The sequence below is a fragment of the Chryseobacterium sp. MYb264 genome, assembly GCF_035974275.1.
Classification (GTDB): domain Bacteria; phylum Bacteroidota; class Bacteroidia; order Flavobacteriales; family Weeksellaceae; genus Chryseobacterium.
The window spans coordinates 4148956-4206626 of record NZ_CP142422.1; the positions used below are offsets into that span (position 1 = coordinate 4148956).

The window sequence follows — 57671 nt, forward strand, 5'->3', positions numbered from 1 at the left end:
TGTTGCCGGAAGCGAACTGGGTTTCAAGAGCACCTTCATTGAGAAGAAAAATGGCGCTTTTGGCTAAAGTTCAGGATGAGGCAGGTCACGGTTTATATTTATATTCTGCAACTGAAACGTTAGGAAACGGAACGATCAGAGCAGACAGAGACGCTACTTACGACGATATGTTGGAAGGAAAAGCGAAATATTCAAGTATCTTCAATTATCCGACGTTGAGCTGGGCAGATATCGGCGCGATCGGTTGGCTGGTTGATGGTGCAGCGATTATGAACCAGGTAATGTTGATGGGGAATTCTTATGGTCCTTACTCAAGAGCGATGGTAAAAATCTGTAAAGAAGAATCTTTCCACCAAAGACAGGGTTACGAGATTTTAATGGCGCTTTGTCGTGGTACAAAACAGCAGAAAGAAATGGCTCAGGCTTCGTTAAACCGTTTCTGGTGGCCCGCTTTAATGATGTTTGGTCCGAATGATGACAGTTCGCCAAATTCTAAAATCTCTATGAATTACAGAGTGAAAAGAGAAAGTAACGACAGTCTTCGTCAGAGATTTATTGATGTTACCGTTTCTCAGGCTGAATTCTTAGGATTAACCGTTCCGGATAAAGACCTGAAATGGAATGAGGAAAGACAGCATTACGATTTCGGAGAACTTCCGTGGGATGAATTCATGGAAATCTTAAAAGGAAACGGTCCTGCCAACAAAAAGCGTATCGAAACCAAGAGAAAAGCGCAAAGAGAAAATTCTTGGGTAAAAGAAGCGGCAGCAGCTTTCGCAGAAAAACAGGAGAAAATTTCAATATAACAATATACCAATGTAAAAATGTAGCAATTCAATTGTCATTCTGAGCGAAGCGAAGAATCTCATTATTGTTAAACTGGTACATTGATACATTGTTAAATTTAATTTTATTTATGGCAAATTTAGATATGTGGGAAGTGTTTATTCAGACTAAACCGGGATTATCTCACAAACATGTTGGAATTGTACAGGCACCAACAGCAGAAATGGCTTTGCAGAACGCAAGAGACGTTTATACAAGAAGAAAAGAAGGAACTTCTGTTTGGGTAGTTCCAAGTAAATATATCGTGACTTCGGAAGGGGTTGATAAAGAAGCGTTCTTCGATCCAGCGGATGATAAATTGTACCGTCACCCGACGTTCTACGACATTCCAAACGATGTGAAAAATATGTAATTAAGACTTTGGAGATAATAGACGAATAGATAATAGACGTCAAAGTCTATCTATTTTCTATCAGTCTATCATCTATCAGTCTTCAAATTGATTAAACAATGAACCCATTATATAATTATTTATTAAAACTAGCAGACGACAGTTTCATTATGGGACAGCGTTTGTCTGCATGGTGCGGTGAAGGTCCTTATTTAGAGGAAGATATTGCATTAACGAATATTGCGTTGGATGAACTTGGACAGGCGAATAACTTTTACGTTTACGCTTCAAGAGTGATCGACAACGGAAAAAGCGAAGATGATCTGGCGTTTCTAAGATACGAACACGAATATCTAAATGCACACTGGGCAGAACTTCCGAACGAAGATTATGCTCAGACGATCTTAAAAGTGTACGTTTTTGCGGTATATCAGAAGCTGATGTATGAAGCATTATCAAATTCTGCCAATGAAGAACTTTCTGCCATTGCTCAGAAATCGTTGAAAGAAGTAAGGTATCACTATACTCACGCTGCTTCGTGGATGAAAATTTTCGCTCAGGGAACAGAAGAAAGTAAATCCCGTTTAGAAAAAGCAATCGAAAATATTTGGGAATATACGAAAGGTCTATTCGCAAAAACAGAAGGAGAAGATGATTTGGTAGATTTAAATATTGCTCCGAATGCAGATGCTCTTTATGAAGAATTCGTTGCAATTACACAGAAAGATTTTGCAGGTTTCGGCTTAGAATATCCTGTAAATCCTTTCATGCAGCCAAAATCAAGAACAGGTTACCACACAGAATATTTTGGATTTATCCTTTGTGAGCTGCAATATATGCAGAGAGCATATCCGGGATGTACTTGGTAATAAAAATGTACCAATATATCAATTTAACAGTCTAGCAATGATTGTTACATTGATACATTGTTAAATTGTTACATTAATTTATTGTTAGATTTAAAATTGAAAAATCCTTTAGAAATATTAGAACTCGTTCCCGATCCGGAAATTCCGGTAATTAATATCGTGGAATTGGGTATTGTGAGAGATGCGAAGGTTACAGGTTCGAATTCTGTCGAGGTTACCATTACACCAACTTATTCTGCCTGCCCCGCTATGTTTACCATTGAGGAAGACATCATGAAAATCATGAAGGAAAATGGTTGGGATGCAAAAGTAGTGACCAAAATGTTTCCGATTTGGACCACAGATTGGCTGACGGATGATGCAAGAGAAAAACTTCGCGTTTACGGAATCACACCTCCCGAAAAAGGAGCAGATGAACATCACATTGGGAAACCAAAAAAATGTCCTCGTTGTGGTTCTATGAACTCCAAACAGATCAGCAGATTCGGATCTACTTTATGTAAGGCTTCGTATCAGTGTTTAGACTGTTTAGAGCCTTTTGATTATTTTAAATGCCACTAAAATCAGTGTAACAATATAGCAATCTAGCAGTTTAAAAATATGTTCAGTATGACATTATAATTATTACATTGTTAGACTGATAAATTGTTACATTATAACTAAATTAGTGGAGGTAATAAAAAAATAAAAAACGATGTACACACAACTCGATATTGAATCACATTTCGACGGAAAGCTGAAAATTGCTTATCTGAATCAACCGGACACCATGAATGCGCTAACAAAGCCATCTTTATTAGATTTAAAAGACTTTGTGAAAGAGTGCAGCAATGATCCTGAAGTACGATGCGTTGCGATTTCAGGAAGAGGAAGAGCATTTTGCTCCGGTCAGAACCTGGATGACGCTTTTGTAACGGGAAAAGAGCATCAAGATAATGATATTATCAGAAAAATTGTGGTGGATTATTATAATCCGTTAGTTACAGAAATTACTCGTTGCAGAAAGCCGGTTGTTGCTTTGGTAAATGGCCCTGCTGTGGGAGCAGGAGCAATGTTGGCATTAATCTGCGATTTTGTCTTAGCCAGTGAAAAAGCTTATTTCTCACAGGCATTTTCCAATATAGGATTAATTCCTGATACCGGAGGTACCTATTTCTTACCAAAACTATTGGGGAGACAGTTGGCCAATTATTTAGCATTTACCGGTAAAAAATTATCGGCTGAAGAATCAAAATCGTATGGTTTGGTGGCAGAAGTTTTCTCGGAAGAGGAATTCATTTCCAAATCATTGGAAATTTTAGAAAAAACATCCAATATGCCGACCGTTGGCTTGAAATTAACGAAAAAAGCTTTTGCCGCTTCGTATAACAACTCTCTGAAAGATCAATTGGAACTGGAAGGCGATCTTCAGCAGGAAGCAGCAGAAACGGAAGATTTTATCGAAGGTGTAAATGCCTTTTTAGAAAAAAGAAAACCTGATTATAAAGGAAGATAAGAATTAATATAACAATATACCAATGTAGCAGTTTACCAATGAAATGCGTCAATAGTCCGACACGCTCACTACTGGCAAGCATTACAAAAATTGTTACATTGTTACATTGATACACTGTTACATTATGAAAGTAGGAATTATCGGTGCCGGAACAATGGGAATCGGCATTGCACAAGTAGCTGCAACGAACGGATGCAGGGTTTGGGTGTACGACGCCAATCCGAAACAAGTAGAAACGGCAACTGTAGGTCTGGAAAAAACATTAACCAAATTGGTTGATAAGCAGAAAATTTCATCAGAAAAAATGGTCGAAATTTTATCTAATATTTCCATAGCTACAGAATTGAAGGACTTCAAAGATTGCGAATTAATTATTGAAGCCATCATCGAAAACAAAGACATAAAAACCAAAGTTTTCACAGAATTAGAGAAACACGTTTCCGAAAGCTGTGTGATTGGTTCCAATACATCATCCATTTCCATCACCTCTCTCGGTGCGGAATTACAGAAACCGGAGCGTTTCATCGGAATTCACTTCTTCAATCCGGCTCCTTTGATGCCTTTAGTTGAGGTTATCCCTTCTTTATTAACAGAAAAATCTTTAGCGGAAAAAATCTATAATCTGATGAAAGAGTGGGGTAAAACTCCTGTTATTGCAAAGGATATTCCTGGATTTATCGTTAATAGAATTGCCCGTCCTTACTACGGTGAAGGATTGAGATTGGTTGAGGAAAACATTGCAACAGTAGAACAGGTAGATGATGCCATGAAAACAATAGGAAACTTCAAAATGGGACCTTTTGAATTAATGGATTTAATTGGTGTTGATGTGAATTTTTCTGTGACAAAAACAGTGTACAACGAATATTTCTACGATCCAAAATATAAACCATCTCTTCTTCAGCAAAGAATGTCGGAAGCAAAACTTCACGGCAGAAAAACCGGAAAAGGGTTCTACGATTATTCTGAAGGGGCAGAAAAACCTGTTGCCGAAAAAGATGATGTACTTTATCAACAAATATTTTTGAGAATTATTTCAATGCTAATCAATGAAGCGGTTGAAGCAAAAAGATTAGGTATTGCGAACGATGAAGATTTAGAATTGGCCATGCAGAAAGGTGTAAATTATCCAAAAGGGTTATTGGCTTGGGGAAAAGAAATCGGATATGCAAAAATCTCCGAAACGCTACAAAATCTTTACGAAGAATATCAGGAAGAAAGATACAGACAAAGTCCTTTGCTGCGTAAATTATAAATGTACCAATGTATCAGTTTATCAATGTACCAATCTAAAAACACTGGTAAACTGATACATTGCTAAATCTTTACGAAGAATATCAGGAAGAAAGATACAGACAAAGTCCTTTGCTGCGTGAATTATAAATGTACCAATGTATCAGATTATCAATGTACCAATCTAACAACACTGGTAAACTGATACATTGCTAAATCTTTACGAAGAATATCAGGAAGAAAGATACAGACAAAGTCCTTTGCTGCGTAAATTATAAATGTACCAATGTATCAGTTTATCAATGTACCAATCTAAAAACACTGGTAAACTGATACATTGCTAAATCTTTACGAAGAATATCAGGAAGAAAGATACAGACAAAGTCCTTTGCTGCGTAAATTATAAATGTACCAATGTATCAGTTTATCAATGTACCAATCTAAAAACATTGGTAAACTGATACATTGCTAAATCTTTACGAAGAATATCAGGAAGAAAGATACAGATAAAGTCCTTTGCTGCGTAAATTATAAATGTACCAATGTATCAGTTTACCAATCTAAAAATATTGGTAAACTGATACATTGCTAAATTGCTACATTAATATTATGGATATAAATAGTTTCAGAGCCGAATTAGAAACAAGGCTTATTATTGAAAAAGAATACATTATTCAGGAGCTTTCTATGATGAATGAGGATCCTGAAAAACTGGAATTATTAGGCAAATTCAATGAAAAATATAAAGAGTTAGTGAGAAGAATCGCTAATGAAGAAGGAATTGATCTGAATGCCTTTTATACCCATGAAAATTCATCAGATAACCTCACATACGAGCAGATAATTCTTGGAAAAACCATGAGTGTTTATGATAAACTGGCCGATGAATTATATGTCGAAATAACAAGAACAAATTAATATGAATCCGAGACAGGTTGTAGATTATATGATGGAGAAAGACTATTTCTCCCAATTTTTAGGAATAAAAATCATTGATATTAAAGAAAATTATTCTTTGATTGAAATGGAAATCACCAAACAAATGCTCAACGGATTGGGAACAGTTCATGGAGGAGTAACATTCGCTTTTGCAGATTCTGCATTTGCTTTTTCATCAAACAATGACGGAAACGCAGCGGTTGCATTAAGTGTAACCATCAATTTTACCAAAGCCGGAAGGGAAGGAGATATTTTCAGAGCAGAAAGTGTTTTGGTAAATGATACCAGAAAAACGGCGATTTACGACATTAAAATTACCAATCAAAATAACGATCAGGTAGCAAAATTTGTTGGAACAGTGTATAAAATCGGGAAAAAAGTAACGGAGCTATAGGCTCAATGTAACAATGTAACAATGTAACAATGAAACAATGTATCGGTGTACCAATTTACCAATTTACCAATGATATGAAATAAATTAATTTTTAACACAAATGATAAACTTCGAAAACAACCCATTAATTTCCAAAACAGTTCAGTTTTCTTTAGATATAATTGAATTTTGTGAACTGTTAGATGAAAAAAGAAAATTTGTTATTGCTAAACAATTGTTACGTTCCGGAACTAGCATTGGAGCTAACTCGTTTGAAGCACAAAACCCACACAGCAAGAATGATTTTATCAATAAAATTAAAATTGCAGCAAAAGAATTAGAAGAAACAAAATATTGGCTCTATCTCTGTAAACATTCTAAAACTTATCCATTCGATGAAAAGTTAGAACTTCAGATTACTGAGATTGGAAAAATTATTTATAAAATATTAAGTACAAGCTTGAAAAATTAGTATAACAATGTACCAAGGTAACAGTCTACAAATGATTGTTACACTGTTACATTATTAGATTGTTAAATTGAATTATTATGAACAACGTATATATCATAGATTATGTAAGAACGCCCATCTCAAAATTGGCCGGAGGACTTTCTGAAGTTCGTGCGGACGATTTGGCAGCGGTGGTGATTAAAGAAGTGGTGGCAAGAAACCCTGAAGTTCCTGTGGACGAAATTGAGGATGTTATTTTCGGATGTGCGAATCAGGCGGGTGAAGATAACAGAAATGTAGCAAGAATGGGACTTTTATTGGCTGGGCTTCCCTATAAAATCGGTGGTGAAACGGTTAACAGACTTTGTGCTTCAGGAATGTCGGCGGTGGCGAATGCTTTCCGTTCGATTGCTTCCGGTGAAGGTGAAATTTACATCGCAGGTGGAGTAGAGCACATGACGCGTTCGCCTTATGTAATGTCAAAACCAAGTGCAGCTTTCGGTAGAGATAGTCAGATGTTTGATACGACCTTCGGATGGAGATTTGTCAATCCTAAAATGAAAGAATTATACGGGGTTGATGGAATGGGAGACACCGCTGAAAATTTAGCAGATATGCATAATATCAGCCGTGAAGATCAGGATAAATTTGCCCTTTGGTCTCAACAAAAAGCGACGAAAGCTCAGGAAAGCGGAAGATTGGCGGAAGAAATCGTAAAAGTTGAAATTCCACAAAGAAAAGGCGAACCGAAAATCTTCGATACAGACGAATTCATCAAACCAACTTCTTCAATGGAAGGATTAGGAAAACTTCGTCCGGCCTTCAGAAAAGAAGGAACAGTAACAGCTGGAAATGCTTCGGGAATGAACGACGGAGCAGCTGCTTTAATTTTAGCAAGCGAAGAAGCAGTAAAAAAATATGGTTTAAAACCAAAAGCTAAAATCTTAGGATCATCTGTTGCCGGTGTTGAGCCAAGAATTATGGGAATCGGACCTGTTGAAGCGACTCAGAAATTACTAAAAAGACTGAATCTTTCATTAGATGATATGGACATCATTGAATTGAATGAAGCATTCGCAGCTCAGGCTTTAGCCGTAACGAGAACTTTAGGTTTAAAAGATGATGATTCAAGAGTAAATCCAAACGGAGGAGCTATTGCAATCGGTCATCCACTTGGAGTTTCAGGAGCGAGAATCGTTGGTTCTGCAGCCATGGAACTTCAAAAACAAGATAAAAAATATGCTTTGTGTACCCTTTGTATCGGTGTCGGACAAGGTTATGCAATGGTGATTGAAAAAGTATAACTTTTTCAATAATATAACAATATAAAAGTGTATCAATGTAACAATTTTGCGGTCTGTGATGTTAGGCTTGTCGAAGCATTTCACTGGTAAACTGTTACATTGATACATTATTACATTAATTTTTTAAGAAAAAAATTATGAATATCTACTCATATCACGGAATTCGTCCCATCATCAAACCTTCCGCTTACGTTCATCCACAAGCGGTGATCATTGGAAATGTGGAAATCGGAGAGGAAGTTTATATTGGTCCAAACGCGGTTATTCGTGGCGACTGGGGGAAAATTATCATCAAAGACGGTGCGAATGTTCAGGAAAACTGTACCCTTCACGTTTTTCCGGGGATTGAAACCATTTTGGAAGAATCGGCGCATATCGGTCACGGAGCGATTATTCATTCCGGACATATCGGAAAAAATTGTTTGGTTGGAATGAACGCAGTCGTAATGGATAAAGCCGTTATCGGTGATGAATGTATCATCGGAGCGTTGGCTTTCGTTCCTGCCAATTTCAGATGTGATGCTAGAAAACTGATCGTTGGAAGTCCGGCAAAAATCATCCGTGATGTTTCCGATGAGATGATCAAATGGAAAACGCAAGGAACAAGATTATATCAGGAATTGGCAAGAGAAGGTAAAGATGCGATCTTGCCTTGCGAACCTTTTTCAGAATATGTACAACAGATTCCTACAAAAGTTGTTGATTACAGCATTTGGGATGATGTGAAATAATGATCTCAATCAAAACCTCATAGGTTTCTAAAACCTATGAGGTTTTGAAAAAGTGTTTAAGAAAGAAAAAGCATGATTAAAAAACTTCTTATTATCTCCACAATTTTATTTACATTTCAATCTGTCGCTTTTGCCCAGACTGGAAATGTAAAACCATTAACTATTGGAGAAATCAGAACCATAGAATCTAAAATTTTAAACGAAGAAAGAACACTAAATATCTATCTTCCGCAAAATTTCGACAAAACAAAATCTTACCCAATTATCTATCTTTTAGATGGAAGCATGAATGAAGATTTTATTCACGTGACGGGTTTAGTTCAATTCTTCAATCAGATGTATTCCATGCCGGAAACAATCGTGGTCGGAATTGCTAATATTGACAGAAAAAGAGACTTTACTTTTCATACGGATTTAAAAGATTTACAAAAAGATTATCCTACAACGGGACATTCGGATAAATTCATCAGTTTTCTGGAGAAAGAATTGAAACCTTATATTGAAAGTCAGTTTAAAACTACCGATAAATATGTATTCGGGCAATCATTGGGCGGACTGTTAGCCACGGAAATTCTGTTGAAAAAACCGGAAATGTTTAATAACTATTTTATCATCAGTCCAAGTTTATGGTGGGATGATGAAAGTCTTTTAAAACAGGCTCCTCAATTATTAGCCAAAATTCAGGACACGAAAAAATTCGTTTATGTTTCTGTCGGAAAAGGTGAACATCCGGTGATGGTAAAAGATGCTGAAGATTTATTTGATGTTTTGAAAAAAGCGAACAAAAAAAATTGGACTTTAGAATATAAAATGATGGAAACAGACAATCATGCAACGATTCTTCACAGAAGTTTGTATGAAGGTTTGGTGAAATTGTTTCCGTATCAAGAAGCGAAAAATTAAAAATATAACAATCTAAAAATGTATCAGTGTAACAATTATTGGTAAACTGTTAAATTGATACATTGTTAAATTAAATATTATATGGAAAAGTTAAAAAATTACATTCATGGCGAATGGATTGAAGGCACTGGAAACGGAATTCCTTTATACAATGCTGTCAACGGTGAGCAGGTTGCCATTTCCGATACTGAAGGGCTGAATTTCGAGCAGGCTTTGGATTACGGAAGAACGGTAGGTTACAAAAATCTCTCTTCGATGACGTTTTACGATCGTGGAGAAATGCTGAAAAAAGTAGCGCTTTACCTTTTAGAGAGAAAGAAAAAATATTACGAATTATCATATAAAACGGGAGCAACTTATGCAGATTCTTGGGTAGATATCGAAGGAGGTTTCGGTACTTTCTTCACCTATTCAGGATTGGCAAAAAGAATGCTTCCCAATACTCCGTTTTGGGTGGATGGAGAAACTCAGAAAATTTCTGCGAACGGAACTTTCCTGGGAACTCATATTTTAACGCCAAGTGAAGGAGTTTCAGTTCAAATCAATGCCTATAACTTTCCGGTTTGGGGAATGTTGGAAAAGTTATCCACATCATTGTTAGCAGGTGTTCCTTCAATCGTGAAGCCTTCACCGTTTGGTTCTTACTTAACCAACGCCGTTTTTCAGGATATGATTGAAAGCGGAGTTCTTCCGGAAGGAGCTGTTCAGTTAATCTGCGGTGAGCCCGGAAATGTTCTGGATTATATTCAGGATGGAGATTCTGTCTTGTTCACAGGTTCTGCGACGACGGGTAGAAAATTGAAATCTTTACCATCAATTGCAGGCAATGCGGTTCGTTTCAATATGGAAGCAGATTCTTTAAACTGTTCGATTCTTGGTTTGGATGCAAAACCGGGAACTCCGGAATTTGATTTATTCATCAAAGAAGTTCGTAACGAAATGACCACGAAAGCGGGACAAAAATGTACGGCAATCCGAAGAATTATCGTTCCTGAAAACTTAATCGGTGATGTTCAGAATGCTTTATCTAAGGCTTTAGACCAGACAAAAATCGGAAATCCATTAAGCAGAGAAACAAGAATGGGTTCTTTGGTTGGAAAACAGCAGTATGATGAGGTTTTAAGAAAAGTTGATTTATTAAAAGCAGAAACAGAATTAGTTTACGACGGGCAACACGAATTGGTAGATGCAAACTATGAAAATGGAGCATTTATGAGTCCGAAATTATTCTTAAACGATTCTCCGTTTACAAAAAATATCTCTCACGATGTCGAAGCTTTCGGTCCGGTTTCTACACTGATGCCTTACAAAGATGCGGAAGAAGCAGCGGCGTTGGCGAAAAGAGGAAAAGGAAGTTTGGTAGGTTCTATCATTTCTCACGATGACAATTTCGTGGCAGAAACTTCGTGGAAAATGGCTTCTCAACACGGAAGAATTTTCGTGTTAAACAGAGATAATGCGAAAGAAAGTACAGGTCACGGTTCTCCGCTTCCGACGTTGATGCATGGTGGTCCCGGTAGAGCAGGTGGTGGTGAGGAAATGGGCGGTTTAGGCGGTCTTCATTTCTTCCTTCAAAAAACGGCGATTCAGGGTTCTCCGGATACATTAACGGCGATTACTAAAATCTATCAGCAAGGTGCTGAGAAAAAATATTCAGATAAACATCCTTTCCAGAAATATTTTGAGGACGTTGAGGTTGGAGATTCTTTGGAAACTGCAGGAAGAACGGTTACGGATGCCGATATCGTAAATTTCTCTAATGTTTCTTGGGATCATTTCTATGCACACACAGATGCAACAAGTTTAACAGGAACGATCTTCGATAAAACCGTTGCTCACGGATATTTCATCCTTTCTGCGGCGGCTGGATTGTTCGTTTCAGGGAAAAAAGGACCTGTTATTGCAAATTACGGATTGGAAAATTGTTCGTTTTTCAAACCTGTTTATGCGGGAGATACGATTACGGTTTATTTAACGGCGAAAGAGAAAATCAATCGTGGAGTTAAAGGAAGAAACATTCCTTCCGGTGTTGTGAAATGGCTGGTTGAAGTAGTGAATCAAAGAGATGAAATCGTTTGTGTGGCTACAATTTTGACTTTGGTGGCTAAACATTCTCCTTTCATCGATTTAAATGTAAAAAATATTCAGAAAACTTTAAATGGTTTAACGGATTCTACTCAGCCCAATTGGGGTAAAATGTCTCCTCAGCAAATGATCGAGCATTTGGAACATGGCGTTTTGGTAAGCCTTGGCGAGCCGGAAGCTGAAAAATGTTTCACTCCGGAAGAGCAGTTGGAAAAATGGCAGGATTCTCTGTACAATCACAGAAAAATGCCGAAAGATTTCCCTGCACCATTCCTTGCGGATGACGAGAAATTATTAGAATTAAGACATAAAAATCTGGAAGCTGCAAAGATTTCTTTCATGGATAATCTGAAGAGATTTTCGATTTATTATAAAGAAAATCCGCATGCAGAACACATGAATTTTGTATTCGGAAAACTGAATAAAGAAATGTGGGAATTGATGCATAAGAAGCATTTTACTCACCATTTTGAACAGTTTGGATTAATTTGATTCGAAATAAAATATAAATTTATCATCCCTTTCGGTTTTTACTGAAAGGGATTTTTTTACCTTTACGAGTATCCTTGTCAAGGTTTTAAACCTTGACAAGGATGTATAAAAACCACAAATGTAATGGAAGATATTAGAACCACATCTATTGATGCCGATTGTTTTTACCACATTTATAATCGAGGTATTAACGGAGAAAATATATTTAAATCTGAACGGAACTATAAATTCTTTTTAAAGAAAATATCAGAATTGTTAATTCCTGTTTGTGAAATATATGCTTACTGCCTTTTGCCGAATCATTTTCATTTTTTAATTAAAGTTAAATCAGATAATGAGTTGCATAGCCTTGTCAAGGTTCAAAACCTTGATAAGGCTGAATTCGGGCTTCATTCTCCACAGAATATCTTTTCAAAACAATTTTCGAGAATTTTTAATTCTTACTCACAGGCTTTTAATAAAGAGAATAATAGACATGGTGCATTAATAGAATCACCATTTAATTAATATAATTATTTATATCCATCAGAATCCACACAATCATTCGATTATAAATGATTTTTCAGAATATCGTTTTTCATCTTATCAGTCTATTCTAAGTAATTCGAAGACTTTATTAAAGCGAAATGAAGTTATTGAATTTTTTGATGATAAAGAAAATTTCATGGCATCACATAGAAAAATAATAGATTTTGAGCTTTGATTTTTAGATTAGAAATTCTTGAAAGATATCCTTGTCAAGGTTTTAAAACTTGATAAGGATATCTTTTTTTTACATTTTAGTTGCCGGAGGTATTATGATGGATTTATAACATGCAGGTTCTGTTATGAATGTGGATATTTACTAACATTTTAGATTTAAAATAATACGAAAAGCAGTTTCAGTTTTGAGACTGTTTTTTTATTTTTAAAGAATAATTACAAAATAATATGCAACAACAGTTTTTCAAAAACTTCGACTTTACCGGTTTCTGGAACGAAAGCAGCTATTCGGAGAGAGATTATATCGAAGAATTTCCTGATGATGAAATGATCGCTTCGATTGAGAAAGAGCTGGGATACAAGCTTCCTGCTGCTTATATTGAATTAATGAAAATTCAAAACGGAGGATTGGTTGATAAATCCTGCTTCCCGACAACGGAACACAATTCCTGGGCAGACGATCATGTTGCCATTACGGGAATTATGGGAATCGGAAGAAATAAAACCTACTCTGTGTGCGGTGAACTTGGTAGCCAGTTTATGATGGAAGAATGGGGCTATCCCAATGATGGTGTTTACATTGCTGATTGCCCTTCTGCAGGTCATGATATGATATTATTGGATTATTCTAAATGTGGAAAAGTTGGGGAGCCGGAAGTAGTGCATGTTGATCAGGAAGATGATTACAGGAAAATTTTTCTGGCAAAGGATTTTGAAACTTTTATTAAAGGCTTAAAAAATGAAGAAGATTTTGATTTGGAATAAATGATCCTTATTTTTAAAAATTAAAATCAATTCAAAAAATATTAAAATATGAACGAAAACTGGATGCAGAAGTACGAAAAAGTAAAAGATATTTTGGTTTGCCCAACAGACCTTGAGTCTTATTTTACTTTAAATGAAATTGAAGGTCAGCCATTAGAAACCATGGAAATCGGAAATGTTTCTTTTCCTTCCGGAAAAATTGTTGTGAGAGATCCCTTGGTTTCTTTGGATAATCATCAATCTCCTTATTTTATTCAGGCTCCGAAAGGGGATTTTCCTGTGACGATTTCTGTAGTGAAATCTGAAGACTGGGGCGACCGATATGCGGTGGTAAAAGTAGAATTTACCAAAGAAAAACCTCTTATTTACAGAGAAGCTTTAATTGGAATTGAAGAACTTGAAGACGTAGCCGAAGACGATTATTTCGGTTTTGGAGTCGATGCCGGTTTAGGCTGTATTACGGATAAAGAAGTTCTTCCTTTTGTGGATCAATTTGTTGATGAATCGAATGTAGACAATATGTACGATGATTATTTTGCTGAACTTTTTGCTCAAAATTATCAGAAAAATCCTAGCAACCAAAGAGAGGCTGGTGACTGGATCAATTGGAAAGTTCCCGATACAGAATTTCAGATTCCTATGTTTGCCAGCGGTTTTGGAGATGGAACCTATCCTGTGTATTTCGCATATGATGCGAATGATAATATTTGCGGGCTGTATATTCAGTTTATCGATATAGAGTTGGCTCTAAGCGAAGAAGGAGACGAGGATGATGTAGACGGTGATGAAGAGGATCAACCCGAAAATTTTGTTTTTCTTCGCTAAAATATAAATATGAATAAAACTTTTGCTAATCAGATTATTGATTTCAATAAAAACTTGAAATATTCGGGAAACCTTCCTGATGGTTTTCAGGTGCTTAATCCGTATTTGGATAATCCCGAAACATTAACGGTCATGCAAAAGTTTTATCAAAAATATTATAACGATTCTCATCAGAGAAAATTTTTAATCGGAATTAATCCAAGTCGCCACGGAGCGGGAGTTACCGGAGTTCCGTTTACCGATACCAAACGTCTGGAAAGTGTTTGCGGAATTAAAATGGAGTCTGCCCGAACCCACGAAGTTTCTTCTGTTTTTATGTATGATATGATTGAAGAATATGGTGGAGCAGAAGAATTTTATCACGATGTTTATATCAACTCGCCGTTTCCTTTGGCCATTGTTAGAGAAACTAAAAAAGGTTCGGTGAATGCAAATTATTATGATGATAAGGAGCTTTTCAATAAGGTGAAAGATTTTATGATCGAATCTTTAAAATTTCATATCAGTTTAAATGTCGATACTTCAGAAGTTTTTATTTTAGGTAAAAAGAATGCCGATTTTATTTCAAAATTGAATAAAGAAGCCCAGCTTTTTGATAAAATAACTGTTTTGGAACATCCTCGATATATTCAGCAATATAAGTCCAAAGAAAAACAATTGTATATTGATAAGTATATTTTAGCTTTAAAAAAATAATTTATTGAATATTAAAATTTATTTTCACTAACTATTCATTTTCTAATTCTATTGGATTTTCATATTTTCTATTCTCCTCCCTTTCCTTTTCTCTTTGCCTTGCAATTTCTTGCCCTTGTACAATGGTAGTTCCATAGCTTGCAAGCGCAGATGCTGCATTCATATCGGCATTTTTTAGAGCTTGTTTTAATTTTGGCTGAGTAGTTTCTATAGCTTCAGTATATCTACTTTTCTTAATATTAACTAATCTGCCTCTTAATTTAGAATAGGGAACAGATTTTACCAATTCAAAATCATAATCTCCCTTATCATCTGTTATTTTAATAATTAATCCGGGTAGCCCACTAAATTTATAAGGTCCATAAGGAAAAGGAATTTCTGGGGAATACCAAGCTACCCAATTTCTTCCTTTAAATGTAATTTCAGCTTTTTTACATTTAATTGTATTAATTATTTTTGTTTCATTTAAAAGTTTCCAATCTTTTATTATCGGCTCTTTATAAGTTAGTAATGACATCCCGATCAAACGAAAGTATTGAGTATTTTCATTTGATTGTATTATGGTAAATGACAAATTGGTCTTTGGGATGGCTATTCCTTTTTTGAAGCCTAAAGTGATGCTGCCATCAGGGTTTTTTGTTGATGTTCCTGAGTTTGCCATTACAGAATCGCCTTTTAGGGATATTGTACTAGCAAAAAATGCACGATCATCTCCTATTTGTAGTAAAAAAGGCTCTTCATGTTTATAATTCGTTCTGATATCAAATTTGGCTTTTAGCAAGTAAATAAATTCACCATGTAAACTATCAACTTTATATGATTGAGCGTAAGATAAAATACTATAAAATAAGATGAAAAGTTGAAGTAACTTTTTACAATAGTACATGAGAAGTATTTTAATTATGAAATTGCACTTATGGTATTTGTAATCCATAAGTGCATAAACTTTTGATTAATTAAGCTAAACTGTTACTCGGTCCATAATGAGTAGCAGGCTTACAGTAATATGCTTCAAGTCTTTCAAGCCATTCATTAGCTTGTTGAGCACTCCAATCTTGAGTTGTAGTAGCTTGCACGCCACAAGAAGTATCCGCATACCAGACCTGTCCTGCTTTTACCGTTTTAAGTTTTTCACGATCTAATTTTTCGAAATTTTTCATAATTGTATATTTTTTATATTAATGAAAAACAAATATAGAAATATAAAACAAATACAATAAAAGAAAAATGTTGTGTAACTATTTAATTTTTTGATGATAATGTGAATGTTTTTTGACTGTTGTCTTTTATGAATTTGAAATAATTTTATATTATATAGAAAATTTTTAATGATAAAAGATATTTATTGTATGTGTGAACTTTGTCAAAAATAAATCCTCTGAAAACATTTCAAAGGATTTAGTCATTTATGTCATTAGAATCTTTTATAATTCATGGCTTACTTATTTTTTTAAGCTGTTATATCATTAATACAGTACTGATGTGGAATGCCTGTAAGCTAAGAGGATGAATGCATATGGACTTTTGGAATATGGAATGGTTAGAGTAAAAAATCCCCTGAAGTCAATCAGGGAATTTCATCACACGTATGGATGATAACCTTGAGGGTAGGTATCAGAATCAAAAGTTTTCAAGGGTATCCGTTTTTAGTTTTTGATTGTTATGTAATAATGAAGATCATTATTATTTTTTAATAATCTTTGTCGATGCCGAAGGGGTTTTAATGATATAGATCCCATTCGGACATTCCGAAATATCGGTAGTATTTTCACCCTTTTGCATTTCTACAGTTTTTACCAGTTTGCCGTCCTGGCTGTAGATCTGGGCATTGGCCTTTCTTTCAGCACTTAATATCAGAGGCCCGTGCGTCGGGTTAGGATAAACTGTTACCTCTTTTTTTGAAACTCCTGTTTCATTGGCTGCCAGGACAATATTGCTGTCTTTTACCCATGTGAAGGCGTCAAATGCCATGTAACGGAATTCTCCGCCAATGGTCAGGGTAAGCTGATCAATAATGATATTAGAGTAATTCTGACCATTAAGATTGGTCATATCAATTAAGGTAAATCCATTTGTTGTGCTTACGGAGCTTGTAAAACCGTTGGTCTTGGTAGTACTGAATTTAGTAACTCCTGAGAGTTTTCCGGTTACGGTAAGTGTTCCGGGAGCAGCAAGACTGTTAAGCCTATCTGATAAATACACCCAGAATTTGTTAGCTTTAAACAAATTCGAAGTTGTTTTTATGCTCATTGACGAATTAGCATATTGCGAAGTAGCAGTTCCTGTATTATCGATAAATTTGTTATCTGCTTCGGTGCCATTCCATCCAAATCCTGAGGCAGTAAGAATATCATACGTTGCCACAGTAGATAAAATATTAAAGACAACACCATTATCCGTAAAGCTTGTGCTTCCGTTTGACTCGGTTTCAAAAAGTTCTGTACTCGTCTGAGCAAATGTAAAAGTAGAAATGAGCAGACTACAGATTAGTAAAATAGTAGTTCTTTTCATGATTGAAATAATTTAGGTTTTTATTTTAAGTTCTTGGTGGGAAAAGACCCTCAACACAGATAATATAATTCATTCCTAAATAAGGAACCATTGTATCTACAGGTACATTCTGCCCTGTAAAAGACACTGAATTTGCATTAATCTGAGTCGTCGGTGCTGCGTCCGCAAAGCTCGGAATTGCATCAAACTGTCTTCCGTTTGGTAAACCTGTTATTGCAATAGATGAATTTGTAGATGGTGTAACACTCGTAGCATTCGTATCTGAAATCTTTAGCTGGCTGGTAAAACCCGGAAGATTTTGCAGTGAAATATTGGTCTGAGGGTTGCCAGCTGCTTCTCCCAGAGCAAAACTTTTTCCGCTATCAGCCTCTCCTGTTCCCAACGGAGCACGCCCGTTCAGATTAGGTAAGGCGAAAGTTGTTTTTCCGTCCCCTCCGTACGTATTTCCTAAGATGGCAAAAAGAGGGGTATTTCTGCTGACACTTAGTATCGCCCCGTTACAAAACATAAATCCTCTTGGAGCAAAAGTGCCGGCAAACATTTTAATAGTTCCCAAATATTCTTCCATGATTTTAATTTTATTGTTAAAACTTCTGTGAATTATGGTCTAGAAGGGTAAATACCTTCCACACAGATAATATAATTAAGTCCAAGGTAAGGAGGCATGGTATTTACGGGTATGTTCTGTCCTGTAAAGCTTACAGACATTCCATTGATAGCTAGAGTAGGATCTGCGTCTGCGAAACTCGGAATAGTATCAAATTGTCTTCCGTTTGGCTGGCCTGTAATGGCGATAGACGAAGTGGCCGAAGGTGTTACACTCGTAGCGTTTGTATTGGAAATTTTCAGTTGACTGGCAAAGCTTGGCAGGTTGGCTGCCAAAAGAGTCGTTTGTGGTGTACCTCCCACTTCTCCCAAAACATAGGATCTTCCTGTTGTAGAGCTTCCCTGTCCAATGGGGGCACGTCCGTTTAAGTTCGGTAATGCAAAAGTTGTAATCCCGTCCCCTCCGTAAGTAGTTCCTAAAAGTGAGTAAAGGGCTGAATTATGAGCAATGTTTAATAAGGCTCCATTGCAGAACATAAATCCTCTAGGGGCAAAATTGCCTGCAAATAGTTTAATTACTCCCATCATTTCTTCCATAATATTATTTTTTTGAGTTTTAAATATTCCTACTCTCTTCCGGTTTTTCGGAGATCACCGTTAGGTTAAATTTTATGTCTTAATGACAGTTCAAAGGAACAATTTATATAAACGGATGGTTAGAGTAGAAAATACCAAATTAAGTGATCCGTATTTCTACGTACTGAGTGGTATGATGGTGTAATTTTTCTTTTTTTGTTTCCTTGAATAGCAGGGTATTTCGTATTTTTGTGTAAATCCAATTTAAAATAAAAATGAGCGAATTCGTAGTTTCAGAACTTAAAAACAATATCGCCGAAATTACTTTCGGAACTCCAAAAAGTAATTCTCTTCCGGGAGCAATCCTGGAAAAACTGGCCCAAACCATTCTTGATGAAGGTGCCAAAGATGAGGTAAAAGCCATCCTGGTAAAAAGCGAAGGCGAGAAGGCATTCTGCGCCGGAGCCAGTTTCGATGAATTATTGGCGATTGAAGAATTAGAGGCGTCCACAAAATTCTTCGGAGGTTTCGCAAAAGTTCTGAATGCGATGAGAAACTGTGGTAAAATTGTAGTCGTACGAGTTCAGGGTAAAACAACCGGTGGCGGAGTAGGACTGGCTTGTGGTGCAGATTACTGTTTTGCAACCAAAGATTCTGCATTGGCTTTAACGGAGATCAATTTAGGAATCGGGCCTTTTGTGATCGGGCCTTATGTTGAACGAAAAATCGGGAAATCTCAATTTTCGGCAATGGCAATCGATGCCGATTTCAGATCGGCAGAGTGGGCAGAACAGCATAATATTTATCATTCAGTTTCTCCAAGCATTGAAGAGATGGATGCACAGCTGGAGAAATTCCTTCAGACATTAGCTTCAAGAAGTAAAGAGGCTCTAGCTTTAATTAAAAAAGTATCTTGGGAAGGCACGGATCATTTCAATGAATTAATGCCTGCAAGAATTCACATGAGTGCAAGTCTTATTTTGGAAGATTCCGCCAAGAAGAATATAGAAGCGATTAAAGAAAGGTTGAGAGCGAAGTAATTTTTTCTCTACACAGAATATCAGCCGTTGAAAACCTTCAGCGGCTTTTTTTATGGTCATCATGATATGCATGTATGTTTCTCTCCCACAGATCGCTGGATTTTCACGGATTATACTGTCGATTTCTTTTTTCCTCAATTCCAAGTTTTGAAAATAGTACTGAATATCTATTTAAATATCCTGAACTCCAGACGAGCAAACTGATAATAGCTAGAGATCAATATTCACCAAAGAGCACCGGATGGAGGTGATCTGTTAATCACATTATTTTTTTCAAAAACATTTTGCAGATTAAAAATAAATTATAACTTTGTAATTCAAAGTTCTTTTTATGGATTCAAAAAACTATCACGAAGACTTATCACATATTCGTTCCATGATGGAGCGTTCTTCCCGATTTATTTCGTTGAGCGGATTATCTGGTGTTGTTGCCGGATCGGTTGCACTTTTGGGAGCCGGCTACGCATATTATGCTATGGAAAGGGAAAAAGTGAGTTATATCAACGGAGGACGATTAAATTATACTCCTGATCTTACCAATGAGTTGATTCTTACAGGACTTATTGTTTTGGTGACGGCTGTTTTAAGCGGATATGTTTTTACAGCGAATAAAAGTAAAAAGAAAGGTTTGAAGATTTGGGATGCGACTACTAAAAGACTTTTAGTTACTTTTGCAGTCCCGTTAGCGACAGGAGGTATTTTTTGCTTAGCCTTAATTCTTCATCATTTGTTTGTTTGGATAGCTCCAGCAACATTGATTTTCTATGGATTAGCTTTGGTAAGCGCAGAAAGATATACTTTAACAGATGTGAAATATTTAGGATATTGCCAGATCATATTAGGTTTAATTGCCTTATTCGTTTTAGGATGGGGATTGCTTTTTTGGTCAATCGGTTTTGGAATTTTACATATTGTATATGGCCTAATTATGCATAAAAAGTATAAATAACTACTTTACAGAATATGGGGGCTGGACTTGTAATTTTAATACATCTCATTGCAATATTTATTGTAAGTATCATTATTGCAGTTATAGGAGTTGTTATCACATTTATTATTAGTAAAGAAAGACAGGTACGTAAAGCGGTGTTTGCATTTAGTGCTCCGTTTGTTGGATTTTACGCATTATATATTTGTGGATTTTTTTGTTCATCAATAGTAGCTGGATATAAGAAAATTGATATGGGAATAGGGGATTGTTGGTATGTCCCTTTAGAAAATAATCGTCAATTATTATTGATTGATTTGCCTGAACAGTGTTATATTGCCAAAGAAGATGGTATGCTATTAATTTCAGAGGTATCAAAAATTCAGGAGCATGGAAATGAAATTTTTGGTGAGACATTATCGGGAAAGTATTTTTCTTATAATACATTGACAGATGAGGTTGGAAATTTTAATAGTCAAAAAGAGCTAATGATTTCAAAGTCAGTTAAAAAGTTAAGTATGATTAAAGCTTATGATTTTTACTCTGCAAAATATAATAAGCTTGCAGGACTTTGGTTTATAGTAGTTGGAATATTTTCAATCCTTATTGCTATAGCATCTTTATGCTTACTTAAAATGATAATTGTTTGGTAAATTGAATTTTTAAATAGTAAACTAAATATAGAAATGATCAATATAAATCAACTCAACAAAGAATTTGAAAGCCGTGTAAGATTGGGCATTATGTCCGTTCTTATGGTGAACGACTGGGTTGATTTCTCAGAAATGAAAGGTTTACTGGAAATTACAGATGGTAATTTGGCAAGTCACAGCAATGCTTTGGAAAAAGTGGGCTATATTGAAGTGAAGAAAGAGTTTGTAGGCAAAAAGCCAAGAACATCCTATAGGGTGACTCAAAGTGGGCGTGAAGCGTTTACAGAACACCTGAATGCACTTGAAAAATTATTAGGAAAATAAAAGATAAATTTTTTTGAATTTTTACTTTGTAATTCAAAGTTATTTGTTTTAAATGAGTTGAAATGAATAGAAAAACATTTTTAAAACGGCTTTTTCAGCTTTCGGTGATCGGTGCTTTTCCGCTTTTGTATTCCTGGAAGATAGAACCCTTTTGGCTGGAGTTTGTGGAAAGAAAACTGCCCATTAAAAACTTACCAGACGAATTGGAAGGAAAAATTCTGATGCAGATTTCAGATCTCCACGTCGGAAATCGCTTCGACTGGAATTTTCTGATTGATTCTTTCCGGAAAGCAAAAAGTTTCAATCCTGATTTTGTGGTCTATACCGGAGATTTCGTTAATCACGGAAGTGCGGAAGATCATCTTCATCTGGAAAAAGTGATGCAATATGCGGTTCACGGAAAATTAGCCACGTTTGGAATCTTAGGAAATCACGATTACGGAGCTAGATGGGAAAATATAAAATCTTCAGAAAAGACCTGTGAGATATTAGAAAATCACGGCGTTACCATGCTGAATAACAGACAACAGGAAAGTCATGGATTAAATTTTATCGGTTTTGAAGATTTGTGGTCTCCAAATTTCAATCCGATGGAAGTAATGAAAGAGTATGATCCTTCTCTTGCCAATATTGTGCTTTGTCACAATCCCGATGTTTGTGATATAGATGTCTGGAATGGTTATCAGGGATGGATTCTCAGCGGTCATACACACGGAGGACAATGCCGGATTCCCGGAATTATTACGCCCATCCTTCCGGTGAAAAATAGAAAATATGTTTCCGGTGAAATAAATCTGAATGATGGAAGAATGCTCTATATCAATCGTGCTTTAGGGCATTCTTTTCAGGTTCGGTTTATGGTGCGTCCGGAAATTACAGTTTTTACTTTAACACAAGCATGATGAGTGATAAAAGTATTTTAAATATTGGAAAATCAGTGTTTGGATTTTCATTTTTACTAGGAAGTATTTTGTTTTTTAGTTTATACTCAGAAAAAATGGTGGAGTTTGCAATTTTTGGAGGAGTGATTTTATGTCTGTTTGCATTAATGAACATTATTGTCTTCTGTGGACTGATAATTTATGGATTTTTTTGCCAATCTAAATTATTGACTTGTATAAAGTCTGCGTCGATACTTATTATAAACATTCCTATTTCACTTTTATATAGCTGTTTCATTAACAATTAAAAATAACAAACGATGAATAACAAAACAATACTAATTACGGGAAGAACTTTCTTCTGGACTTCATTTGTACTCGGAAACATATGTCTTTTTGGATATGTTTTTACAAGAAATGCTTTTTTCGTTGAAGCTGGCCTTTGCGTTGTAGGATGGGGAAGCATTATCAATCTTGCGGTCGTTTTACTATTAACTATTTATGGAATTTTTAATAAGTCGAAACTTGATATTTGCTTAAAATCCGCGGGAATAATGTTACTAAATATACCGATTGCCATCATATATATAGTAATAGGAATGAGTATAGTAACAATTTAAATAATAAACGATGAAAAAAATACGCATCAAATTTTTACTGTTCGTTTACGAAAAAACTCAAAGATTGTACAGAAAATATTTCAAAAAAAAGACAAGGCAATGGCGGTTCAATGAAAAGCAATTGCTGGAATTTCATAAAGATTCTTTAGGTCGAAAACTGGGCGAATTTTACGAAAAGCATGGCTTTACGATGATCCCCAAAATGGAAAATCATGACGTTCATCATTTGCTGACAGATTGTGGAACCAACTTTGAAGACGAGATCGCGATGCAGTTTCTGCTATTGGGAAACGGAAAACTTAATGCCCATTTGCTCGCGGCTATTGTGTTAGGGATTATTATCCTGCCTGAATATTCGAGAATGTATATTAAAGCCTATCGGAAAGGACAAAATATGAGACCATTTTACCACATGGATTTTGAAGCTCTGCTTTGGCAGAATTTCGAGCATGTGAAAGATTTTATCCAAAAAAAACAATCCCCCGTTTTATATTAAAACGTAAATCTCTTCATCTTTTAAACAAAAAAACATGAAAACACATCACTATATATTTCTTACCACATTATTGTTCACCGTACTGTTTTACGAGGAAAATGTAGGGCTTAATCTCGGAATTCTTGGCGTAGTGTACGCCTGCTTCACACTGTACCGGACTTCAGAGAAAAACAGAACCCGAACTTTTCTTACTTTGTTCACAACAAGTATGCTTTCATGTATCGCATTTGCTTGGTACGGTGATTTCCCTTCATTTTTGGCGGTTGTATTTTCGCTACTCTTGCTATCTTTTATGTCTAAAAACAGAAGAATGAAACCGTTATTGCTGATTCCTGTTTTTATTACCAATTTCTGTACTTTTATCTGTCGGTTTTTCAGTTTTGATGATTGGCTTCCGAAACGAAATATGTCGGGAATATGGCAGAAAATTTTGGCTTCTATTCTGATACCTTCCCTTATGTTAATTATTTTCTTCGGAATTTATTCGGCAGGTAGTGACCATTTTGCAAGTCTTTTCAGAGATTATGAATTTGATCTTAATCTTTGGGAAATCATCTGCCTTTCAGCAATAGGATTTTTCATCGCCTTTAATTATTGGAGTTACGTCGTTGAAAAATATATTTATAAACAAAACCACCTTTTGGATAATCATTTTCAGGAGAAAGATAAAATTCAGAAGCCGACCTATTCTTTCCTTGATTTGGATTCGGAAAGAATGAGTGGCGTTATTACTTTTCTTTCATTGAATATTTTGTTGATATTTTTCATCATTACTTTTAATTATGAACAGTTTTATGAAGTAAGCAAAACCCCGAATCAACTGTCTGAGGAAACGCACGAAAGAGTAGGAGCCGTGATCGGTTCCATTATAATGGCAATTCTGGTAATTATGTTTTATTTTAAATCTAATTTCAATTTTGATCCCAAAGCAGGTGTAATGAAAATATTAGCTAAAGTATGGATGATTCTCAATGCTGTGTTAGTTTTCTCCGCGATGGCAAAAAATACAGAGTACATTATTAATTATGGAATGACCTATAAAAGAGTCGGGGTCTATGCTTTCCTTTTATTATCATTAATTGGTCTAATTCTTACATTTATCAAAATTCAAAAGCAGAAAAAAAATGCCTATTTGTTCAATACGATGATGTGGTATTTTTATGGAACTCTTTTATTGATGAGCTATTTCAATTGGGGCGGAATGATCACCTCTTATAATATCGAACGAAAGGATTTTGACTTAAATTATCATACCAAAGAATTCTTTTTCAATAAAAAGCAGCTTTTAGAGTATGCTGAAGAGAAGCATGATGAAAAGTTGAGAAAAGAAATTTTACAGAGGGTTGAGCCACATAAAAAAGAAAGTTTTCTTTCAAAAACAATCTATTATCAAACCGTGAAATAATGAATTTGATGAATTTTATCCGTTGTTAACAGGATTTTGCCTAAAAAGAAGGTGAAAGTAATGATTTCTCTCATCAATCTGCAATAGAAGGACGGTTTGTGGGCTAATGGAACAATTTTGGTATTAAGGTTCTCCTGTGAGTTACAATGTTGAAACTTAAAATTAATTAGTATGAAAAAAATCTTATTACTCATTCCACTCTTGATCATTTCATGTAAAAAGGATGCTCCTGTTACGGAAAATCCAAGTCAGGATTCTGTAGCTGTTTCTGAACAGAAAAATCCGGATTCAGGGCTTGATTCTGTAGCGATTAGAAAAAAAGATTCGATAATAAACAATGCTCCTGTGACCAAGGAAGTCTTAAAAAAAGGGGTCATGAGAAATGAAAAAGAAGGACAGATCATAAGAACAGCCGATGCAGAGCAGCTGCCTTTCAAGCTGGGTGAGCAATTTACAAAAGACGGTCAGGAGCTGGTACTTAAAATTACGGATTATAATAAACCGACCATAAAGGCATCTATTATCACTAAGGAAAAAGATTTTAATATTCGTTTCAACCAGATAAAGCTGCCGAACGGGGATTATGATGGGCCATTCAGCAGGGATATTACTTATGACGTAAAGGGAAAAGGAGAGGTATGGCTTATTATCGGAAAAAGCAATATGGCTTCCGGAAAAACGACAGGAAGTTTCACGGTAAGTGTTGAATAATACTGCTTTCTTTTTGAATTTACCTTAAAAACCCCGAAAGGGTTAAATACCAGTAGCGTCGGGTGAAAACCGATGTATAAATATTCAATGCTATTATAACCCTGAAAGGGCTGAGTAATTTAAAGGAAATTACAAAGATAAAATGGTATAATCTTACACAATTTGGTACAATTTCTGCAAAGTACTTTTTATTAAATTTAAATATTATGAAAAATATATTTTTGACCGCTATGGTTGCTTCTGCAGCTCTTGTGAGCTGTGGTACAGTGCAGTCTCTGGTACAAAATACTTTTCCTTATACCGCAAATGTCTTAGTCTCTACAGGAGTTCCTGCTGATAAAGAAGTGTCTTCTACCGCTACCGCTTCCAATGTTCAGACGTGGTTTGGCGGAAATAATAATGCACAGATTAAAGATGTCAGAATTTCAGATGCAAAAATAAGTGTTATTTCTCCTTCCGGGGGCAACTTAAGTGCTTTAAAATCAGTAAAAGTATATGTGTCATCCAGTGGAACAGGGGAAAGACTGGTAGCATCAAGAGCTAATATTTCTTCTAATTCATCAAGCTTAAACCTTGATCTTAATGACACCGGATTTCTGGATTCTGTGGTTAAAAGTTCAGGACTTACAGTAAGAACGGTGTATGAACTGAAAAATCAGACCAGCTCGGATATGAATTTAAAAATTGCACTTAATTTTAGCAGTATTCCTGCAAAATAGTTTTTTATAAAAGTTTATTTAAGAGAAAGAGGCTGTCCCAAAATGGGATGGCCTCTTTTAGTTAGCTACCTGCCCCTTCTCAGATAACAGATCAGTATATCCCCGGCCAGGTGGTTCTTTTATGAATTCACCCTAAAATAGCAATACGATACATGGTACAGGGGGATTGAAAAATAAGAGGAGTAATGGGGACTGTGAACTTTTGTGCGGAGCAGTAGGGGAACCAGCAGTTTTTTCCTCTTTTTTTCGGGCTACTAAAGATATACTTCTTTCTTTTTTTTAAATATATGATTGCTAGATTATTACTGTGCTGACGTACAAATGTAGTACAGTTGCTCTTAATGCATTTGTATAGTTTTGCGCAACGTTTCAATGAACTTGTAGAGCGAAAACATACAGGGGGAAAAGGTAATTCCTAACCATCATTTTCTATTATTTCTCCCTTCCGCCGAGGCTTTCTTAAAGGAAATCAACTTATATATACCCCCCCCCAGTAAATGAAGAAAAATTTGTTTTTGCTGCTTCTGATGATTTTTTCATCAGTGCGCGTCTCTGCGCAAAGGGATACCGATCATTGGATTGCACCTTACTATGACAGTTCGGGAAGTGCTTACAGCCACGCATTGTATTTTTCCACAGATTCTACAACTCCCTTTGAAGTTAAAATTTATAGCCATACTACACAGATTGGAAGTGTGATGATCAGTAAAGGAAATCCTAAAATATTTAATGTGGCTGCGGCTTACATTAAAAGTACGATCGCCTCTGAAGCAACAATAATATCGGTGAAGGGGTTGTATACCAAAGGGGATAAACCTTATTTTCTGACCCTCAGAGTGGCATCCGGAAGTCATGGTGAGATTATAACGTCAAAGGGGAAGGCAGGAATCGGAACTCATTTTTTTGCGGCTGCGTCACCTGCTACTTTTTTTTCAAATGCCAATAACTTCACCACGGGAATTCTGGCTACTGAAAATAATACGACGGTGAGGATCTCAGGTTACAATCCGAATGTACGTTTTATTAATACTTCTTCCACGCCACCATCATTTACAGTTGTTCTTAATAAAGGACAGTCTTATACCCTGGCGGGTATTGCTAATATAGCCGCTAACAGGGACGGATTTATAGGGGCTGAGATCATAGCGGATAAACCCGTTACCGTAACCAATGGTAATTCCAATGGTTTTTATGCTACTTCACCTGGTGCTGATGGTAGTGATCTTATTATGGATCAGTCGGTTCCTACAGAGCGTTTGGGAAGTCGTTTTGCCATGGTGAAAAGTGGGTCTACAAGTCAGTACAATATGGATGGAGGAATTATCGTTGCCACTGAAAATAATACGCAGATCTTCCTGAATAACAGTTCTGCTCCGGTCGCTACTCTTAATAAGGGACAATATTACAGGATACTGGCCTCTGCATATGTAAATCAGGGCGGAGGGCATTTTAATATGTATGTAAGAACAAGTAAAAACGTCTACCTCTATCAGTTGGTGGGAGTTGGCTCAGCAGGAAATACCGGTGGATACAATCTCATTCCGCCTTTGGATTGTTTTTTACCAAGGAAAATGGATGAGATTGGCAGAATCAATGAAATGCCGGGTATTGGTTCTATTTCTGTAAGGCTTAACATTCTGACCCAGTCTGGCGCGAGTGTAAAGGTTAACGGCGTGTCACCCACTGCGGCGCAAGGCCCTTACCCTGTGCAGGGAACGACGGATTGGGTGACATATTCTGTTCCTAATGTGAGCGGGAATACGACGATTACGTCAGACAGAGCTGTAACGGCAGGGATTAACGGAGGATACAGTACAGCAGGTTATGGTGGCTATTTTGCCGGTTTTTCTTCTGTGCCTGTCATTATGAAGAAAGCAGGAGAGTGTGTACCAGGAATTGTTCTTGAAGTGGATGACAGCTATGATACCTACCAATGGTATGTTAATGGGGTAGCCATTCCCGGAGCTACTTCAAACGTCTATGCGCCTGTGCAGTCCGGAAATTATACCGTACGAATTACGGTGGGCCAATGTGCACCTAAAATAACCGCGGGATATAAAGTCTTCAGCTGTCTTGATGAGGTTCAGAGAGATGAGGATTTGTGTGACGATAAGCTAACCATCATTCCAAAGTTTACCCATTCTGCACAAGCCCCCGTTCCGGGAAGTGTCAGCATCATTACCGGACCTGCTCATGGTGTGGCGACAGTAGATCCTGCGACAGGAATAATAGTATATATTCCATCACCCGGATATATAGGTCCGGAAACAATCATTTATAAATTCTGTGGTGATGACCCTGAATATACTGATTGTGAGCAGGTAACTCTGCATCTGAATGTTTCTAAAACACCCATCGTACAAAACGCATTCCTGGATCTTTGTTCGGATACGGATACCGGGATTTTTGATCTTACCTCTGCACAGTCTGCCATCTCCAGCTCCCCCGGAGCGGTTTTTACGTATTATGAATCGTCGGCAGATGCAGATTTAGGAAACAGTAATTTTATTACAGCTCCCGGAGCTTACCTTTCTCCGGATAAGACTTTATATGTTCGTGTATCTGTAGGAGGATGTTCAAATAGGGCAGAGCTCAAGCTGAATGTTCACCCGAATCCTGCTGTTCATAATTCAAGTCTCAGTGTGTGCTCGGACTCAACAGCCGGGGTTTTTGATCTTACCTCAGCCGAAAGTGCTATCTCAACGACTCCGGGAGCCGTTTTTACCTATTATGAATCACTTTCTGATGCAACGGCCGGGAATGCGAATGTCATTGGCAATCCTACTGACTTTATTTCAGCGGCTAAGACGGTATATGCCCTTGTCTCTCTGGGGCAATGTTTCAGTATTGCTGAGCTTGCCCTGATTGTTCATCCTAACCCCGTTGTTCATAACAGTACTCTGAGTACCTGCTCCGATACGACCACAGGGATTTTTGATTTAACGGCAGCTGCGGCTTCTATTTCGCCAAACTCAGCAGCTTCCTTAACATATTATGAAACATTAGCCGATGCAACTGCCGGTAACGGAAATGAGATAACTAACCCTTCTGTTTATTCTGCTCCCGATAAGACGGTATATGTTCGCGTATCTTTAGGGGCATGTTTCAGTATCGCTGAACTGGTATTAACCGTAAATCCTACTCCAGTTGTTCATAATAGCGGTTTGAGCCTATGTTCAGACACGGCAACGGGAACATTTGATTTGACATCTGCTGAAGGAGCTATTTCTGCCACTTCAGGAGCTGTCTTTGCTTATTTTGAATCGCTAGCTGATGCCACTGCAGGAAATACCGGTGAAATTACTAACCCTTCTTATTACCTTTCCACGGGGAAAACCATCTATGTACGTGTCTCTGTAGGGGACTGTTTTAGTATTGCAGAATTAATGTTGACCGTTCACCCTAATCCCCTTGTTCAGAATGCCGGTTTGAGTCTGTGTTCTGATACAGCAACGGCTGTATTTGATTTAACGACTGCAGAAGGGGCTATTTCAAACACGCCTGGAGCAGTCTTTGCCTATTATGAATCGCTCTCCGATGCTATGGCGGGAAATACCGGTGAAATCACCAACCCTGTGGCATACCTCTCCTCCGGCGGTACTGTGTATGTCCGGGTCTCTCTTGACGAATGCTTCAGTATTGCAGAACTTGAATTAACGGTAAATGCTAATCCGATTGTGCAGGATTCCGTTTTGAGCATGTGCTCAGATACAGCAACAGCAATCTTTGACTTAACTTCAGCGCAAAGTGCTATCTCTGTTACGCCGGGAATAAGCTTTACATATTATGAAAATGCTGTCGATGCGAATGCAGGAAATAATAATTCTATCCCTGATCCGACACTGTTTTCTTCGGGGAATATGACAGTATATGTACGCGTTCAATCTTCAACGTGTTACAGTATTGCCAAATTGGAGCTTATCGTGAATGTGAAACCGGTAGCCAGTATCACTGCTTCATCGATGGTGATTTGTCATGATGTTCCCATTACCCTGACTTCTAATTTTCCTACAGGAAATATGTGGTCAACGGGTGAAACCACCCAGTCTATCAGTGTCAACACCGGAGGTACTTACTCTTTGATTAACAATAACGGATGGTGCGAAAGTAATGAGGTGTCTGTAACAATTCTCAAAGATGAAAATCCTCATCTTCAGATTAACGGAAACCTTATGTTCTGTGAGGGAAATTCAACTGTTTTAACAGCTGTCACAACGGGAGCCGGAAATACATATGTATGGAATAATGGTACCGTAGGCAATACGCTTACCGTAACATCGCCCGGAACGTATGCTGTTACGGTAACAACTCCTCTTGGATGCCAGTATGAAGAATCGGTTACTGTAGAAATGGATCTTTTGATTGTTGTTAATATCGTTCCGCCCGTCGAGGCGATTACCTGTTGGGTGACAAGTGTCGTTCTTGATGCCAGCGGCTCTGTATATCAGCCCGGAGCTACCTTTCAATGGACGGCAACCGGAGGTGGGAATATTGTGTCAGGTGGGGATACTCTTACTCCTACGGTGGATAAGGGTGGGGTTTATACTTTAACCATTTACAGCGGGACACCTATGGGATGTGTAAAGCAAAGTTCGGTAACGGTGCTTGAAGATACTGTTCCGCCTTCTGTGGCTCTTACAGCCACAGAACTTATTATCTGTAAAGGCAGCTCGGTCACACTTACGGCTTCGGGAGCGCTTACTTACAGTTGGGCAGGATTGACAGGAGGAGGAAACTCGCAGACCGTTGCGCCGGAACACACCACGACCTACACGGTGACAGGAACCGGAGAAAACGGATGTGTTGCTCAGGCAACTCTTACCATAACTGTAGTTCCGGCAATTGAGTCTTCACTCCACAATATCATTATCTGCGAAGGACAAAAAGGAACGCTGGATGCGGGATCAGGACCTAATTACTCGTATGCCTGGAGTACAGGGGAATCTACGAGAACAATCAACGTTACGACACCGGGGACTTATACGGTAACAATTAGTAACGGGGTATGTTCCAAAATCTATGCTGCGACCGTAAGCTTTACAAAAGTGCCCGATGTTCTCGATGTAATCTATGAAAAAGATTCTTTCAAAATTATTGTGAAAAATAACGAAAATATTCCTCTGGAGTTTTCTGTTGATGGTGGTGTGACCTGGCAGGAATCCAATATTTTTTACAATATCCATAAAAATACCGAATACGAGATCAGGGTAAGAAACGTCAGAACACTCTGTGACGCTTACGTCAACTATTATACCTTTTTTATGCCCAATGCAATTACTCCCAACGGAGATGGATATAATGATGTGATAAGCTTTGAAGGGCTTTCCCAATTCAATCATTTTTCTGCTACGATATTTGACCGTTACGGAATGCAGATTTTTAAAGCAACTCCCCAAAATGCTGTTTGGGACGGTAAATTTCTGGGAAGAGTTATCCCTACAGCAACTTACTGGTATATTGCATCATGGGAAAATCGGATTACCGGGAAGCTGATCAAAAAGTCGGGATGGATTCTTCTTAAAAACAGAAATGATGATGAAAGAAGAAACTATATCAGAAATTAATATTCATGACATTGATTATCATTGTATTGCTTGCTATGAAGAGCTTTTTGGCGTGGAATGCTAAGAATATTCGTTAGAAGCTTGAAAAATCCCTGATAAGGTGAATGAGATCGTGTAAAATAGAGAGAGGAATCTACATTGGATGTCCTCTCTTTATTTTATTCAACGGCAATTATTTAAAATCTACCAGCTCTATATCGAAGATGAGAGTGGCGCCCGGAGGAATTACCCCGCCCGCACCATTGTCAACGTAGGCAAGATCTGCCGGAATATAAAATCTGTATTGTGCGCCTTTGCTCATTAGCTGTATCCCTTCTGTCCATCCCTTGATAACGCCTGAAAGACTAAGTTCAATGGGCTTTCCGCCTTGTTTTTCGGTAGAGTCAAATACAGTTCCGTCCATTAATTTTCCAGTATAGATAACCGTAGCTGTACTTGCCGCCGTAGGTTTCGCTTTTTTGTCGCCTTCTTTTAAAACTTCATACTGTAAACCGCTGGCTGTTGTTACAATTTTTTTATTTTGCTTATTTTTAGCTAAAAACTCAGTTCCTTTTTTCTTGTTCTCTTCTGCCTGTAATTTTGCTTCGGCTTGCTTTTTCTCTGCCTGTTTCTGCATGAAACCCTGTAAGAAGGATCCCATTTCTTCTTTCGGGAGAGCGGCTGCTTTACCTGCAAATTCATCTTGTATTGCCTGAGACAAAAGGTTGGCATCTACTGGGAAGCCTTGTCTTTTTAGATTTTGAGCAATATCAAGACCGATATAATAAGATGCTTTCTGCTCATCAGTATAATTTGCCGTTTGGGCAAATGCGAAGTTAGCTCCTGTTAAAAGAACTAAAGTAATGAAGGTTTTTTTCATTTTCTGAATTAATTATAATCTGTTGTAAATTTAAGCTTTTGTAATGGAATCCATCACGATCGTTACTGGGCCATCGTTTACTAATGAAACTTTCATGTCTGCCCCAAAAATACCACTTTCTGTTTTGATACCCGATTTTGAAATTTCTTCTTTAAAATATTCAAAAAGAGGAATCGCCTGATCGGGTCTGGCTGCTTTAATAAAAGAAGGGCGATTTCCTTTTTTATAATCTGCAATCAATGTAAATTGGCTGATACAAAGTATTTCGCCGAAAATATCCTTGATTGAGAGATTAAGCTTTCCCTCTTCATCTCCGAAAATTCTTAGATTTAATACTTTCTGAACAAGCCAATCTGCATCTGCTTTTGTATCATTTTCATCGATTCCGATTAAAAGCATTAATCCTTTTCCGATTTCTCCCACTATTTTTCCGTCTACCTGAACGCTGGATTGCGAGACTCTTTGGATAACAATCTTCATCGTTTTAGTAATAAATATTTAGGACATTACTCCCGGAATCATAATTGAAAGGGTAGGTTTTCGGAGGAAGACTTGTTGCGCTTCCCTCCGAAGGCTGTCCGGTCAATAAGATCCATCTTGTATTATCTTTAGGGCAAAGGATACTGATATTATCTTTCACCTCAAGCGTGGTATTGGTATCAGGGCAGATATGGGGAGCATTTCGGTCATAGACTTTAAAGTTATTTCCTGATGCCCTTACAATGATCAGTCCTCTCGTTCCTGATTGCTGTTCGTTGATATATACCCAGCCACCGACCTGCGTAAGACTGAAATATGCAGGAAGATTTAGATTTAAGGTAACATTAATGGGAGAGCTTGGAAAACAGCTTACCGTATCTTCTCTGCTGCCACAAGAGTTTATTGGTAATCCACTGAAAATCAATGAAGTGATTATAAGTAATATTGAAAAAGTTTTTTTCATTTGAATTTAAATTTTTATATATTTGTAAAAATTAAACGATTACAACACGAAAACATTGTCCGGCAAATGTCGGATTATTTTTTTATACTAAAACTAAATTTTGAAAATTATGGCAAGCTATGTAACAAAGGAGGGATTAGAGAAAATGAAAGCTGAGCTGGAACAGTTAGAAACTGTGGAAAGACCAAAGATTACCCAGCAAATCGCAGAAGCCAGAGACAAAGGTGATTTGTCTGAAAATGCTGAATATGATGCGGCTAAAGAGGCTCAGGGGATGCTTGAAATGAGAATTTCCAAGCTGAAAGATGTTATTTCTACTTCCAAAATCATAGATGAAAGTCAGCTGGATACTTCAAAAGTTTCTATCCTTACAACGGTTAAACTTAAAAATAATGCCACAAAGCAGGAACAGGTATTTACCCTTGTACCTGATAATGAAAGTGACCTTAAAACAGGGAAAATTTCAGTGAATACCCCGATTGCTAAAGGACTTTTAGGAAAAGCGGTAGGTGAAACTGCAGATATTACACTGCCTAACGGCAATAAACTGTCTTTCGAGGTACTGGATATTACGTTATAACCGGCGCCGGGAGGCATCAAATTTCTGAACTAAATCTATTAGATAACAATGAGTACGATATTCACAAAGATCATTAACGGTGAAATACCCTCGTATAAGATCGCTGAAGACGAAAATTTTATTGCATTTCTGGACGCAATGCCTCTGGTAAAAGGACATACGCTAGTAGTGCCTAAAAAAGAAATAGATTTAATTTTTGATCTTGACAGCGAGGAATATAAAAACCTTTGGGGTTTTACCCAGGAAGTTGCCAAAAAGGTTAAAAATGCAATTCCCTGTATAAGAGTGGGAGTTGCAGTTGTAGGACTGGAAGTTCCTCACGCCCATATTCATCTGATTCCTTTAAATAAAATGGAGGATATGAATTTTAGAAATGAAAGACTGCAATTAACGAGTGAAGAATACACCGAGATTCAGAACTCAATTATTAATTCTTAAAAAATACAGAAACTCGTAAAAAATATCTTTTACGAGTTTCTTTAATCATATACGTTATATATATTATATAAAAAATGAATTCAAACCAATGTTCTTTCTGCGGAAGAAAAAGAAATGAAGTACAGATGTTGATTTCTGGTCAGACTGGTTTTATTTGTGAAAATTGTATTGAGCAGGCCCACATGATTGTAAAGGACTCGATGTCTAAAAACGGATTTTCACCAGCTGAAAATATCGATGAGCTAAAGAAACCTAAAGAAATTAAAGAATTCCTGGATCAATATGTCATTGGGCAGGATCAGGCGAAAAAGCAACTTTCTATTGCGGTTTATAACCATTATAAAAGATTGCTTCATGCTAAAGATGAAAACAGAGAAGTGGAACTGGAGAAATCCAATATTATAATGATCGGTGAAACAGGAACCGGAAAAACATTATTGGCTAAAACAATTGCCAAAGAACTTAACGTCCCTTTCTGTATTGTGGATGCAACTATCCTTACGGAAGCCGGCTATGTAGGAGAGGACGTGGAAAGCATTCTGTCCAGGCTTTTAATGGTTGCAGATTATGATGTCGAAAAAGCTGAAAAAGGGATTGTGTTTATAGATGAGATCGACAAAATTGCAAGAAAATCAGACAATCCGAGCATTACGAGAGACGTTTCTGGAGAAGGAGTTCAGCAGGGATTACTGAAACTATTGGAAGGAAGTATCGTCAATGTTCCGCCGCAGGGGGGAAGAAAGCATCCTGATCAGAAATACATTCAGGTAAATACCCAGAATATATTATTTATTGCCGGTGGTGCTTTCGACGGGATTAAAGAGATCATCGAACGAAGAATGAATAAGCAGGCCATAGGCTTCAGCGCGGAAAAGATTAACAAAGTAGAAGAAGATGACTATGTATTAACAAATCTTAATGCGATCGATCTTCGTTCTTTCGGATTAATTCCCGAACTTTTGGGAAGATTTCCAATCATCACTTATCTCGATAAACTCACAAAGGAGACGATGATCAGAATCATGAAGGAGCCTAAAAATTCAATTGTCAATCAATTTGTGGAGCTTTTTAAGATGGATGGTGCCACTTTGGAGTTTACAGATGGTGCTGTTGCGAAAATTGTTGATGAGACTATTGAAAAAGGTTTAGGTGCCAGAGGGTTACGTGGAACCACGGAAAAGGTGCTTGAAGACTATATGTTTTCAATAGGAGAAGAGAAAAAAATTATATTAACTGAAGATAATATTTTTGTTAATAAATAAAATTATTTTTTTGTTTTAAAAAAAAAAACTATCTTTGCGGATGAAGATTGTATTAACACACAAATAATTACATACAATGAGAAAAAGTTTATTTGCTATTGGTTTGTTAGCAGCTATTGGTTCTGTTCAGGCGCAGAATGTTCTATTACACGTAGATGACGCTGCTACTACGTATGTAAGCAAGGGAACGCTGGTTTATAACGGCGGAGGCTTACAGATGAGAGGAAACGGAGTAATCGAAAACCATGGGAATATTATGGTGAGCGGTTCTACTACCGATTCTTTTAAAACGATTACTACTGGCGGTACCGATAAGCCAGAAGGGTCTGTAACGGCTAATTTTGTCAACAGACTGAATGAACCTGATGCTTATTCTAGCGCAGGTGTTTCAAATAATTATACCTATGGTCAGCTTTATATCGCAGGAATTCCTCAAAATAATATTACAGGGATTGTTGATCAGGAACTGAGAGCGACCAATCACGGTTCTTATCAGCAGATAGGTCTGCCATTTTACGATAAGACCGCCTCTACATTAAGTACCGAACTAGGGAAGACATTTACAAATGTCAGAAACTCGAAAAATGAAATTTTAAGTTGGAATAATGCGACTGTTGTCTCTCAAAATGTTCCGATTACCACTAAGTTAGGGGTGGGTAACCCAGGTACAGCATATTATATGTTGGGAGGGAACTCGCTTGACTTAACCACTACGAAAATTGTAAAAGGACGTCCTGTAAGTGACGAATCTCCTTCCGTTTTATTAACGAATGCCGGTTCTAATGTTACTTTTGGTACTAATGGTAACAATGTTAATCAGTATAATGAGAAGTATAACACTTACCTTCAGGATGGATGGGATAGTCCAGGGGGAGCATGGTCAGGTACTTATGGTAAAAATATTTATCAATATGCCAACCCTTACCTAACTAACCTTGATTTATCTAAAATTGCTTTTGTTGAATCAGGAGTTGGAGACGGAAATAACCTGACTACCATTAAGGGGGTTAGAGTAGATGTGGTAGATGTTGTTACTAATGCTCAGGGTACAGGATCTACATCATATAAATTCATTTCTTTTGCCGGAGGTGAGCCAATTGGTGATGTGGAATATACTTTGGTAAGACCTATGGGAACTTTTGTTGTTAAATTAAACGATAATACGGCTACAGGTGCTGATGCAACTCTTAATATCGGTAATTTAAGAAGATTTAATTATACGCCAAGAACCGATGGAACAGATTATAACGTAGCGGCTGCTAAAAACGGAAGCAATAATTCTGTAAAGCAGTTGGGTGTTATAGGTCTTGATGCCAACGGAAAAGAAGTGGGAAGAACGTATTATGTGGTTTATCCAAATGCAACTACAGGACACTCTACTGCTGCTAAATCTCAGGTTTCTGCAGTATCGGCAAACGTTATCGGTACATTTGAAGAAGCCCCGTCAGGAGGTTATGACTATAACTACGCAGGACAATATTGGCTATACATTAATGAAGCTAATGAAAGTAACTTCAAAGGTAAAAATATTAAGTTAGCTAATTATGATCTTAATAAAATCAAGTCATATAAATTTGAAGTGAGAGAAAATGCGAATCTCATCGACCCGGGAGTTCACGCATTATCATCAGGGATAGGTTTCTTCTACAAAGCGCAGAATGGCACTGTTCAGGAAATCAAACAGGGAGATGTATTCCCTGCAACCACAGGAGAAGCTGATCTTTATTACGGGGAACCGGATAGAGTACTGGCGACAAAACCTGTTGAAGCAACTAAACCTTCAAGAACAATGGTTGTTTACAATCCTGAAATCACTGATTATGTTGTTCGATTTGACCCTAACTGGAAAAAGGCAGATATCGAAGTTTATGATATGAGCGGTAAACTGGTTATTTCTAAAAAAGCAGTGGATGCATCTACGGATTTTGTGATTGAATTGAGTAAGGCAATCAAAGCTTCTTATGTTGTAAAAATTGTTTCTGATAAAGGAGAAACTGTTAACACTAAAATCTTAAAATAACAAATATGAAAAAGACTATAAATAGACTAGTATACGCTTTTTTCTTTTTATTGGTATTGTCGGTCAACGCACAATTACCGCAGCCCGGAGGTGGGGGTGGAGGTACAGGACCTGGGGTTCCAGCCTCTCCAATTGATATGTACGTTTATGTATTAGGTGCTGTAGCGGTATTGCTGACTTTATATTTTGCAAAAAAGTACAGAACTCAAAAAATATAAAATTTTTATTAAAATATAGAAAACTCTCTGATTTAGTCAGAGAGTTTTTTTATTTTTACTCTATGAAAAAGATTTTTGTATTATCTGCAGTTGTGGCTGCACTTTCTATACAGGCACAGTTCACGGTTTCGGTTCAGACACCCTCAGATTTTAACAGTCAGGATGCTATTTTATATAGCTTAAATGGTTCAAGAGACATTATCGCTTCCACGGAAAAAGTGAAGAACGGGCAGTTAACGTTTAAATATCCAAATACCTACTCGGGGATGATGAAAGTATATTTCCCCGGATCGAATAATACATTCAGCTTTATTTCAGAAAATAAAAATGTAAATATAAAGCTTGAGGCCAAGAACAATAAAATAAGCAATATTATCTACCAGGATGAAGCCAATAATCTGATGAGTAAGCAACAGGAAGGCTCACAGAAGAAAGAGGTAATTCTGCCTGCTTTATCACAGATTAAAGAGTATTATAAGGATGATACTGAATTCGGAAAAGCTTTAAAAACTGAAATCGACAGGCTTTCAGGAGTGTCTAATGCTATCGATCCTGCTCAGCATCCCTTTATTTCATACTACAACACCAATTATAGTAAATTTATCGGAAATGACCCCTCTAAGAAGGTTTCTCAGGATGATTTTATTAACTTTATAGACAAGTCGAATGATATGCTTGAAAGTTCGTCTCTATTGAGACCTATTTTGGTTGCTTATTTAAATGGAGGTGGTAATGCTAATGTAGCCGGTTCAGTTGACCGTCTATTAGATACATTAAAAGTGGAAACTCCCAGAGGGCAAACTGTACTTTCTGAACTCATCGATATTTTTGATGTTTATGAAATGAAAGATTTAAAAGATAAGTATCTTAGTCTGGCTAAAAATCTAAAATGTACTATTACCGACAGGTTGGCCTCTACATTAAAATCTAACGCGAATGTAGAAATAGGAGCAACCTTCCCTAATAATAAATTTCAGTCTCCTGTCAATACAACAGCGAAATCAATCTATGATGTAAAGGCAGACAAAAAAGTGATTGTCTTTTGGTCCTCCACATGTTCTCACTGTGAGAATGAGCTGCCTAAGCTATTGGAAAAGTATAATGATTTAAAAGCGAAGAATATTCAGATTATAGGATTATCATTAGATGCGGACAAAGATTCGTATTCAAAGAAAATTGCAGCATTTCCATGGATCAATGATTCAGAACTAAGAGGCTGGAACAGTACTTATACTGAAACCTACAATGTTCATGCAACTCCGACGTATTTTATTTTAGATGCTAACAACAAGATAATCAGTAGACCAGATCATGTTGGTGATGTTTTAGAATATTTTAAGTTAAAATAATTTTGGAGGTTCAAATATATTTTCTATATTTGCACCACCAAAACGGCGAGGTAGCTCAGTTGGTTAGAGCGCAGGATTCATAACCCTGAGGTCACGGGTTCAATTCCCGTCTTCGCTACAATAGCGATAAAAACCGAAACATTTGTTTCGGTTTTTTTGTTTTTATATATTCTTTGATTTTCTTGGATCAGGGATCAGGCGCAAAATTTGGGGGCTAAGCAAAAAGTGGACTAGGCAAAAAGTTTAGAGAATGTAAGATGAAATTTTTTGCTCTCGCAGATTTTGCGAATGACGCAGATTCTTTTCCTTGTACTTTACATAGTGAACACGAAGCCAACCCATTTTTTTTGACAACTCCTGTTTTAAGTCTCACCAAACCGTTCTACTGATAAAAGACCGCAAAGCTTAAACAAAGAAAAACAACGATATCATCTGGGCGATCTGTGGGATATAAAAAAATTCGTGCATTCGTGGCCATAATATACTGCCCTCAATTTTATCTTTGATAAAATCCTTGCGCCTTAAAAACATCAAGTATTAAAAAAAATCTTTGCGTCTCTGCGAAAAACCAACAGAAACAGCAGCATCTGAAAATCTGCGATCTGTGGGAAATAAAAATATTCGTGCATTCGTGGCAAAAAATACATCTAAACAATTTCTCCCAAAGTTTTGATACTGATCCAAAATATTCATGCATTCGTGGCAAAAAATACATTTAAACAATTTCTCCCCAAGTTTTAAGCGTGATCCAATTACTTAAATAATATTTTAATTCTTCTATAAAATTAAAATACATCATGGAATATATGGATTGTCATAAAAATGTATCCGATTTGGGAAATCCCAATTTGTGACAGATTACAGCTTCATCTTTTTAAAAATTAAGCGTAGCAGATAATGATTCATTTTAGCTCAATTGAAAGAGCCCGCGGTATAAATTGCGGGCTCTGTTTATAAATTGTCTTAGCTTTGATAGCCTAATAATTTTCTGATTTGATAAAAAAATCTTTCAATCAGTCGAAGATCTTCGGTGACAATTTCAGCACTTCCGCGAAGTTCTTTGTCAAAAATGAGATTTTTATTGTAGGATGTCCTCAGTCCTTTTGGAAGAGTAATATCAACATAATAATTTCCGTCTTTGTCGGGAGAAAGAGAGATGTTCTGAACTTTTCCCTCTACAATTCCATATTCCTGAAAGCGATAATTATCGAGTTTGATCAATACTTTTTCTCCTTGTCTGATTTTACCTGAGTTTGCCGCAGGTACAGACATTCTTCCCACCAATTTATCTTTATTTTTTGGAAGGATAGAAACAATCGCATCACCCATTTTTATAAATTGATTTTCACCAAAAAATTGCTGAAAGCTGGCCATTCCATCGGTGGAAGAAATGATAAGATAATTCTGTTCCCATTGGTTTAAGGATTTTCGTAACTGTTCAAAAAGCTGAAGGGTCTGGGAAGAGTAGGTGATTTTATCTTTCTCCGTGTTGATGGCTGCTCCACTTTTGGTTTTATTAAAATTAGAGATGGCTTCTTCCATCTGAGATAATGAAATATTGATATTTTCCAGATTTTGCTGAGCCTGAAGATATTTAATCTTTTCATTTTCCATTTCCACAGCCGCAATAATTCCCTGATTGAAAAGTTCCTGAGAACGCTGGTAATTTTTTCGGGTCAGGTCATATTTGGCCTGTTCAAGATTTTTCTGTTGTTTTAAAGTGATAATTCTGCCTCTATATTCAGATATGCTTTGGTTTGCTGCAAGATTTTCAGGAGCATAGGGTTGTAATCGTGTGAAAAGTTGTTCATCCTGAAATGCTTTGGCAAAATTATTATAATCTCCCTGAAGTTCTCCCAGCTTATAATGTGAAATTTCGTGGACTGGAAATGAGGAAAGATTATTGGGGGTCATGGCATCCACATATTTTTTGAGCTCTAAAACATCTTTATAATTGGCTGTAGATTGCAATACCATTAATACCTGGTCTTTTTTTACATTCTGATGATCTTTAATCAGTATTTTTTCAATCTTTAAATTGTTTCTGGCTTCAATTTTTTCAGGAGGATTCTGAGAGGTGACAATAACAGGCGCCGGAATAAATTCAGGATACTTAATAATGTAGCTCATGACCAGAATCAGGAGAAGAATAATAAAAATGAGGGTGTTTCCCCAGCGGATCATCCAATGGGGTGGCTGGGTAAGAATGTCCTGAACACTTTCAGAACGAAGTTCTATATTGTCTAATATATCTTTTGACATTATTATAAAAGTTAAACCTCCCTTCGAAGGCTTAACTTGTTTAATGGTTATAATTTACTTCTTAAGGTATTTTTTTGCTCTGATCTGAATAGCTGCCACAGTGTACTTCTTCCATCTGTTGGCGGTATCTCAAAACCACTTTTATGAAGTCGAAATGGTAAATAGATTTCCTTCTTTTACATTTTTTGAGCAGTCCATATCTGTCAGTTTTAGAATTCTGACTCACACATTTCTGACGTATAGTCATTCATGTGGATACATGTTCCATATTTAGGACAAAATCTCAATTGGTTGCATGAGCAGTCAAATGGCTGTCCTGGCATTGGAGGATCCATTGGCAAATATTCCTGGCAGGCTCCAGATCCAATTCCTGAGCCTCGTCCGTTACCTTTTACTGATTTTAATGTTTCTCTTGTTAGTTTTTTTAAATTTTTCATAGTAATAAAAATTTCAATTTGTTACCTACTCTTTAAGCTTTTCGGTTTCCGCTATATTGTGATTCTATCTAGTTTCCAAGTTCTAACTGATTTTTTACGAGTCTGTAATATTCACCTTTTAGCGCTACCAATTCCGCATGATTTCCTTCTTCCACCACATTTCCTTTATCCAGTACGATGATCTTGTCTGCATGTTTTACCGTTGAAAGGCGGTGCGCAATAACCACGGCCGTTTTACCTTTGAAAAACTGTTCCAGATTTTCCATAATGATCTTTTCGTTGTTGGCATCCAGAGCAGAAGTTGCTTCATCGAAGAAAATATATTCCGGAGATTTATACACGGCTCTTGCAATAAAAAGTCTCTGCTTCTGGCCGCCACTTACACCAACTCCTTCATTTCCGATCTTCGTGTTATAGCTTAACGGTAAACTTTCCACAAAATCTTTAATATTGGCTATTTCAACCGCCTTTCTAAGCTTTGTTTTGTCGATGTAATCTTCTCCAATGGCGATATTGTTGGCAATGGTATCATTGAAAACATAACCTTCCTGCATCACCACACCACAATGGTCTCTCCAGAATCTTGGGGAAACACTGCTCAGTTTGGTATGCCCGATTTTAATATCACCTTCGTTAGGCTCATAAAACTTCATCAAAAGCTTTAGAAGCGTTGTTTTTCCACTTCCGCTGGCTCCTACGATGGCTGTTGTTTTTTGATAAGGAATATTTAAACTTAAATTTTCAAATACCGGTACATCAGAACCTATATAACGGAATGACATATTGCTGATCTCAATATCTTTTTCAGGAACTTCGTGTGCATATTGCTCATCTTTATTTTCCTCATCCTCTTTATCATGAATTTCGCCCAGTCTTTCAAGTGAAATTTTAGCATCCTGAGTCTGTTTAATGAAATCGATCAGCTGTAGCAAAGGGGCATTAAGCTGCCCGATAATATACTGTACAGATAACATCATCCCCAGTGTTAAATTTCCGCTTAGTACCAGTTTAGCAGAAAGAAAACTCACCAGGATATCTTTCATCTGGTTGATAAAGTTTCCTCCCACAGACTGCCATTGTTCAAGGGAAAGAGATTTTATCCTGAGCTTAAATAATTTTACCTGTAGAAACTCCCAATCCCAGCGTTTTTGCTTTTCGGCATTGTGCATTTTGATCTCCTGCATTCCGTTGATCAGTTCAATCACCTTACTTTGCTCTTGGGAAACCTGTGAAAATCTTTTATAATCCAGTTCCTTTCTTTTTTTAAGGAAAAAAGTAATCCACCCGATGTATAAGGCAGCGCCTACAAAGTAAACAATGAAAAGCTGATAATCATAAAAAAGTAATACGATGCTGAAAATAATCAGATTCACCAGAGAGAAAAGCGTATTCAGCGAAGAACTCGTCAGAAGCTGTTCAATTCTATGGTGATCATTAATTCTCTGCATGATATCACCCGTCATTCTTGTGTCAAAAAAGCTGATCGGAAGCTTCATTAATTTAATAAAGAAATCCGAAATAATGGAAATATTGATTCTTGCGGAAAGATGCAGCAAGATCCAGCTTCGGATCATTTCAATTCCCATTCTTCCAAGGAAAAGCATAATTTGAGCTGCCAGAACAAGATAAATGAAATTGAGATCCTGATTCTGAATGCCGACATCGACAATACTTTGGGTAAGGAAAGGGAATATCAGGGATAGTAAACTTCCTCCCAAAAGACCGACTGCCAGCTGAATAACTAGATTTTTATATTTCAGTAAATATTTAGACAGAAAAGAAAAGCTGGCTTTGCTTTGTTCTTCTTCAAATTCTGTCTGGAAAAATGCCGGAGTGGTCTCTAAAATCAGAGCAATACCTTCTTCTGTATTTTCATTGGCATTTTCACCGATCCAGAATTTGATAAATTCTTCTTTGGTGTAAGTGATTAAACCATAGCTTGGGTCTGAAATGTATACTTTTTCATTTTTATCGATATCATAAACAACCACAAAGTGATTTTTGTTCCAGTGAACCACACAAGGTAACGGAACTTCTTCTTTCAGGGTATTAAAATCAATCTGAACCCCCAGAGAACGGTAACCAAGATCTTCGGCAGCATCACTTAAACCCAGCAGGCTGCTTCCTTCTCTCGTAGTCTCCGAAAGATTTCGGATCTGTTGTAAAGAAATGCTTCTTTTATAATATTTACTTACAATTCTAAGGCAGGTAGGTCCACAGTCTTTGGAATCCGGCTGAATGTAATTGGGAAATTTTTTCTTCATTAACTCTCGTTGAAATTAAAGACTAAATACATAGTCTCTAATATATATTATTTGATTTAGTTTTAATTATCCGAAGTTTAATTTTAAAAATCTTCGTCATACAGTAGCTCATCAATAAAAAACCAGATATCATCACGGTCGTATTTATCAGGAAACTGGTGTCCGTTGATAATAAGAATAGGCGTGAAATTTAATTGATTATTACTATTGTCTTTAGACATTTCAATGATGGGCTGCAAATCCTGTTCTTGATCTCCTCTTCCTGATTTTGCATGAATTTGTTCCTCACTTTTATTTTCAAACCAGTTTTCTATGGTTTCAAGAAACTCGTGTTGGGATTTATTTTGATAGATATAAGTGAAATCTGAAATTAAACCTGCGTATTTTTCGGGACTTCTGTCCGGGAAATAATTAAATCGTAGCTGAGCGGAAACTTCATTTGGATATTTTTTCAGAATATCTTCCATAATCTTATGGGCATCTTTACAAAAACCGCAATAAGGATTGGAGACAATGGAAATGTGAAGTCTTGCTTCAGGATTTCCCACTGAAAACGTTTGATTATCCTGAAATTCTATTTTTTCGTTTTCTGATAGCTGACTTTTAAACAAATCATAGTTTCTTTTAAATCTAAGATTTTTAGCATTTGATTTCTGAATTTTTTCTTTTTCTTCCAGTGTATTATTGATATACAAAACGGAAGTAAAAGCTGCAATCCATAATACAACGCTTAGTAAGATCGTTTTTATCTCGATAAATACATTTTCAAAAAGCAAAGTACCAAGTAATAATTGAGCAACCAGCACTGAAATAATTAAAAGACAAACTCTACAAAATGTTTTTTCAACAAACCCCTGAATATACAGTGAATATCCAATGGCTAAAACGGAAACTAAGCTAAGACCTTTAAGAATATAAGAAGTCGCAGGAAGAAATAAACCTAAAATGGTAATTCCAACGAAATAGATCAATGAAAAATCTGAAAATTTAAGCCCCAGAATACTTGTTTTATCCTGAGTAATGATTTTGTTACAGGAATTTACCGCCTGATTTCCTGCGGTATCTCCACAAATACTGCCAATAACCGTAGAGGTATTTCCGAATTTCTGATTGAAAATTTCAAGAGAAATATATACTCCGGCTAAAGAGAGAATATTGAAAATACCTTGATACCAAGTATGAGTGAGCAAGGTGTACAAAGCAATAAGAGCCAATACAGAATAGAGTAGAGGTTTTATATTTTTTGCAGCTTTTCCTTCTGCTTGTTCTGTTTTTTCAAATAGAAGAACAAAATCTGTTGAATTTTTATGAAGTTCAGCTTTATTCAGAGTTTTAGCCTTCTCTGAGTATATCGAATATTGACTTCCCGATTTTTTTACCAGTGAAAAAGAATTATCAACAATAGCGATAAATTCTTCAGGTAACTCATCCCAATATTGTTTTTCCAATTCATAGGCATCATTTTTTACGCCCATAAAATTAAGGGTATCACTAAAAGCCAGTGCAGACGGATAATTAGGATGTGAATTGAACTGAAACAGAAACTCCTGCTTATCCAGTTTTAAATAGTGTATTAGTTTATCGAAAATCATGTTAATATTTTTACTAAAATACGCAGATGTTTTAAAAAAACAAGCGCTTTTCTTGTATGGGTGATTTATTTTTAGTTAAAAACAAAAAAAACAGGTATTTATTTGTTGTCTTTATGTTTAAAATATGAATATTTTCCTTCTTTTCTCCGGTGTGCTTCTCATGATATCAACGGAAGAATATATGCCCTTATTTAGAAATAGATCCTACTCCTTAATTGATAAGGGGAAGGCAGCTTAAAAAAATAATATTAAGAATACTACTTCCTTACAAACATACACCGTCCGTCGGTTTTATAAAATAGATGATGCTCTAGATTTGTAAATTTAGATGTTTTTTGTGGGTAGTTTTAACCTAAGCTCAATTAAAATCAACTATCTAAAATATTGATTTTCTATTATTAAAACACACATGAATAGCGTTGGGCTCATCCCAGTGTTAGAATTTGGAATCCAATTAAGGCTTTATCCGAAATTGATGATAAGCTTCGATCTCATTTTTAGACAGACTAAAGCCCACGTTTATTGACCTTGACCTATTAGAATATTTTATTGATCGAGCCTTAGGCTATCATTAAACATCAATCTGACCAAATTGCATAGATAAAAAACATCTTTCAATTAAATTCCGTCAACAAGCTTCTGAAAATTAAATAAAAAAGGAGGAAAAAATTCCTCCTATGTCTGAACCATTTCTAGCGATAAAAACATTCTAGAAATGTATTCCCTCAATTTGTGGTTCATGTCAGTTTCCTTAATTTTCTACGCAAGAAGGAAACTAAAGATTATTAGTTGTGTCTTTACCCGTTGCAAACATACACAACCCATGGGTTTTATAAAAAATAAGGTTCTCTAGATTTATAAATCTAGAGAAATTTTAATCTTATTTCATTGGTTATTACAATTTTGTATTTTACCTAAATTCTGTTTCAAATCTAAAAAATAAGTTTTTTTTTATATTAAATGCTCATTTGGTAATTAATCGACATGGAAATTAATGAAAAATTATCAAGTTGACATTGGTTTGTGTGGGCATAAAAATAGTAAGCCTCCAAAATCTCTCTTTCAAATTATCATCTGATTTTTCCCATTGAATTTACGCTTATTTAACGTGAAATCGATGGTATTTCACTTGTTTTCAATTCACTAAAAAGGTGAAAAGTATTGATGTTGAATAGTGAATGGTAAATGGTGAATGGTGAATTTCTTCGAGTCAATTGTCAATCTTAATGGTACGTAAAAAATTCACTTGCGCAGCAAAATTCACGATTCACAGGATCATTTGATCTTATAGGCTACTTTTCGTTCTGTTGACAAGAAAAGCTAGAAGCCTCCAACTTCCCTCTTCCAGCTCTTTAACAAATTTTTTTCGTCGAGTTCACGCTTATTTATTTTGTGTTTTTTCGATTTCTTTGATATCAATGGACAGCGTGGTTCCTGTCTTTTTTTGAATTCTATTGAAAAAGCCTGCTCATTATTATAGCCTAATTCATCGGGAATCACTCCTAATTTATAGGAACGGAATTTTTTATCTGTTACCAATTTATTGAGGAGATATTCTACTCGAAGACTATTTAAATAAGAAGCGAAATTTTGTTCTTTATAGGTGTTAATAACTTCAGATACATAAGAAGAGTTGGTTTGAATATCTTTTGCTAAACTGCCAAGTGTAATCCCTTTCATTAGAAACAACTCTTTCATTTCAAATAACTGTAATTCTTTTAAAATAAGATCAACGGTTTCTTCAGATAGTTTTTCTGTTTTCTCGGTTTTATTGTTTGATACCGATATAGGATCGGATATGACAGCTTGATGATCTTTCTTTCGGGGAATAATCTGTTTTTCGGCATTTTTTTCTATAGAGTAAATAAGGTGCTGAACGATTTTACATTGTTTTTGCTGTGCTTTTTTCGAGTGATAATGAAAATAAAATTTATCAAAATGTAGCTTAACTTATACTGGAATTTTTATTTGCATATCCAAAATACCTTTGTTATTTCAGAGGAGACTTCCGGATAAAGTAAGAACTTGATATAGATCTTATTTTATCCGGAAATCCGTAAAATTATAATTCTGAGAAAATTTGGTTTTACGGATTTTTTGTTTTATCATTAAATAAAAAAATGAAGTCAAAAATTATTTCGATGCTTTTACTGCTTTCGCTCCATACGATTGCGGCTCAAAAATTCTATTTTCCTAAAAAGGAAGTTGCAGATGCTGCACTTCTTGAAAAGAGAGTTTCCTCCATTGCGGCTGTTATTTCCAAGAATTATGCTAACGCTAAAACGTATGATTCTCTAGATAAACAATTCAAGCTTGAAATTGTATCAGGCCATTTTGAAAAATCGTTGCCCCTGATTCGTAAAAGCAGACAGGTATATGCTGACGAGAAGACGGTAAGCATAAAAAGTATAGATTATGAAATCTTTGCTATGTCCAAAAACATGGAAAGAAATGAAAAGATGAACTTTACCATCGCTCTTAACAAAGCTTTTGAACAAAAATATGCTACACTCCCCGAAAAATATTCATTTCGATTGAATGATGTATTTGAATATGATATAAAAGATAAGAAAAGTAAATTAAAGAGATCTTTTGGTAATATTAAGAATGATAGTTTAACCTATAATGATGCATTACAGATGTGTCTGAATTATCTGGATTATCAGTGTTCTTCTCAAACTCAAAGTGATATCAATAAACTGTTATCGGAAAAAGATAAAAAAAGGTACTGGCAAAAATCTTTTACTATAAAGACAAGCACGGGAGGCAACCTGGTCATTACGGTAACAAGACCCAAAGAAAAAAAGCAGCCTTTACCGGTAATATTAACCAATAGTATATATGCCGGCAGCTATGACAGCTCCTTGGGAAAAAGAGCGGTAGCCTATCATTATATTGGTGCTGTTGTGAATACACGAGGAAAAAGGACCAGTAATGACGCAATTGAACCTTTTGAGCATGAAGCACAAGACCTGTATGATGTTATAGATTGGGTCAGTAAACAGCCATGGTGTAATGGCAAAGTAGGGATGATCGGGGGAAGTTATTTAGGATTCAGCCAGTGGGCGGCAACAAAGAAACTGCATCCGGCATTGAAAACCATTGTTCCTCAGGTTTCGGTGGGAATAGGAATCGATTTTCCCATGGAAAACAATGTTTTTTCCAACTATATGCTTCAGTGGATTTCGTATGTTACCAATAATAAAATGACCGACGAGGCAAGTTTTAAAAATTATCAGAAATGGGATTCTATCAACACTGCATGGTATAAAAGCGGAAAATCTTTCAGGGCTTTAGATACCATCGCCGGTAAACCGAGCCCTATTTTTCAACGATGGCTTCAGCATCCTTCCTATGATGATTTTTGGAAAAAAATGATTCCTTATAAAGAAGAATTCGCAGCCATTCCGATTCCGATTCTCAGTACGACAGGTTTTTATGATTCCGATCAGTTGGGAGCCCTGTATTATTTCAAAGAATATCATAAATACCATCCGAATCCCAATCATTATCTGGTGATGGGACCATACGATCATGGGGGAGCACAGAGCTATCCCGTGAATGTACTCATGGGATACCATCTCAATGAAGCGGCAAAGATCAATTTCAGTGACCTGGCTTATTCATGGTTTGATTATATTTTGAAAAATGGTGCTAAACCGCTGTTGTTGAAGGATAAAGTCAATATTCAGGTGATGGATTCCGATCAATGGTATCATTTTCCGACCCTGGAAAAGTCTCATCATGATCAACTCAGATTTTATCTCACTAAAAAAGCAGATTCTGTTTTGGCATTAAGCCAACGGAAGCCTTCTCAATCTGAATATGTAAAACAAATGGTTGATTTCAGTGATCGGGAAGATAAAAATAGCTATTATACTTTAAAAAAAGACAGTATCAATACCACGAACAGCGTAGTGTATACAACTGAGGTGCTAGACAAAGATTTGATTATCAACGGAGCCTTTAGTGCAAAGCTCAAAGCGATGATTAATAAAAAAGATATGGATATTACCATTACCTTGATGCAGGTAAAGCCTGAAGGTGGTTTTTTCTTTTTATCCAATTATCTCGGAAGAGCAAGCTATATCAAAAACAGGGAGGAAAGGCAACTTTTAAAACCCAACGAAATTGAAGAAATCTCTATTACCAACAGCACTTTTGTTGGAAAAAAGATTCCCAAAGGTAGCCAATTAATCGTCTTATTAGGAGTCAATAAAAATCCGAATACTCAGATAAACTATGGAACAGGTAAAGACGTAAGCGACGAAACCATTCAGGATGCCAAAGAACCTCTGGAGGTGAAATGGTATAATGATAGTTATATTGAAATTCCTGTTATTTAAAGGTTACGTTTTCGAGAAATTTTAAAATAATAGTAAATTAACGTGAGTTCGGGATAAGAATTTGGCTGGAAGCTGGAAGAGTGTGGTTGGAGGCTGATTGTGTTCTCCATTTTGTTATGATCATAAAAAATTCAAAGGAAAAAGGAATATTTTGATTTTATATCCTTATATAACCTCCGTCTTCCGGCTCTCCTGGCTTCCATACTCAAAAAGCCTATTATCCCGAATTCAGGTTAAAGTAAGTGTATGAAATAAATTATTAATATATTTTTAAAACTCATCATTCTGGTTCTAAAACCAATAGCCAATAGCAAAAAGCTAATTGCCAAAAGCTACTTATTATTATCTTTTTATCTGGTTCTGGACTTTAATTCTTCAGCAAGTTTGTCAGGATTTGAATTATCTTTCTTTAATCCTTTTGCCAATTTATACACCAAACCTAATCTTATCCAGTGAGTGTCAAAATTTTGAGTAATATTTGATATTTGATTTTCAATAATTGACCTATTTCTAATCGTATAGGTTCTAAATAGGTCATTGCCAACTAATGAAACTTTTAGCTTATTATCAAGAAACGATTGACTAACTCCTATACTTGCTGTAAATAAGTTTTGTGTTTTGTATGGACCTTGAATAAATGGGGTTCTATAATCTGTTGTAAATTCCAATTTTAAAGTTTTAGGCAATGAAAAAACATGGGAAGCGGCTATTTGACCAGACCAGATAGCTGAATTTATATGGATCACGTGATCGTTGATCCTGTTGTATAAAACAAGACCGCTTACATTTAAATTCCACCATTTTAAGGGTTGTAGGGTGATATTGGAATTAAATGATAATGAATTGCTTTGGTTGATATTGGTTGGCATTAATATAGTGGACTTATCACCATTATCCTGAATTGGGGTTTGATAGATCTGATTTTTATTAATAAAATACGCAATGCTAAAAATATATTTATTTTTAAGAATATATTGCAATTCTATCTGATGAGATAAACTAGGTTTTAATTCAGGGTTACCGATGAGTCGGGTATATTGATCTACATAATAAACAAATGGCATCAGATTTTTAAACCTTGGACGATTAATTCTTTTGTTATAAGACAAACTAAAACTATTATTTTTTGAAGGATGATAAGAAAAATTAAAGAAAGGAAATAAATTAATAGGATCTCTTCTTAATATAAAATTATTTTCTAGATCTATACCTTTCAAAGGATTATACTCTAACCTGCTGCCAAAAGTAAAACTTGTTTTATTAAAATTCTTGTTATATTGTGCATAACCTCCAAAAATCCATTCATTGTACTTGTATTGATCTGATTTATCTGGGTCAAATACTAAAGATTCAAAGAAATTGTTTTCACTATCTATACTCTGATAGATTGCTTTTATTCCTGTTTCAAATTTTGATAAAGAATCTAATTTTATTTCATAATCAATCTGAGAAAGGGCGATGTTTATTCTGTTTGGAGATTGATTCTGCAAATCATTGTACGTATTAATTTCTGGGATTTGATAGGTGGAAAGGAGAGAACGATTTTTTATATTGTAGAAAATGTAGTTTGACTTCAATGTTAATTTTGATTTTTCATTGGTTATATTGTAGTTAACGCCGATATCAAAGGTTTTTAAATTGTTTTTACTGTTTTGGTTTGAAAATAACGTGGATGTGATCACATCATTCCTGTTATAAAACCCAAGATCCGTATTCTGTGTGATTTGCTCATTATAAAAAGAAAGTGAAGAGTTGATCAATACATTCGATTTATTGTATTTATGCTCATATTGAGCGTTAAGGGTGCTGGTACTGCCTTTTATTTTTGCATACGTTTCTTGATGAGTGTTTGTATCTAGAAAATCTCTATAGGTGCTTGCCTTTTCAAAATCTGTATTAAAAGAGCTAATATAATGAAGCATATATCTACTTTTTTTGGTATTATATTGCCCTCTTAGTCCTGTATTTTGTTTATAATATTTCCCTTGTGTTCCGTTGAATGAAGCGCCTAGGGAATAGCCTTCTCGTGTTGTTTTTTTTGTTTTAATATTAATAATTCCCGCATTTCCACTGGCATCATATTTTGCGGATGGTGAAGAGTTTATCTCTACATCACTGATATCACTGGAGGAAATACTTTTTAAATAATTAATCACTTCACTATTGGACATATACAAAACCTGTCCGTCTATTTGAATTTGAATACCCGGTTTTCCTTTTACATTAAAGGAATTATTAGGATAATTATACGTGACGCCCGGAAGTTTTGATAAAGTTTCAAATGCGGTTCCATTAGACAGAACCGGACTGCCTTCCACATTAATTTCTAACACACCACCTTTACTTTGAATGAATGGTTTTTTATTGGAAATAACCACCTCCTTAATTTGAGTTTCTCCCTCTAAAACAATGATATCGTTGATCAAGTTTTTATTAATCAGTATAGTGTCGCATTTGGTAAAATTGCTCGCCGTAATACACCTTTTATAACTTCCTAATGGTATATTTTTGAAAATAAAATTTTGTCCTCTCGTCGACTCAGAAAAGGAATTTTCAGGAGTTTGTATGTTCGTAAGAATAATGAGATATTCTTTCCCAAGAGTATTTATTTTCCCGCCATATTCCACCGTTTGCGAAAATATTTTGAGAAAACCAGATAGACATAGTAAGAGAAGAATCTTATGTAGCATATTTTATCTTTAATTTATTATAAACTGAAGCATACTGATTGTCAGTAAAAAATAGAGCATAACATGATATCATAATAAAGGAGAAATTATCAATTTTCATTAAAAAAAATATCCCGGTATGCAGTAGAATGCCAATGAAAATAGTTATACACCTTGTTTTCTTAATCAAAATGAAAATAGAAAACAATAATTGAAAAATTATAGTAAACCAAGTTGAAAGTTTGACAAGAATAATTGAACTGGTAAAAAAAGAATTAAATTTTGTTGGTGAAAAATCATCAGAATTAAGTATATAATACAGAGCGGTTCCATCCCTCCACATCTTTCCTTCTAATTTATGTAATCCCGAAAAAAAATAGACAATACAAATTTGGATCATTATTCCATAAGAAAAATAAACACTTAAAATATTAGAAATAGTTGAAGTTCTTTTATAAATCTTATGTTTCAAAAATTCATATTTACTACTCAAACTTTGCGTTTCAATAAATAAGTAAAAGGGCAGTATGACAGAAATGACATTATCTGCACCATCTAAAATATATATATTTCTTATCTTAAACAGGAACAAAAGGGCAGAGAGGAGTACAACTGAAAATCGTTGTAAAATTCCTAACATAAATAAAAATCCAAAAGATATTCCCAAAAAACAAAAAATATTTACATTGTTTACTTCTGTAAAGTCTACATATAGCCAATTCAGTTTATAAAAATTAATAATATCCTTATAAGTTTGATAAGATACAATTCCTTGATTTCCAAACAAATATTTTCTATTAGCAAAATAAATTACAAAGTCTTTAAATATCAAAAAACCCATTAGAAATCTCAATATTGATGCACCTATTTTTCGGTTATAAATAAGATTGTTCATATAAAGACTGTTTGGTTGTGAGATAGATATCCGTCAACGTGATGTACTTTTTTTCTTCATACTTCTTCTTAGAGTTTGAAGGAAGTAAAGGCTCATTAATAAGATATATATCAATAAATACAGAATCTTTATCACTTATTGTATTTAAAAAGGCTTTTTGATTTTTTAATGTAAGTTTAGAATAATTTAGAATCGATTCTAAGCCGTGAGATTTGTTTTTATCTTTATAAATATTATTTAATCTTCCGATTGACCTCTTCTTTATAATATCATTATAGCAACTATTTTGATATTTTAATAGCCTCTGATTGATATTCAAAAATCCTCGATTGCTATTATTTTTAATATCCTCGTGAATATCAACTATGATGCTATCTTTATCGGTGTGAAATTTAATAACAAAATACTGATTTCCATGTGGAGGAGTAGGAGCAAACATGCCCCAATTTTGTTCAAAAAAAGGTGTGATGTAATTATTTTTTATTTTTTCTGCGATTCTATTATTAGTGTATCCTAGATCATAAAACTGCACGATCACAACAAATGTGAAATGAATGACCAAAATTAGGAGAATAAAATTCTTTAAAAAAATCATTTTTTTTGTCATTTTTTGTTTTACGTATAAAAAGAACCAACATATTGTTGGTAAAACAATATGATGGTTCTAAAATTTTAAAAAGCTTGCTCTAAAGACTGTTGAGCTGTAGTCGTAGTCGTCTCCGTTGTGGTTGTAGTGGTTTCCACGGTTGTAGTCGTAGAATTTCTACTTGCTTCTGCAAAATCATTTGATTTGCTTCCAGAAATGATAGTATTAGTACCTTCACCTATTGCTGAATTACCTACAGCAATAGCCGATACACCTAAGACCCCACTAAGTAATAATGATTTTATTAATTTCATTGTTTTGAATTTTTAGTTTAAATAATTTTTTTGTCATACAATCCCTGACATGGGATTTTTGCTGATCAGCTATATTGTACTTTTCACACTGCGCATTATGAAAAGAAAAATATTTATGTTTTTACCTGAGACAAAGATGCAAGTGCTTTATCGATAATACAAGAAGAGTATATCGGAATTTATAAATTCTGGAACAAAAGGATACGAAATTGATCAATTTAGATTTTTTATCAGTTGATTATTAGTTGTTTATGTTTTGTTTCGTCTTTTATTGAAAAGAGAAGTGAAAATGTGTATTTTTGTTTTTTAAACACAAAATGAAAAACACGATTCTAGTCTGTTTGTTGGTTTTTTACCAAAATTTATTTCTTTCGCAGAGTATAAAGGGCTTTCATATTCCTGACTCTTTAGTTCATAAAAATTTTGAAGATTTACAAAAAGATTTTCACAAAAATCTTTATATCAATAAATCCAATGCTGAAATCTATGCGAATACAATTCTTTTAAAAGGAAAAAAGGATAAGAGCCACGAGAAAATTGCAGATGGATATCTGATGCTACATCGATTAAATCATGATAAATCAGCATTATCGTATTTGGATAGTATGATGGTTGTATCCAAAAAAATGCAAAATTCTGATTATCTTGCAGATGGTAATATGTATAAGGGGAATTACTATTATGCAAAAGGAGAGTATTCAAAAGCATTAGCCAGTAATTTAGTAGCAATAAATTATGCGAAAAAGAACAGCAAGACATATTATATTCTCAATTTTAATGTAGGTCTGTTAAAGCTTGAATTAAAAGAGTACAAAGAATCTATTCAGTTATTTCTTAATTATAAGCAATATCTAGAAAGAAATAATGCTGAAAGATCTCTTGATTATGTAAGTTGTATTTATGCCTTAGCCTATGCTTATAGTCAGGCAGGCAATCTTGACTTTTCTGACCAATATGTTAACGTTGGATTAGAGAAAAGCTATGAAATGAAAGATGGTGAGTGTCAAGCTAATTTAATTTTAGTTTCCGGAATAAATAGATATAAGAGAAAAAAATACGAATCTGCTTTGGAGACATTAAGAAAGTCCTCTAAATTAATAAAAGATAATTTCTTTAATCCTCAGAATCTAGCAATCAGTGAATATTATATAGGAAAAATATTATATTACGGTAATGATAACAATTTTGTGAGAAAGCTTGAAATTGTAGACTCTATCATTACCAAGACTAAAAGTGTTACTTCCGAATTAAGAGATGCCTATCCACTGTTAATTGACTATTATAAAAAAACGGGAAATAAAGAAAAGCAGCTATTTTATATAGAGCACTTATTATCTGTAGATAGTATTTTAAGTAAAAACAATATTTTTTTAACGACGGAAATAAACAAAAAATACGATACTCCTTTGCTTTTAAAGGAAAAAGAAATTCTAATTTCAGATTTACATACAAAGAATTATACTTTATTTTGGATTATTGGAATAGGAGGGGGCATTATCATTCTCCTGCTTTATCTCTACGATAAAAACAGGAGGAAAATTAAAATATATCAAAGCAAAGCAGATTTACTGATGCAATCTTCAGTCGATTCAGATCATTCTGAAATAACAGATCTTCCTTTTAATGAAAATTTGGATTTTCAAAAAGAAAAATCAAAAGCAACTTTGTCGGATGATAAGTTAAAACAATTAAGTCAGAAGTGGCAAGAGTTTGAAATAGAAAAACGATTCTTAGATAAAAAAATAAATTTGGATATTCTGTCCAAGGAATTTAATATCAACAGAGCTTATTTATCAAGATCAGTTAATGAACTGAAGGGAAAGAATTTTCCGCAATATCTAAATGAATTGAGAATTAATTATATCATCCTTGAATTGAAGAATAATAAAAGATTACAAAAACTTACCATTGCTACTGTTGCTGAGGAAGCTGGATACAATAATGTAGAGTCTTTTACCAATGCATTTAAAAAAATAACAGATACGCTGCCTTCTTATTATATAAAAGCACTAAAAGAAAATAACAATCAGTGATGTTTTAAGATGTTGTATATTAGGGTGTTGTTTTTTTAAATAATACGGAATTTATAAATTTCGACATCTATTTTTTTGAATGAAAATACATTATGAAGTCATTTAAACTTTTTAGTGTTATAAAACTTTCTTAGTGCAATGACCATAAATGCTAAATCATTAAAAGATTTCCAACTAGATACAGTAGTATCAAACCTATTGAGCAATGATCTAAAGCTGTCTAACCAAGCATTTGTTCTTTCTATAGTATCTTTTTGATGGTATAAAAGCTCATCAAAATAAATCTCGTCTGTATCTGAGCCATTACGCTTATTGAAAGCAATATTTGCCATGATATCTTTATTTTCACAATGCTTTCTGAAGTTTTGAGCATCAAACCCTGCATCAGCATTCATAAATAATCCCTTTACAGCAATATCTGCCTTTTCTAATGTTTGAGTGATCTGATCAAAATAGATTTCAATATGATACAGATCATTATGATTTCCTGCAATAGGGTCTGACATTGCTAAAGGAAGTCCCTGTCTATCTGTAAAATAAAGCGAAGTAGTGGTCTTTCTCTTTTTACGCCCTTGATAAGCGACCTCTTC

53 protein-coding genes and 1 tRNA gene (2 of these 54 only partly in view) are annotated in these 57671 nt (G+C 35.5%); 36 read left to right on the forward strand and 18 right to left on the reverse strand.

The genetic code is table 11. The annotated features are described in order from the left end of the window. From paaA to VUJ46_RS18165, 17 genes are all read left to right on the forward strand, one after another. Positions 1-806 carry the 3' portion of a 1,2-phenylacetyl-CoA epoxidase subunit PaaA gene (paaA, locus tag VUJ46_RS18085; protein WP_326982099.1) on the forward strand. The gene continues 133 nt to the left of window position 1, outside the view, so 806 of the gene's 939 nt are visible here — the last part of the coding sequence; the start codon falls outside the window, past its left edge; its stop codon occupies positions 804-806. A gap of 110 nt (positions 807-916) precedes the next feature. Next, the gene (paaB, locus tag VUJ46_RS18090) at positions 917-1198 is read left to right on the forward strand and encodes a 1,2-phenylacetyl-CoA epoxidase subunit PaaB (protein ID WP_039364405.1); all 282 of its coding nucleotides are present in this window, start codon (positions 917-919) and stop codon (positions 1196-1198) included. A gap of 98 nt (positions 1199-1296) precedes the next feature. Next, complete coding sequence (paaC, locus tag VUJ46_RS18095) at positions 1297-2046, forward strand: 1,2-phenylacetyl-CoA epoxidase subunit PaaC (protein ID WP_326982100.1); 750 nt, start codon at positions 1297-1299, stop codon at positions 2044-2046. Between the two features lie 96 nt (positions 2047-2142). Continuing rightward, positions 2143-2607, forward strand: coding sequence for a 1,2-phenylacetyl-CoA epoxidase subunit PaaD (gene paaD, locus VUJ46_RS18100; RefSeq protein ID WP_326982101.1), 465 nt, complete (start codon positions 2143-2145; stop codon positions 2605-2607). 133 nt (positions 2608-2740) lie between these two features. Continuing rightward, positions 2741-3541: an enoyl-CoA hydratase/isomerase family protein gene (locus VUJ46_RS18105; protein ID WP_326982102.1), complete on the forward strand. Its 801-nt coding sequence runs from the start codon at positions 2741-2743 to the stop codon at positions 3539-3541. 124 nt (positions 3542-3665) lie between these two features. After that, a complete protein-coding gene (locus VUJ46_RS18110) occupies positions 3666-4796 on the forward strand; it encodes a 3-hydroxyacyl-CoA dehydrogenase NAD-binding domain-containing protein (RefSeq protein WP_326982103.1) in 1131 nt (376 codons plus the stop codon). Between the two features lie 587 nt (positions 4797-5383). Further along, on the forward strand, positions 5384-5692 hold the full coding sequence (locus VUJ46_RS18115) for a hypothetical protein (RefSeq protein ID WP_326982104.1): 309 nt from the start codon (positions 5384-5386) through the stop codon (positions 5690-5692). 1 nt (position 5693) lies between these two features. After that, the gene (gene paaI, locus VUJ46_RS18120) at positions 5694-6107 is read left to right on the forward strand and encodes a hydroxyphenylacetyl-CoA thioesterase PaaI (protein ID WP_326982105.1); all 414 of its coding nucleotides are present in this window, start codon (positions 5694-5696) and stop codon (positions 6105-6107) included. A gap of 100 nt (positions 6108-6207) precedes the next feature. After that, a complete protein-coding gene (locus VUJ46_RS18125) occupies positions 6208-6558 on the forward strand; it encodes a four helix bundle protein (protein ID WP_326982106.1) in 351 nt (116 codons plus the stop codon). 77 nt (positions 6559-6635) lie between these two features. Continuing rightward, a complete protein-coding gene (gene pcaF / locus VUJ46_RS18130) occupies positions 6636-7841 on the forward strand; it encodes a 3-oxoadipyl-CoA thiolase (RefSeq protein WP_326982107.1) in 1206 nt (401 codons plus the stop codon). 137 nt (positions 7842-7978) lie between these two features. Continuing rightward, positions 7979-8572 (forward strand): acyltransferase, encoded by a 594-nt coding sequence (locus tag VUJ46_RS18135; RefSeq protein WP_326982108.1) that lies wholly within the window; start codon positions 7979-7981, stop codon positions 8570-8572. A 72-nt stretch (positions 8573-8644) separates the two neighbouring features. Then, positions 8645-9475 (forward strand): alpha/beta hydrolase, encoded by an 831-nt coding sequence (locus VUJ46_RS18140; RefSeq protein ID WP_326982109.1) that lies wholly within the window; start codon positions 8645-8647, stop codon positions 9473-9475. Between the two features lie 81 nt (positions 9476-9556). Further along, positions 9557-12052, forward strand: coding sequence for a phenylacetic acid degradation bifunctional protein PaaZ (gene paaZ / locus VUJ46_RS18145; RefSeq protein WP_326982110.1), 2496 nt, complete (start codon positions 9557-9559; stop codon positions 12050-12052). 123 nt (positions 12053-12175) lie between these two features. Continuing rightward, positions 12176-12559 carry a transposase gene (locus VUJ46_RS18150; RefSeq protein WP_326982111.1) on the forward strand — a complete coding sequence of 128 codons (384 nt, stop codon included), beginning with the start codon at positions 12176-12178 and terminating at the stop codon, positions 12557-12559. Between the two features lie 423 nt (positions 12560-12982). Beyond that, complete coding sequence (locus VUJ46_RS18155; protein WP_326982112.1) at positions 12983-13519, forward strand: SMI1/KNR4 family protein; 537 nt, start codon at positions 12983-12985, stop codon at positions 13517-13519. Positions 13520-13567: 48 nt separating this feature from the next. Then, a complete protein-coding gene (locus VUJ46_RS18160) occupies positions 13568-14344 on the forward strand; it encodes a DUF4241 domain-containing protein (RefSeq protein ID WP_326982113.1) in 777 nt (258 codons plus the stop codon). Between the two features lie 9 nt (positions 14345-14353). Next, positions 14354-15040: an SMUG2 DNA glycosylase family protein gene (locus VUJ46_RS18165; RefSeq protein WP_326982114.1), complete on the forward strand. Its 687-nt coding sequence runs from the start codon at positions 14354-14356 to the stop codon at positions 15038-15040. Positions 15041-15071: 31 nt separating this feature from the next. On the opposite strand, the gene VUJ46_RS18170 is transcribed toward VUJ46_RS18165, so the two are convergent. The 5 genes from VUJ46_RS18170 to VUJ46_RS18190 form a co-directional block, all read right to left on the reverse strand. Further along, entirely contained in the window at positions 15072-15926 is an 855-nt protein-coding gene (locus tag VUJ46_RS18170; RefSeq protein WP_326982115.1) for a GLPGLI family protein, read from the reverse strand. A 70-nt stretch (positions 15927-15996) separates the two neighbouring features. Beyond that, complete coding sequence (locus tag VUJ46_RS18175) at positions 15997-16200, reverse strand: bacteriocin-like protein (RefSeq protein ID WP_326982116.1); 204 nt, start codon at positions 16198-16200, stop codon at positions 15997-15999. A gap of 523 nt (positions 16201-16723) precedes the next feature. Beyond that, complete coding sequence (locus VUJ46_RS18180) at positions 16724-17551, reverse strand: T9SS type A sorting domain-containing protein (protein ID WP_326982117.1); 828 nt, start codon at positions 17549-17551, stop codon at positions 16724-16726. A 25-nt stretch (positions 17552-17576) separates the two neighbouring features. Next, positions 17577-18119 (reverse strand): phage tail protein, encoded by a 543-nt coding sequence (locus VUJ46_RS18185; RefSeq protein ID WP_326982118.1) that lies wholly within the window; start codon positions 18117-18119, stop codon positions 17577-17579. 32 nt (positions 18120-18151) lie between these two features. Continuing rightward, complete coding sequence (locus VUJ46_RS18190) at positions 18152-18694, reverse strand: phage tail protein (RefSeq protein ID WP_326982119.1); 543 nt, start codon at positions 18692-18694, stop codon at positions 18152-18154. Positions 18695-18948: 254 nt separating this feature from the next. Between VUJ46_RS18190 and VUJ46_RS18195 the strand changes: the two genes are divergently transcribed. From VUJ46_RS18195 to VUJ46_RS18240, 10 genes are all read left to right on the forward strand, one after another. After that, positions 18949-19713 (forward strand): enoyl-CoA hydratase/isomerase family protein, encoded by a 765-nt coding sequence (locus VUJ46_RS18195; RefSeq protein ID WP_326982120.1) that lies wholly within the window; start codon positions 18949-18951, stop codon positions 19711-19713. Between the two features lie 331 nt (positions 19714-20044). Beyond that, positions 20045-20662 carry a hypothetical protein gene (locus tag VUJ46_RS18200; RefSeq protein ID WP_326982121.1) on the forward strand — a complete coding sequence of 206 codons (618 nt, stop codon included), beginning with the start codon at positions 20045-20047 and terminating at the stop codon, positions 20660-20662. Positions 20663-20676: 14 nt separating this feature from the next. After that, positions 20677-21294, forward strand: a complete 618-nt coding sequence (locus tag VUJ46_RS18205; protein WP_326982122.1) for a hypothetical protein — start codon at positions 20677-20679, stop codon at positions 21292-21294. A gap of 33 nt (positions 21295-21327) precedes the next feature. Next, on the forward strand, positions 21328-21618 hold the full coding sequence (locus VUJ46_RS18210; protein WP_267405928.1) for a winged helix-turn-helix domain-containing protein: 291 nt from the start codon (positions 21328-21330) through the stop codon (positions 21616-21618). A gap of 62 nt (positions 21619-21680) precedes the next feature. Further along, positions 21681-22520 carry a metallophosphoesterase gene (locus VUJ46_RS18215; protein WP_326982123.1) on the forward strand — a complete coding sequence of 280 codons (840 nt, stop codon included), beginning with the start codon at positions 21681-21683 and terminating at the stop codon, positions 22518-22520. Positions 22521-23129: 609 nt separating this feature from the next. Then, positions 23130-23615: a Coq4 family protein gene (locus VUJ46_RS18220; protein ID WP_326982124.1), complete on the forward strand. Its 486-nt coding sequence runs from the start codon at positions 23130-23132 to the stop codon at positions 23613-23615. Between the two features lie 34 nt (positions 23616-23649). Beyond that, complete coding sequence (locus VUJ46_RS18225) at positions 23650-25020, forward strand: DUF4153 domain-containing protein (protein WP_326982125.1); 1371 nt, start codon at positions 23650-23652, stop codon at positions 25018-25020. Between the two features lie 171 nt (positions 25021-25191). Then, on the forward strand, positions 25192-25731 hold the full coding sequence (locus VUJ46_RS18230; protein ID WP_326982126.1) for a hypothetical protein: 540 nt from the start codon (positions 25192-25194) through the stop codon (positions 25729-25731). 206 nt (positions 25732-25937) lie between these two features. Next, entirely contained in the window at positions 25938-26450 is a 513-nt protein-coding gene (locus VUJ46_RS18235; RefSeq protein WP_326982127.1) for a hypothetical protein, read from the forward strand. A gap of 497 nt (positions 26451-26947) precedes the next feature. Continuing rightward, positions 26948-32014, forward strand: coding sequence for a T9SS type B sorting domain-containing protein (locus VUJ46_RS18240; protein ID WP_326982128.1), 5067 nt, complete (start codon positions 26948-26950; stop codon positions 32012-32014). A 172-nt stretch (positions 32015-32186) separates the two neighbouring features. Here VUJ46_RS18240 and VUJ46_RS18245 read toward each other — a convergent pair whose 3' ends face one another. The 3 genes from VUJ46_RS18245 to VUJ46_RS18255 are packed head-to-tail and all read right to left on the reverse strand — an operon-like array spanning position 32187 to position 33816. After that, positions 32187-32873 carry an FKBP-type peptidyl-prolyl cis-trans isomerase gene (locus tag VUJ46_RS18245; RefSeq protein ID WP_326982129.1) on the reverse strand — a complete coding sequence of 229 codons (687 nt, stop codon included), beginning with the start codon at positions 32871-32873 and terminating at the stop codon, positions 32187-32189. A gap of 30 nt (positions 32874-32903) precedes the next feature. Continuing rightward, on the reverse strand, positions 32904-33353 hold the full coding sequence (gene dtd / locus VUJ46_RS18250; RefSeq protein ID WP_326982130.1) for a D-aminoacyl-tRNA deacylase: 450 nt from the start codon (positions 33351-33353) through the stop codon (positions 32904-32906). A 4-nt stretch (positions 33354-33357) separates the two neighbouring features. After that, positions 33358-33816, reverse strand: coding sequence for a hypothetical protein (locus VUJ46_RS18255; RefSeq protein WP_326982131.1), 459 nt, complete (start codon positions 33814-33816; stop codon positions 33358-33360). Between the two features lie 109 nt (positions 33817-33925). Here VUJ46_RS18255 and greA point away from each other — a divergent pair, with 109 nt between their 5' ends. The 7 genes from greA to VUJ46_RS18290 all read left to right on the forward strand — a co-directional run bounded on the left by greA (position 33926) and on the right by VUJ46_RS18290 (position 39801). Next, positions 33926-34396, forward strand: a complete 471-nt coding sequence (gene greA, locus VUJ46_RS18260) for a transcription elongation factor GreA (RefSeq protein WP_326982132.1) — start codon at positions 33926-33928, stop codon at positions 34394-34396. Between the two features lie 48 nt (positions 34397-34444). Next, positions 34445-34834 carry an HIT family protein gene (locus VUJ46_RS18265; RefSeq protein WP_326982133.1) on the forward strand — a complete coding sequence of 130 codons (390 nt, stop codon included), beginning with the start codon at positions 34445-34447 and terminating at the stop codon, positions 34832-34834. Between the two features lie 74 nt (positions 34835-34908). Beyond that, positions 34909-36096 (forward strand): ATP-dependent Clp protease ATP-binding subunit ClpX, encoded by a 1188-nt coding sequence (gene clpX / locus VUJ46_RS18270; RefSeq protein WP_326982134.1) that lies wholly within the window; start codon positions 34909-34911, stop codon positions 36094-36096. Positions 36097-36172: 76 nt separating this feature from the next. Then, positions 36173-38116 carry a T9SS type A sorting domain-containing protein gene (locus VUJ46_RS18275; RefSeq protein WP_326982135.1) on the forward strand — a complete coding sequence of 648 codons (1944 nt, stop codon included), beginning with the start codon at positions 36173-36175 and terminating at the stop codon, positions 38114-38116. Between the two features lie 5 nt (positions 38117-38121). After that, on the forward strand, positions 38122-38334 hold the full coding sequence (locus VUJ46_RS18280) for a signal peptidase (RefSeq protein ID WP_326982136.1): 213 nt from the start codon (positions 38122-38124) through the stop codon (positions 38332-38334). A 62-nt stretch (positions 38335-38396) separates the two neighbouring features. Beyond that, positions 38397-39683, forward strand: coding sequence for a TlpA family protein disulfide reductase (locus VUJ46_RS18285; protein WP_326982137.1), 1287 nt, complete (start codon positions 38397-38399; stop codon positions 39681-39683). Between the two features lie 44 nt (positions 39684-39727). Beyond that, positions 39728-39801, forward strand: a tRNA-Met gene (locus VUJ46_RS18290). An 845-nt stretch (positions 39802-40646) separates the two neighbouring features. Here VUJ46_RS18290 and VUJ46_RS18295 read toward each other — a convergent pair. The 5 genes from VUJ46_RS18295 to VUJ46_RS18315 form a co-directional block, all read right to left on the reverse strand. Continuing rightward, positions 40647-41945 carry an HlyD family secretion protein gene (locus VUJ46_RS18295; RefSeq protein WP_326982138.1) on the reverse strand — a complete coding sequence of 433 codons (1299 nt, stop codon included), beginning with the start codon at positions 41943-41945 and terminating at the stop codon, positions 40647-40649. Between the two features lie 209 nt (positions 41946-42154). Next, complete coding sequence (locus VUJ46_RS18300; RefSeq protein ID WP_326982139.1) at positions 42155-42382, reverse strand: bacteriocin-like protein; 228 nt, start codon at positions 42380-42382, stop codon at positions 42155-42157. A 68-nt stretch (positions 42383-42450) separates the two neighbouring features. Beyond that, entirely contained in the window at positions 42451-44646 is a 2196-nt protein-coding gene (locus tag VUJ46_RS18305; RefSeq protein ID WP_326982140.1) for a peptidase domain-containing ABC transporter, read from the reverse strand. Between the two features lie 83 nt (positions 44647-44729). Next, positions 44730-46238 (reverse strand): thioredoxin domain-containing protein, encoded by a 1509-nt coding sequence (locus tag VUJ46_RS18310; RefSeq protein ID WP_326982141.1) that lies wholly within the window; start codon positions 46236-46238, stop codon positions 44730-44732. A 1320-nt stretch (positions 46239-47558) separates the two neighbouring features. Continuing rightward, positions 47559-47918 (reverse strand): helix-turn-helix domain-containing protein, encoded by a 360-nt coding sequence (locus VUJ46_RS18315; protein WP_326982142.1) that lies wholly within the window; start codon positions 47916-47918, stop codon positions 47559-47561. 440 nt (positions 47919-48358) lie between these two features. Between VUJ46_RS18315 and VUJ46_RS18320 the strand changes: the two genes are divergently transcribed. Further along, positions 48359-50584, forward strand: coding sequence for a CocE/NonD family hydrolase (locus tag VUJ46_RS18320; protein ID WP_326982143.1), 2226 nt, complete (start codon positions 48359-48361; stop codon positions 50582-50584). A gap of 350 nt (positions 50585-50934) precedes the next feature. On the opposite strand, the gene VUJ46_RS18325 is transcribed toward VUJ46_RS18320, so the two are convergent. The 4 genes from VUJ46_RS18325 to VUJ46_RS18340 all read right to left on the reverse strand — a co-directional run bounded on the left by VUJ46_RS18325 (position 50935) and on the right by VUJ46_RS18340 (position 55048). Beyond that, positions 50935-53274, reverse strand: a complete 2340-nt coding sequence (locus VUJ46_RS18325; RefSeq protein ID WP_326982144.1) for an outer membrane beta-barrel family protein — start codon at positions 53272-53274, stop codon at positions 50935-50937. Continuing rightward, a complete protein-coding gene (locus VUJ46_RS18330; RefSeq protein WP_326982145.1) occupies positions 53264-54148 on the reverse strand; it encodes an HTTM domain-containing protein in 885 nt (294 codons plus the stop codon). Before VUJ46_RS18330 ends, VUJ46_RS18325 begins: the two co-directional genes overlap by 11 nt. Next, positions 54129-54755: a DUF5819 family protein gene (locus VUJ46_RS18335; protein WP_326982146.1), complete on the reverse strand. Its 627-nt coding sequence runs from the start codon at positions 54753-54755 to the stop codon at positions 54129-54131. The genes VUJ46_RS18330 and VUJ46_RS18335 overlap by 20 nt, the downstream gene beginning before the upstream one ends. Positions 54756-54820: 65 nt before the next feature. Beyond that, entirely contained in the window at positions 54821-55048 is a 228-nt protein-coding gene (locus tag VUJ46_RS18340; RefSeq protein ID WP_326982147.1) for a hypothetical protein, read from the reverse strand. Positions 55049-55365: 317 nt separating this feature from the next. Between VUJ46_RS18340 and VUJ46_RS18345 the strand changes: the two genes are divergently transcribed. Then, positions 55366-57081 carry an AraC family transcriptional regulator gene (locus VUJ46_RS18345; protein WP_326982148.1) on the forward strand — a complete coding sequence of 572 codons (1716 nt, stop codon included), beginning with the start codon at positions 55366-55368 and terminating at the stop codon, positions 57079-57081. Positions 57082-57179: 98 nt separating this feature from the next. Here VUJ46_RS18345 and VUJ46_RS18350 read toward each other — a convergent pair whose 3' ends face one another. Beyond that, positions 57180-57671, reverse strand: the 3' portion of a protein-coding gene (locus VUJ46_RS18350) for a transposase (protein ID WP_326985111.1). 300 nt of this gene lie beyond the right edge of the window; 492 of the gene's 792 nt are visible here — the last part of the coding sequence; its start codon lies off the right edge, out of view; it ends in the stop codon at positions 57180-57182.

What these genes read in the sequence shown, in the direction of transcription:
- paaB (WP_039364405.1), top strand. Translation starts at nt 917, where the DNA reads ATGGCAAATTTAGATATGTGGGAAGTGTTTATTCAGACTAAACCGGGA.
- paaC (WP_326982100.1), top strand. Translation starts at nt 1,297, where the DNA reads ATGAACCCATTATATAATTATTTATTAAAACTAGCAGACGACAGTTTC.
- VUJ46_RS18105 (WP_326982102.1), top strand. Translation starts at nt 2,741, where the DNA reads ATGTACACACAACTCGATATTGAATCACATTTCGACGGAAAGCTGAAA.
- VUJ46_RS18110 (WP_326982103.1), top strand. Translation starts at nt 3,666, where the DNA reads ATGAAAGTAGGAATTATCGGTGCCGGAACAATGGGAATCGGCATTGCA.
- VUJ46_RS18115 (WP_326982104.1), top strand. Translation starts at nt 5,384, where the DNA reads ATGGATATAAATAGTTTCAGAGCCGAATTAGAAACAAGGCTTATTATT.
- paaI (WP_326982105.1), top strand. Translation starts at nt 5,694, where the DNA reads ATGAATCCGAGACAGGTTGTAGATTATATGATGGAGAAAGACTATTTC.
- VUJ46_RS18125 (WP_326982106.1), top strand. Translation starts at nt 6,208, where the DNA reads ATGATAAACTTCGAAAACAACCCATTAATTTCCAAAACAGTTCAGTTT.
- pcaF (WP_326982107.1), top strand. Translation starts at nt 6,636, where the DNA reads ATGAACAACGTATATATCATAGATTATGTAAGAACGCCCATCTCAAAA.
- VUJ46_RS18135 (WP_326982108.1), top strand. Translation starts at nt 7,979, where the DNA reads ATGAATATCTACTCATATCACGGAATTCGTCCCATCATCAAACCTTCC.
- VUJ46_RS18140 (WP_326982109.1), top strand. Translation starts at nt 8,645, where the DNA reads ATGATTAAAAAACTTCTTATTATCTCCACAATTTTATTTACATTTCAA.
- paaZ (WP_326982110.1), top strand. Translation starts at nt 9,557, where the DNA reads ATGGAAAAGTTAAAAAATTACATTCATGGCGAATGGATTGAAGGCACT.
- VUJ46_RS18150 (WP_326982111.1), top strand. Translation starts at nt 12,176, where the DNA reads ATGGAAGATATTAGAACCACATCTATTGATGCCGATTGTTTTTACCAC.
- VUJ46_RS18155 (WP_326982112.1), top strand. Translation starts at nt 12,983, where the DNA reads ATGCAACAACAGTTTTTCAAAAACTTCGACTTTACCGGTTTCTGGAAC.
- VUJ46_RS18160 (WP_326982113.1), top strand. Translation starts at nt 13,568, where the DNA reads ATGAACGAAAACTGGATGCAGAAGTACGAAAAAGTAAAAGATATTTTG.
- VUJ46_RS18165 (WP_326982114.1), top strand. Translation starts at nt 14,354, where the DNA reads ATGAATAAAACTTTTGCTAATCAGATTATTGATTTCAATAAAAACTTG.
- VUJ46_RS18170 (WP_326982115.1), bottom strand. Translation starts at nt 15,926, where the DNA reads ATGTACTATTGTAAAAAGTTACTTCAACTTTTCATCTTATTTTATAGT.
- VUJ46_RS18175 (WP_326982116.1), bottom strand. Translation starts at nt 16,200, where the DNA reads ATGAAAAATTTCGAAAAATTAGATCGTGAAAAACTTAAAACGGTAAAA.
- VUJ46_RS18180 (WP_326982117.1), bottom strand. Translation starts at nt 17,551, where the DNA reads ATGAAAAGAACTACTATTTTACTAATCTGTAGTCTGCTCATTTCTACT.
- VUJ46_RS18185 (WP_326982118.1), bottom strand. Translation starts at nt 18,119, where the DNA reads ATGGAAGAATATTTGGGAACTATTAAAATGTTTGCCGGCACTTTTGCT.
- VUJ46_RS18190 (WP_326982119.1), bottom strand. Translation starts at nt 18,694, where the DNA reads ATGGAAGAAATGATGGGAGTAATTAAACTATTTGCAGGCAATTTTGCC.
- VUJ46_RS18195 (WP_326982120.1), top strand. Translation starts at nt 18,949, where the DNA reads ATGAGCGAATTCGTAGTTTCAGAACTTAAAAACAATATCGCCGAAATT.
- VUJ46_RS18200 (WP_326982121.1), top strand. Translation starts at nt 20,045, where the DNA reads ATGGATTCAAAAAACTATCACGAAGACTTATCACATATTCGTTCCATG.
- VUJ46_RS18205 (WP_326982122.1), top strand. Translation starts at nt 20,677, where the DNA reads ATGGGGGCTGGACTTGTAATTTTAATACATCTCATTGCAATATTTATT.
- VUJ46_RS18210 (WP_267405928.1), top strand. Translation starts at nt 21,328, where the DNA reads ATGATCAATATAAATCAACTCAACAAAGAATTTGAAAGCCGTGTAAGA.
- VUJ46_RS18215 (WP_326982123.1), top strand. Translation starts at nt 21,681, where the DNA reads ATGAATAGAAAAACATTTTTAAAACGGCTTTTTCAGCTTTCGGTGATC.
- VUJ46_RS18220 (WP_326982124.1), top strand. Translation starts at nt 23,130, where the DNA reads ATGAAAAAAATACGCATCAAATTTTTACTGTTCGTTTACGAAAAAACT.
- VUJ46_RS18225 (WP_326982125.1), top strand. Translation starts at nt 23,650, where the DNA reads ATGAAAACACATCACTATATATTTCTTACCACATTATTGTTCACCGTA.
- VUJ46_RS18230 (WP_326982126.1), top strand. Translation starts at nt 25,192, where the DNA reads ATGAAAAAAATCTTATTACTCATTCCACTCTTGATCATTTCATGTAAA.
- VUJ46_RS18235 (WP_326982127.1), top strand. Translation starts at nt 25,938, where the DNA reads ATGAAAAATATATTTTTGACCGCTATGGTTGCTTCTGCAGCTCTTGTG.
- VUJ46_RS18240 (WP_326982128.1), top strand. Translation starts at nt 26,948, where the DNA reads ATGAAGAAAAATTTGTTTTTGCTGCTTCTGATGATTTTTTCATCAGTG.
- VUJ46_RS18245 (WP_326982129.1), bottom strand. Translation starts at nt 32,873, where the DNA reads ATGAAAAAAACCTTCATTACTTTAGTTCTTTTAACAGGAGCTAACTTC.
- dtd (WP_326982130.1), bottom strand. Translation starts at nt 33,353, where the DNA reads ATGAAGATTGTTATCCAAAGAGTCTCGCAATCCAGCGTTCAGGTAGAC.
- VUJ46_RS18255 (WP_326982131.1), bottom strand. Translation starts at nt 33,816, where the DNA reads ATGAAAAAAACTTTTTCAATATTACTTATAATCACTTCATTGATTTTC.
- greA (WP_326982132.1), top strand. Translation starts at nt 33,926, where the DNA reads ATGGCAAGCTATGTAACAAAGGAGGGATTAGAGAAAATGAAAGCTGAG.
- VUJ46_RS18265 (WP_326982133.1), top strand. Translation starts at nt 34,445, where the DNA reads ATGAGTACGATATTCACAAAGATCATTAACGGTGAAATACCCTCGTAT.
- clpX (WP_326982134.1), top strand. Translation starts at nt 34,909, where the DNA reads ATGAATTCAAACCAATGTTCTTTCTGCGGAAGAAAAAGAAATGAAGTA.
- VUJ46_RS18275 (WP_326982135.1), top strand. Translation starts at nt 36,173, where the DNA reads ATGAGAAAAAGTTTATTTGCTATTGGTTTGTTAGCAGCTATTGGTTCT.
- VUJ46_RS18280 (WP_326982136.1), top strand. Translation starts at nt 38,122, where the DNA reads ATGAAAAAGACTATAAATAGACTAGTATACGCTTTTTTCTTTTTATTG.
- VUJ46_RS18285 (WP_326982137.1), top strand. Translation starts at nt 38,397, where the DNA reads ATGAAAAAGATTTTTGTATTATCTGCAGTTGTGGCTGCACTTTCTATA.
- VUJ46_RS18295 (WP_326982138.1), bottom strand. Translation starts at nt 41,945, where the DNA reads ATGTCAAAAGATATATTAGACAATATAGAACTTCGTTCTGAAAGTGTT.
- VUJ46_RS18300 (WP_326982139.1), bottom strand. Translation starts at nt 42,382, where the DNA reads ATGAAAAATTTAAAAAAACTAACAAGAGAAACATTAAAATCAGTAAAA.
- VUJ46_RS18305 (WP_326982140.1), bottom strand. Translation starts at nt 44,646, where the DNA reads ATGAAGAAAAAATTTCCCAATTACATTCAGCCGGATTCCAAAGACTGT.
- VUJ46_RS18310 (WP_326982141.1), bottom strand. Translation starts at nt 46,238, where the DNA reads ATGATTTTCGATAAACTAATACACTATTTAAAACTGGATAAGCAGGAG.
- VUJ46_RS18315 (WP_326982142.1), bottom strand. Translation starts at nt 47,918, where the DNA reads ATGAAAGGGATTACACTTGGCAGTTTAGCAAAAGATATTCAAACCAAC.
- VUJ46_RS18320 (WP_326982143.1), top strand. Translation starts at nt 48,359, where the DNA reads ATGAAGTCAAAAATTATTTCGATGCTTTTACTGCTTTCGCTCCATACG.
- VUJ46_RS18325 (WP_326982144.1), bottom strand. Translation starts at nt 53,274, where the DNA reads ATGCTACATAAGATTCTTCTCTTACTATGTCTATCTGGTTTTCTCAAA.
- VUJ46_RS18330 (WP_326982145.1), bottom strand. Translation starts at nt 54,148, where the DNA reads ATGAACAATCTTATTTATAACCGAAAAATAGGTGCATCAATATTGAGA.
- VUJ46_RS18335 (WP_326982146.1), bottom strand. Translation starts at nt 54,755, where the DNA reads ATGACAAAAAAAATGATTTTTTTAAAGAATTTTATTCTCCTAATTTTG.
- VUJ46_RS18340 (WP_326982147.1), bottom strand. Translation starts at nt 55,048, where the DNA reads ATGAAATTAATAAAATCATTATTACTTAGTGGGGTCTTAGGTGTATCG.
- VUJ46_RS18345 (WP_326982148.1), top strand. Translation starts at nt 55,366, where the DNA reads ATGAAAAACACGATTCTAGTCTGTTTGTTGGTTTTTTACCAAAATTTA.